This is a genomic window from Arthrobacter sp. UYEF3, assembly GCF_040546245.1.
Classification (GTDB): Bacteria; Actinomycetota; Actinomycetes; order Actinomycetales; family Micrococcaceae; genus Arthrobacter.
Genome location: NZ_JBEPNK010000019.1, coordinates 1 through 55,585 on the forward strand (window position 1 = coordinate 1; position 55,585 = coordinate 55,585).

The following is a 55,585-nucleotide window of genomic DNA, read 5'->3' on the forward strand; positions in this document are numbered from 1 at the left end:
ACTCCAGCCATTCGGCGGTCTCTTCCGGATCACGATCAGGCAGCTGGTTAGTCAACCCGCTGAGGATATGGGAGGTATCTTCTCCTGCAGCCACGTCCAACCTCTCTTTGAGCGCATTCATCGGCACCCTCAGCTCCGGCAGGGTAACTGCCTGGCGTGAACGCGACGTGTGCGACATATCGGTAACAGCAGCCCGGTCCTGTGCGCCGGGCTAGGTCCAATCACAACCATCCCCGCCTATAGAAGCGGTCGGTTGTCCGCGCAGGCATGGTCGTCATCAGCCACTCTAGCCGTGAGAGTCCGCTGATGCGTAGCCGTCCTGTGGGGCTGCCGCCGTATTTCACGGGCATACTGGTTCTGTGACAAAGCGCCTTCCCGGGTTCCCTGGAGTGGTCGGTGTGACGCAGAATATGGTGGACCGCGGGGTCTGCAGCTTGAAGCGGAGGCCCAAAGGGTGTTGGCTGGTAGTAATGGAAATCACTAGCGGCACTGGCATCCCAATGCAAGGCACAATGCAGTACATAAGAATGCAGTACATAAAGCAGGACACCAGGAAGCACGAACAGCATAGGAGTAACACGTGAGCGAGGCCGACGCCGCCACTTCGGTAAATGTGGCGGAAAAATTGGGTTTCAAAAACGGGGATCTGATTCAGGAATTCGGTTATGACGACGACGTCGACTTCGACTTGCGTGACGACGTCGAGGACCTTACCGGCTCGGAACTCTTCGATGAAGACGACCACGAAGTCGTAGACGCCGTGATTCTCTGGTGGCGCTCCGACGACGGCGACCTCGTTGACACCCTGGTCGGCTCGCGGACCACCCTGACCGAGGGCGGCGTCGTCTGGGTGCTCACCCCCAAGAACGGCCGGGTGGGCTACGTCTCACCGGCGGAGATCCAGGACGCAGCCCCCACAGCAGGGCTTCACTACACCACCTCGGCCGGCGTCTCCAAGGACTGGAGCGCCACCCGTTTGGTCACGCGGAAGAACAAGTGACCCAAGCCGCCACCACCGCTGTGACGGCGGCGCCGGGAGGACCGGCGCCCACCGTCGGCCAGCCAGCCCCGGACTTTGAGCTGGTCAACCAGTTCGGCGAGCCCGTCCGGCTTTCCGGGTTGCGCGGACGCATTGTGGTCTTAGTGTTCTTCCCCTTCGCGTTCTCCGGGATCTGCACGGGTGAACTCTGCGAAATCCGCGACAATCTCGCATTGTTCGAAGACACCGACGCCGCCGTGCTGGGGATCTCGGTCGACAGCAAGTTCGCGCAGCGCGCCTACGGGGAAAAAGAGGGGTTTACGTTCGATCTCCTCGCGGATTTCTGGCCGCACGGTGCCGTGGCCGAGCAGTACGGCGTTTTTGATCCGGACAGCGGCATGGCCAAGCGCGGCACCTTCATCATCGATGCGGACGGAATCGTCCGTTACGTCGTCGTGAACCCGCGCGGACAAGCCCGGGACTTCACCGAATACCGCACTGCCTTAGCCGGACTCGCAGGGAACTGACGGCGGGGACGGGCGGAATGAGGCAGCGGCGGCCAGGGATCGGCATGACCGGGTTCGCCAGCCTGCCGCCCGTCGCCACCACCGAACCGGCACGCAGCGAACTGGAGGTCCTGCAGGAGATCCACGGTCTCCTGGCGGGGGAGCGCTTGGCGTTACTCACCGGCGCGGGGCTGAGCACGGATTCGGGCATCCCTGACTACCGGGGCCCCGGCGCGGCGCCGAGGGCGCCGATGACCTACCAGGAGTTTGTCGGCGCGGCCGAGAACCGCCGGCGCTACTGGGCACGGAACCACATCGGCTGGTCGCACTTGCGCCGGGCGGATCCGAATGCCGGCCACACCGCCGCCGCCCGGCTGGAACGCCGCGGACTGCTCACTGGTCTGATCACCCAAAACGTGGACCGACTGCACGAGGACGCCGGGAGCGTCAATGTGGTGGACCTGCACGGCCGTTTCGACCGTGTGGTCTGCCTCGCCTGCCAACGCCGTTACACCCGCTCCCTGCTTGCCGGCGTCCTTGAGGAACTCAATCCGGGATTTCTGGCCGAGGCCCTCTCTGCCGGCGTAGTGGAAATGGCGCCAGACGCTGACGCGACCGTGGAGGACTCGGATCTAATCGCTGGCTTCGTCGTCGCGAACTGTCCGGCCTGCGGCGGAACGCTGAAACCGGACTTCGTCTACTTCGGCGAGAACGTCCCGAAAGACCGGGTGGAGCGCTCCTACGCCATGGTGGACGACGCCGGCGCGTTGGTGGTGGCCGGTTCTTCCTTGACCGTGATGAGCGGTCTGCGGTTCGTGCGGCATGCGGCTAAGCAGGGCAAGTCGGTGGTGATCATCAACCGGGGGCAGACCCGGGGTGACGACCTGGCAACCATCAAGCTGGAAGCCGGCGTCAGCGAATCCCTGACCTGGCTTGCGGCGGAACTTCCGGGCCTGTGAGCCGGTTCGCGCCGGGCCGCCACCGATTGGCATTTCCCGCGCCGGTTCCGGTAGAGTCATTGTTCGTTGGTTGACGCGCTGAAGCGCGGAAACAGCACCTTGGGTCTTTAGCTCAGCTGGTAGAGCGCCACGTTTACACCGTGGATGTCATCGGTTCGATCCCGGTAGGACCCACCAAGGAAAGACCCCGTTGTGACAGGCCAAGAGGCTGGTCCCGGCGGGGTTTTTGCTGTGATTTTTTGGTCGCCATGTCTTTGGTGCCACGCAGAATGTCGGTACCCGTCAGTACTGTCGCAGGCATGGAACACGTTTTGGTGAAAACCGGCCCGGACGGGCACCCCCTGGCGGTTATCCGCGGCGGCCGCGAATGGGTGGTCGGCGCGGACCCCGTGCGCTGGTTCGAGCGGGTGAGCTGGTGGGAGGAGGAGCGGCGGATGCCCAAGGGCCTGAGCCGGGTCGACGTCGAGGTGTGGCAGATCCAGGCGAGACTGGGACGGAACCACGGATCCGCGTTGACCACCATGGAACTTATCCGGGACGGTCTTGGCAGCGGTTGGCGGCTCCGGGAGGCCGTTGCGGACGCCGCCTAGCAGAACGCCCGGGAGCCCTGGTGCGCCGTGGCATTGGAAAAGCCTCCGGGCATTGGAAAAGCCTCCGGGCATTGGAAAAGCCTCCCACCGCGACTATTGGGGGATGCCGCGGTGGAAGGCTTGTTAGAAATATACCGTGAATGCGTCCAAATGTGAAACGCATAGCAGTTGAACTACACCATAACCAGGACTCACCTCCGGGGCACGGCGGCCGGCGCACGGCCGGCTTATCGGCGCTGGATCGGAACGAACACGCGGGGCTGGTCCTTCCAGCTTGGCTCCATTTCCGCGATGGTCTCGCGCATGATCTTGCTCGAAGCCTCGCGGGCAGCTGCGCCGTCGCCGGCCGCAATCGCTTCCGCCACCTCCACGTGCCACTGCAGCGCCGAGGCCCGCGGGTGGGCCGGCATCAGGCCGTGCACAGTGCGTCCGGTCAGAGTCTCGGCCACCTGTCCCACCATGTTGGCGAACATCTCATTGCCGGAGCCGGCCAGCAGAAGTGAATGGAACGCGATGTCCAGGTCGAGGAACCGCGGCACATCGCCGGCCACGCCCGCCTCGCGCATGGCGTGGGAGATTTCGACCAGTTCGCTGCGGAGTTCCACTGGCGCGTTGCCTGCCGCCAGTTCCGCCGCCACCGGTTCCACGGCAGTCCGCAGCTCGGCCAGGGAGCGCAGCTGGGCGCCCCTGCCCTCGCCGGCCAGGCGCCAGCGGATCACAAGGGGGTCGAACGGATTCCAGCGGCTGGCCGGCAACACCCGGATCCCGACGCGTTTGATCGTCTCGACCAGCCCCAGCGACTGCAGCACACGTACGGCCTCGCGCACCACCGAGCGCGAGACCTGTAACTCGTCCTCGAGGTGCTCGGCCAGCATGACGTGGCCCGCGGGGAGGTCACCGGCGACGATGCGGGCTCCCAGATGCTCGATGGCACGATGATGGAGGCTGGTTGACATAGTCGTAAGCATAGTGGCGCGGCCCCCGATCCCTTGGAGCACAGGCCTAGCGACCGTGGAAAAACCATAGACTGATTGTGATGCGGCGTATTCCGCAACGTGGGCGCTCCTTTCGTAGCGTCCGCGGAATCCCTATGGTTATTGACAGCCACTGATCCCAAGAAGCGTGTTCCGCAGCAAGCGCGGGACGTATTGCACTCGATGCACAGAATGAATTGGAGTTTTGATGTCAGCACACATCGGTGTCACCGGCCTTGCCGTGATGGGGGCAAACCTGGCCCGAAACCTGGCCCGTAACGGCTTCACCGTAGCCCTCCACAACCGGTCCGTGGAGAAGACCGACGCACTCCTCGAAAAGCACGGCAAGGAGGGTAACTTCATCCGGACGGAAACGCTGCAGGAATTGGTTGACTCGCTGGAGAAGCCGCGCCGCGTGCTGATCATGGTCAAGGCCGGCAAACCGGTGGATTCCGTGATCGAACAGCTCGAACCGCTGCTGGAGCCGGGCGACATCATTATCGATGCCGGGAACTCGCACTTCGAGGACACCCGCCGCCGCGAAGCCGCCCTCGCGAAGAAGGACCTGCACTTCGTCGGCATCGGCGTGTCCGGCGGCGAGGAGGGTGCACTCAACGGCCCGTCGATCATGCCCGGCGGCTCCAAGGAGTCCTACGAGGCGCTCGGCCCGCTGCTGGAAAAGATCGCCGCGCACGTCGACGGCCAGCCATGCTGCGCCTGGATCGGCACCGATGGCGCCGGCCACTTCGTGAAGATGGTGCACAACGGCATCGAATACGCCGACATGCAGGTCATCGGAGAGGCCTTCGACCTGCTGCGCTCCGGTGCCGGCATCGAACCGGACGAGCAGGCCAGGATCTTTGCCGAATGGAACAAGGGCGACCTAGCTTCCTTCCTGATTGAGATCTCGGCCGAGGTCCTCGGCCACGTGGATGCCAAGACCGGCAAGCCGTTCGTCGATGTCGTGGTGGATGCCGCCGGGCAGAAGGGCACCGGCCGCTGGACGGTCATCTCTGCCCTCGAGTTGGGTTCCCCGACGTCGGCCATCGCCGAATCGGTCTTCGCCCGCGCACTGTCATCCCAGGCCGAACAGCGCAAGCTGGCGCAGGAACTGCTCGCCGGCGGCGAGGCCGCCGTCGACGTCCCGGAAACTTTCGTCGAGGATGTCCGGCAGGCGCTGTACGCCTCCAAGCTGGTCTCCTATGCCCAGGGGTTGGACATGCTCGGCTCAGCGGCCAAGGAGTACGGCTGGGACCTTAGGCTGGACGAGATCGCCTCGCTGTGGCGCGGCGGTTGCATCATCCGGGCGGAGCTGCTCAAAGACATCACCAAGGCCTACGCCGCGGTTGAGAAGCCGGCCAACCTGCTGTTTGCCCCGGCCTTCACCGAGGCGATTGCCGAGGTCCTCCCGGCCTGGCGCCGCGTGGTGGCCACCGCCGTTCAGCTCGGCATCCCGGTGCCGGTGTTCTCTTCCTCGCTGGCCTACTACGACGGCCTGCGCCGCAAGCGGCTCCCGGCGGCCCTGATCCAGGGCCAGCGTGATTTGTTCGGTGCCCACACCTATGGCCGGATCGATACCGAGGGCGTCTTCCACACCCTTTGGGGCGAGGACAAGTCGGAAATCGCTGCGGTGGACACACACTAGTCCAGTCCGTTCCGGCGCGGCCGGTGTTTCCCGAAACTGTGGGGGGCGCCGGCCGTTCGTGTCGCCGGCCGCACTGAGCCCGGGCGCGGGACCGTAGGTTGCCCCGGCCAAGGTCGTGGCCGCCGCGCCGGCTCCACCGACGGGTGGGGACCCCGGTCCGGGACCGGGGACCCGCTGCTGGCTAGATCCGGTATTCGATCAGGTATTCCGCCGGGTCGACGGCGGGTTTGGTTTCGCGCTGGGCGTCGCGATGCCGCCAGGTGGCCGGTACGCCGGTCAGGATCGACTCGGCCGGGGCGTCTTTGACTACGACGGCGTTGGCGCCGATGGCGCTGTCCCGGCCGATTGTGATGGGGCCCAGGACTTTGGCGCCGGCGCCGATGACGACGCGGTCCTCAATCGTGGGGTGCCGCTTGACCTTGGCGAGCGAACGGCCGCCGAGGGTGACGCCGTGGTAGATCATGACGTCCTCGCCGATCTCGGCGGTCTCGCCGATCACCACCCCCATGCCGTGATCGATGAAGAAGCGCCGGCCGATGGTGGCGCCGGGGTGGATCTCGATGCCGGTTAGGAACCGGGCAAGTTGGGAGATCAGCCGCGCCGGGAAACGCAGGGACGGGGTCTGCCACAACCGGTGCGTCAGGCGGTGCGCCCAGATCGCGTGCAGGCCGGAGTAGGCCAGGATGTTCTCGAAAGTGCCCCGCGCCGCCGGGTCGTGGGACCGGGCGGCGCCGAGGTCTTCCTTCAGCCTTGCGAAGAAGCTCACAAAGACCTTTCTACGAAGTCGTGGCCAGCGGGCTGGACTCAGCCGCGGATGTCGTCGTACAACACGGTGGAGATGTAGCGCTCCCCGAAGTCGCAGACAATGGCGACAATCAGCTTACCGGCGTTCTCCGGGCGCTTGGCGAGCTCCAGGGCCGCCCAGACAATCGCGCCGGAGGAGATGCCGCCGAGGATACCTTCCTTGAGGCCTAGATCGCGGGCCACGCGGACCGAATCCTCCAGGCTGGCGTCCAGGACTTCGTCATAGACGCTGGTGTCAAGGATTTCCGGGACGAAGTTGGCGCCCAGGCCCTGGATCTTGTGCGGACCGACGTTGCCGCCGTTGAGGATGGCCGAGTCTTTAGGTTCGACGGCGATGATCTGCACCTCGGGCTTGCGCTCCTTGAGTACCTGTCCCACGCCGGTGACGGTCCCGCCGGTGCCGACGCCGGCGACGAAGATGTCTACCTTGCCGTCGGTGTCGGACCAGATTTCCTCGGCGGTGGTCCGGCGGTGGATCTCCGGGTTGGCCTCGTTGGCGAACTGCTGGGCCCAGATGGAGTTCTCCGTATTGGCGACGATCTCCTGGGCTTTCTCTACGGCGCCGCGCATGCCCTCGGAACCGGGGGTCAGCACAATTTCGGCCCCGTAGGCGCGGAGCATGACGCGGCGTTCGGTGGACATGGTCTCCGGCATGGTGAGGATGACCTTGTAGCCTCGGGCGGCACCGACCATGGCCAAGGCGATGCCCGTGTTCCCCGAAGTTCCCTCGACGATGGTCCCGCCGGGCTTCAGCGCCTCGGACTTCTCCGCGGCGTCCACGATGGCGACGCCGATCCGGTCCTTGACGCTGTTGGCCGGGTTGTAAAACTCCAACTTAACCGCCACCGTGGCGTCCAGGCCTTCGCTCAGGCGATTGAGGCGGACCAGCGGGGTGCCGCCGACCAGCTGGGTAACGTCGTCGTAGATCCGTGCCATGGGTGTATATGCCTATCCGTGAGGAGCGAATTTTAAGGTCAGCCTAACGAGGGCGCTTCCACCCTGGCTAAGCGTTAAGCCACGCGGAGTAATATTTCCTGGCCTTCGCCAGCTTCGGGTTGATGATGACCTGGCAGTAGCCCTGCTCGGGGTATTTTGCGTAATAGTCCTGGTGGATGTCCTCGGCCACGTGGAAGAGAGGCAGCCGGCTTACCTCGGTGACGATGGGGTGCGCCCACAGCTGCTGGTTCCGCCCGATCGCCTCTTCGAAGAGGATCTTTTCCTCGGTGGTTTCATAGAACATCGACGAACGGTACTGGGTGCCGACGTCGTACCCCTGCCGGTTCAATGTCGTGGGATCGTGCAGTGCGAAGAACATGTCCAGGATGACGTCGGCAGGGATGACCTCCTCGTCAAAGCTCACGGCCACAACCTCGGCGTGCCCGGTGGTTCCGGAGCAGACGGAGTAGTAATCGGGGTTACGGTCATGGCCTCCGGTGTAGCCCGAAATTACCGAGCTGACACCCTTGGTCTTCTGGTAGACAGCGTCGAGGCACCAGAAGCAGCCCCCGCCGAGCACGAAAGTTTTCATGTCCTGTTCAATGGACGAACGGCCCGGATCATTCCCGGACGCCGCATACCCCGGCTTTCGGAACTCCCGGCCGGGGCCGTCGGATCCGCGGATAGGGTAAAAATGAGGGTATGGAACCTGAGAACACCGACGTTTCAGTTCAGCCCGCCGAAGCGGCCGGCGCGGGTACGGCCGCTACGCTGGGGATGATCCTGCTGGCCGTCGAGGAGCTCTGGCCGGAATCGTTGGCGGAGGAGTGGGACGAGGTAGGCCTCGTAGCCGGGCATCCGTCCGCCGAGGTGAGCAGGATCCTGCTCGCCGTCGATCCCACGCTTGAGGTGATCGAAGAGGCAGTCAGTTGGGGCGCCGAGCTGCTGATCACCCACCATCCGCTGCTACTCAAGGGCGTCACCTCGGTGGCGGCCAACACCCCAAAGGGCAAGGCCGTCCACCGGCTGATCGAATCCGGTACCGCCCTGATGACTGTCCATACCAACGGCGATTCCGCCGTCGGCGGCGTCTCCGATGTGCTGGCCGACGCGCTCGGCCTGCAGGATGTGGCGCCGCTGACTCCCGCCACGAACGGCCTCCCCGAGGAGGGCATCGGGCGCGTCGGCGACCTGCCCGATGTGCAGACGCTGGGGGATTTTGCCGCGCGGGTCTTTGGCATCCTGCCCTCCGTGGCCGGCGGCGTGCGGGTTTCGGGCGACCGGGACGGCCTGGTGCGCAGGGTGGCCCTGTGCGGCGGTGCGGGCGACTCGCTGTTCAACGAGGTCCGCGCGAGCAACGCCGACGTCTACCTGACCGCGGACCTGCGGCACCATCCGGCGTCGGAAGCCCGCGAGGCCGCCGTCAACGACCGGCCGTACCTGATCGACGTGTCGCACTTTGCGAGCGAGTGGCTGTGGCTGCCGGCGGCCGCCGAAGCCCTGGGGAACGTGCTGACGGACCAGGGACACGACATCGAAATCCGGGTGAGCAGCACCAACAGCGACCCGTGGGACTTCATTCTCACTCCGGGCTAAGCCTGGCGTGCGAGGGGCCCCGGGTGAGCGTAGCGAGGCCGGGGAGCACGCTTGGCGCTAGAGTCTAGGGAGCGCCGGTACGGTGCCCGGCTCCGGCCGGTATGTGAACAAGCGGAGGAAATAGTGGCCAAGGCAGCACCGGCGGAACAGTTGAAGTTGCTTGAATTGCAGGGACTGGATGCCAAACTCAAGTCTCTGTCCAACCGCCGCCGCAGCCTTGAAAGCGACTCACGGATCACCGATCTGGAGGCCGCCCTCGGCGTCGCCAACGGCGAACTCGGGGCCGCGAAGGTGGCGGTACATGACGCCGAACTCGAACTCAAACGTGCCGAGGCTGACGTCGAACAGGTCGCCTCCCGGATCGAACGCGACGAGGCCAGGCTCAACAGCGGCACCGGGCTCTCCAAAGACCTCGTGGCCCTGCAGCGTGATATCGCGTCCCTGAACAAGCGCCGCTCGGATCTGGAGGACGTCGAACTCGAGGTCCTCGAGCGGCTGGATTCGCTGCGCCTGCGCCAGGCCACTCAGCAGCAGATCGTCGACGACATCCAGGGCTCCTTCGGCAGCATCCGCGCCGAACTCGATGAGCAACTGGCGGAGGTGGCCGCGGAATCGACAGTGGTGCGCGGCCGGCGCGCCGAATTTGCCGCCGGACTGGATGCCGGAATGCTTGCCGTCTACGAGAAAACGCTCGCCAAGCGGGGAGTTGGCGCGGCCCGGCTCTTCCACGGCACCTCCGAGGGTTCCGGCATGCAGCTCAGCCCGGGCGACCTCGCCGAGATCAAGGCCGCCGCCGGGGACGACATCGTCTTTTGCCCCGACTCCGGCTGCATCCTGATTCGTTCCGCAGAGTGGGGCTAACCACCCGACCGACTCGCAGTTGTTGTCAGTTCAGCCCTGGCAACGGCCACTATTTCCGGTCAGTTGGGCAGGATGAGGTTGAGCGTGTACGGCTTCCGGGCCGTGCCTTCGACCAGCTCCGCGGACCACTTCTCCGCCGCGGCCTTCTGTAGCTGCGCGGGGGACCGCAGGGTCTTGCCGCGGCGGGTCAGCAGATGCCGGGCCAGCTCCCCGCGGGTGTGCTTGGCGAAGTGGCTCACCACCTTGCGGACCCCGTTGACCTCGGTGAAGACGTTCACGGCCACCGTCTGTTCCGGCGGGGGAGCCCACGCCGCGGCGTAGGTGCTGGAGCGGCAATCGACCAGCAGTTCGCCGGCGGTTTCTGCGGCGAGGGCCTCGGTCAGTTGCGGTTTCCAGAAAGAAGCCAGCCGTCCCACGTCGGGCAGCGCCGTTCCCATCGACAGCCGGTACGCCGGCACCCGGTCCGCGAAGCGGATCGCCCCCCAGAGGGCGGAGATCACCAGCACTGACCGGTCCGCCTTTTTCCGTTGCGCCGGGGTCAGCGAACGGTAACCCAGGGCGTCGTACAGGACCCCCGAGTACACCTGGTGGGCGGGGGCGGCAGGCTCGGCGTGCAGCCGGGTGTTGCGTTCGACGTCGGCCTTCAGCGAGGCGCCGACGCCGAGCAGGGCCAGCGCATCCTCATGGGCGCTTACGGTGCCGAGCGCCTCAAGAACCTTCGCGCGGTGGCTGTTGAGGCCGGGGAAACTGAGGGACGCCGGGTCGACGGCGTCGCCGCCGGTGGCGGGGGTCTTGCCTTCGGAGGGGAGTAGCAGAATCAGCACCGTACGATCCTACCGGCGGCGGCGGCGGCGGCCCGGCGCCGGTGGCCGGTGTCAGGCCACCTTGGCTGGTGCCGCCGGTACAGGATCCGGTGCCGAGGCCGCTACCGGGACCGGAAGGGGGACCGGGGCGAGGCCCCCGAGAGGGACGGCCGCCGTCGCCACTGCCTTCGCCGCCTGGGTTTCCCGGGCCAGGAACGCGGACAACTCGCCGATGGTGCTCATCAGCGGGGCGGGGAAGACCACTGTGGTGTTCTTGTCCACACCGATTTCGACGAGCGACTGCAGATTGCGCAACTGGAGGGCCAACGGGTGCGCCATCATCGTGTCAGAGGCTTCGCCCAGCGCCGCAGCCGCGATGGATTCGCCTTCCGCGGCGATGATCTTCGCCCGCTTCTCCCGCTCGGCCTCAGCCTGCCGGGCCATGGCACGCTTCATGCTCTCCGGCAGCTGAATGTCCTTGAGCTCCACCAGGGTCACCTCGACGCCCCACTCCAGCGTGAGGGCGTCGAGGATTTCGCGGATGTCTGTGTTGATGTGCTCCGTCTCGGACAGGGTCTGGTCCAGGCTGTGCCGGCCCACCACTTTCCGGAGCGTGGTTTGTGCGATTTGATTGATCGCGGCGGCCACATTTTCGATCGCCACGACGGACTTCACGGCGTCGATCACGCGGTAGTACGCCACTGCGGAGATGTCCAAACTGACGTTGTCCTGGGTGATGATGCCCTGCGACTGGATCGGCATGGTGACGATCCGAAGGCTGACCAGCGGGAGCTTGTCGATCACCGGAATAATGAAGCGCAGCCCCGGCAGCCGGACGCCGGCGACCCGGCCCAACCGGAACAGCACGCCCTGCTCGTACTGGCGGACAATCCGGATCGACATCCGGGCCGCGATGAGCAGCAGGACCAGAATGATCAGCCAGATGATGATGGCGGTGAAGTCCATCCGAATCGCGTCCTTCCCTAGCGGGAACACCTGCTTCCATTCTCCCACCGGCGGGACCAAAAGGCTCCGCTGCGGGCACGCGGCCGGGGGAGACCGTAGAATGATCGACGGATGGGTTGACCAGGCGGCCGCGCGTCACGCAAGTGGCTCGAGGAACGTCCGGGCTCCGCAGGGCAGGGTGGTGGGTAACGCCCACTCGGGGTAACCCGCAGGCCAGTGCCACAGAGAATAGACCGCCTGCCCCGGCGTCGTGTCCGCACGGTTCGGGGATCAGGTAAGGGTGAAACGGTGGTGTAAGAGACCACCAGCTTCCCGGGTGACCGGGAAGGCTAGGTAAACCCCACCCGGAGCAAGGCCAGACAGGACACGTTTGAGGGCTGCCCGCCCGAGTGTCCGGGTAGGCTGCTGGAGGGCGTCGGCAACGGCGTCCGTAGATGGATGGCCGCTACTCCCGCGCCGGTAACAGCGCGGGAGCACAGAACCCGGCGTATCGGTCAACCCATCCACCCCAACGACAAAACGGAAGGGGCCGGCACCGTGTGGTACCAGCCCCTTCAGTGAAAAAATCGGTGTCGGATCAGGTGTTGGCCTTCCGCTTCACCCAGCCCCAGACCGCGGTTGCAACAAACAAGATCAGGCCGATGATGGCCAGCCAGACCAGGCCCTTCACGACGAAGCCCAGGATCGAAAGAATAAGCCAAACGACTAGTAGTGCAATTATGAGTCCCATTTGGTCATCCTAGGTTGAGGGGAGTCCGCCGGCCGGGATTGCGTGTGAGTGATTTCACGCCGCCCGGGCGCTGCAGAGCGGCCGGGCCGCCCTAGAATGGAGAACGAACGTAGAGGTTCGGCCGCCGGTCTGCGTTCGCAGCCGGTGGTTTTTCTTTGCGCTCCACGCAGGCGGGCGGGGTGGACCGAATCCCCGCGGCCCCAGGGTTCCGGACATCCGCCGGCGGCCGACTTCCGCATACGAGGACGTATGCGGTGGATTTTAGGAAGGTAGTTCTGTGAGCCAGACGTCAGATTCTTGTCTTGATACGTGGATGGGCCGGGAGGCGCTCGCCGAGGCCATGATTCCGGTGATCGGCCGGCTGTACCGCGAAAACAACGTGGTTACGTCCATCCACGGCCGCAGCCTGATCAACAAGTCCACCATGAACATCCTCAAGGCGCACCGCTTCGCCCGCCGGATGAGCAAGGAAGAGCTGCGCCTCGAGGAGACCGCACCCCTGCTGGATGCCCTCACCAAACTGGACCTCGGCGCCGCGGCCATTGACATTGCCCGCCTCACCGAGAAGTACCGTGCCGAAGGCGACGGCGCCAGCCTGGACGCGTTCCTGCGGGCCGAACTGGCCGAAGTAGTGGGCAAGCGCGGCGGCGACGACCGCACCAGCACCGACGTCGTCCTCTACGGCTTTGGCCGCATCGGCCGCCTGCTGGCCCGCCTCCTGATCGAAAAGGCCGGCGGTGGCCACGGCCTGCGCCTGCGTGCGATCGTGGTGCGCCGCGGCTCCGACAACGACCTCGCCAAGCGTGCCAGCCTGCTGCGCCGCGACTCGGTTCACGGTTCGTTCGAGGGCACCATCAAGGTTGACCCCGAGAACGACACCATCACCGCCAACGGTGTCCAGATCCAGGTCATCTACTCGGACAACCCGGCCACGGTGGACTACACCGCCTACGGCATCCACGACGCGCTGGTCGTCGACAACACCGGCCGCTGGCGCGACGCCGAGGGCCTGTCCCAGCACCTGCAGAGCAAGGGCGCCTCCCGGGTCCTCCTCACCGCTCCGGGCAAGGGCGAGCTGAAGAATATCGTGCACGGCATCAACCAGGCAGCCATCACCGATTCGGACAAGATCGTTTCCGCGGCCTCCTGCACCACCAATGCCATCACTCCCGTGCTGAAGGCGATCAATGACCGCTACGGCGTGGTGCACGGCCACGTTGAAACGGTCCACTCGTTCACGAACGACCAGAACCTGATCGATAACTTCCACAAGGGCGACCGCCGCGGACGCTCCGCCGCGCTGAACATGGTCATCACCGAGACCGGTGCCGCCAAGGCCGTGGCCAAGGCCCTGCCGGAACTCCTCGGCAAGCTCACCGGCAGCTCCATCCGCGTTCCCACCCCGGACGTATCGCTGGCCATCCTGAACCTCAGCCTGGAAAACGGCACCTCCAAGGATGAGGTCAACGACTACCTGCGGGAAACGTCGCTGCATTCGGCGCTGCGGAAGCAGATCGACTACATCGATTCGCCCGAAGTTGTCTCCACCGACTTCGTCGGCTCCCGCCGGGCAGGCATCGTCGACGGTCTGGCCACCATCTCCAACGACAAGAACCTGGTGCTCTACGTCTGGTACGACAACGAGTTTGGCTACAGCTGCCAGGTGGTCCGGGTCATGGAGGAAATGGCCGGCGTCAATCCGCCGTCCTTCCCGGCCAAGGACGCGGCAGCCACCCTGGCGGCGGCTGGCCTGCCGGTCGAGGTCGGCTAACCCACTTCTTGCGACTTTCCCGGCCGTGTCTCTGGAATCGGCCGGGAAAGGGAACCACAATGGAGCCATGGAACAGAACCCGGCTCCGGAACACGAAACCACCTTGGAACACGCCCTTGATCTGGCACGGCGGAATGCCAAGGAAGCCAAGCGCCTCGTCGATGACGCCCGAGCCAAGCGCGACGTGGGGGAGATTGACGATGCCCGCGTCAGTCAATTGGAAGGGTTGCTGGCCCTCGCCGACGAGGACCTCCGCCGGGTCACCAGGGAACAGTGACCGCCCGGCCGTAAGCGCCCTTCAGGGGCCCGGGGTGCCACCTGTCCTGCACACTGTGGAGAATGGCTCCGGCGACGGTGTTTCGTCTTAGGCTGTGAGGGTGCAGCAGACCCACTCCGGACGAGCGCGGCCATGACCGCCACCTGGAACGACTTCCGGCGTGCCCGACTCCGGTACCGCCAGGCGTGGGCCCTCCTGGCTACCGGGCTGCTGGCGCTGGCTGCCGTCCTGGTCTGGTTTTTTACTGCGGGACAGTTTGCCGTGGCCGAGCCGCAGGCCGCCGGCCCCCGCGACGCTCCCGTGCTCGCTGGGGGCTGGATGAAGGCTGTTGCCCCGGTGCGGCCTGTGCCGGGCGGCCGTGCCCTCGACACGCTGGAAGCCCTGCCGGTCAAAGGCCGTGCAGCCGCGAGCGGCTATGACCGGAGCGCATTCGGTCAGTCCTGGCTCGACGTCGACCGCAACGGCTGCGACACACGCAACGACATTCTCCGCCGCGACCTGGCCGACGCCCGGTTTACCGAAGGATCCCGCTGCCGGATCGGGGCCGGGTCCTTCCAGGAGCCCTACACCGGCCGGACCATCGAGTTCCAGCGCGGAGCGGAATCAAGCAAAGCCGTGCAGATCGACCACGTGGTGGCCCTGGGGGACGCGTGGCAGAAGGGCGCCCAGCTGTTGACGGCCGTGCAGCGCCAGCACCTGGCCAATGACCCGCTGAACCTGGTCGCGGTGGACGGGCAGGCCAACCAGGATAAGAGCGCGTCCGACGCCGCCACGTGGCTGCCCCCGAACAAGGCGTTCCGCTGCCACTACGTCGCCCGGCAGATCTCGGTCAAGGCAGCATACGGACTGTGGGTGACGCCGGCCGAGAAGGACGCGATGAAGCGGGTCCTGGCTGCCTGTCCGGAGCAGCAGACCGTCGTGCCGCGCTGAGCCGGGATGGGTCCGGATTCCAAGCTCATTGACATGGCGGCCCGACGGGTCTAGGACTTGGGCTGTCAGCACGGCAACCAGTCGAGGAGCGCAAGATGGCATACGGAGTTGTGCACTTTTTCCCGGGGGGAACCAAGGAGCAGTACGAGGCGTCAATCGCCGCGGTTCATCCCGGTGAGGGACGCTTGCCGGAAGGCCAGCTCTTTCATGCCGGCGGAGCCTCGGCCGGCGGCTGGTCCATCATGGCGGTCCATGATTCGAAGGAGAGCTGGGAGAAATTCCGGGACGGCATCCTCATGCCCAAGATGCAGGCGGGCATCGAGGGCGGCTTTACCTCCCCGCCGGAAGAAACCGTGATTGACCTCTACAAGGTGATGCCCTAGACGTCGGAATCTTTTCCGCTAGGGCCCGGATCACGCGGCTCTCCTCCTCAAACGGGGCGAAGCGTAGCCGCCGCGGCCCTAGTGGCCGAAGGGATCCGGATCGACGCCCGGCATCCAGGTCAGCCCGGGGACACCCCAGCCGCTTTTCCTGGCCTGCTTCATCGCCTTGCGGGAGTAGCGGTCGATCAGCCGGTTGACGTACAGCTTGCCGTCGAGGTGGTCGTATTCGTGCTGGATCACCCGGGCGAACCATTCGGTCGCCTCGAACTCGACCGGTGTGCCGTCGCCGTCGAAGCCTTGCACCCGCGCCCACTCGGCGCGCTTGAGCGGGTACTGGCCGCCGGGGAAGGACAGGCAGCCTTCCTCCTCCTCGTCCGGGTCCGGGAGTGCCCCCGAGACCTTGGAGAGGGTCAGTACCGGATTTACGACGACGCCGGACGGCGGCGCCCCGTCGTCGTTTTCGAACCTGTACACGAACAGCCTCCGGCCCACGCCGACCTGAGGTGCGGCCAGGCCCACGCCGTTGGCGGCTTCGTTGGTCTCGAACATGTCTGCGATCAGGGTGCGCAGCTCGTCGTCGAAGACGTCAACTTCGGCGGCCCGGCGGTGCAGCACGGGTTCGCCCCAGATCGTGATCGGTAGGACTGTCATGGGGGCTGGTTCCTTTGATGCTTTTTCTTGTGCGTGCCGGGTGGTCAGCCGGCGATGGTTCGGCCGACGACGTCGCGCATAATTTCGTTGGTGCCGCCGAAAATGGTGAGTAACCGGGCGGCCAGGTACGCCTGCGCCACCGGGTATTCCATGATGTAGCCGTAGCCGCCGTGCAGCTGCAGGCAGCGGTCGGTGATGGATTTGGCCCGCTCGGAGGCCCACAGCTTGGCCCGTGCCGCCGAAGCGGCGTCGAGTTCGCCTGCGTTGAACGCCAGCACGGCCCGGTCCACGTACCCCTCGGTGACCTCGACCTCGGTGAGGATATCGGCCAGCTCGAAGCGGCTGTTCTGGAAATCGATGATCCGCTCCCCGAAGGCGTTGCGGTCTTTCGTGTATTGCACGGTCGCGTCATAGACGGCGCGGACGACGGCGGAACTGGCGACGGCGATGGCCAGGCGGCCCTGCGGTAGCTGCTCGGCGGCGTACTGCAGGCCTTTGCCTTCCTCGCCGACCAGGTCGGCGTGCGGCACCCTGACGTTGTCGAAGAACAGCTCAGCAGTGTCGGAGGCCTTCAGCCCCATCTTGTCCAGCTGCTTGCCCGTATTGTAGCCCGCACCCTTGCGCACCATAAACAGCGAGAAGGAATCCCGGCCGCCCCGCCCGGCGCTTCCGTCTGTACGGGCCAGGACCAGCCCCGCGTCGCCGGAGATGCCGTTGCCGATGAAGGTCTTCTGGCCGGTAATCAGCCAGTCGTCGCCGTCGCGCACGGCCTTGGTGCGGACGCCGCGCAGATCTGAACCGGCGCCGGGTTCTGTCATGGCGATTGAGGTGACCGTTTCGCCGGAGACCATGCCGGGCAGCCAGCGGGACTTCAGGTCGTCGGAGCCGTAAGCCAGAAGGTGGGGGAGGACCATGTCGTCGTGAAGGTGGAAGGCCAGTCCGACGGCAAGGTGGTTGCGCTTGGCAAATTCCTCGTCGAGTACGGTGCGGTAACGATAGTCGTCCATGCCCATGCCGCCGAACTCCTCGGGGACGGCGAGGCCCAGCAGGCCCTGCCCGCCGGCAGCTGTCCAGAGTTCACGGGACATCATGTGGTCCTGGTCCCACCGGCCGTAGTGCGGGGCAACGGCCCGCGCGTCGAACTCCGCGGCCATCTCACGGAACATCTCGTGGTCTTCTTCAAAGAGCTGGCGCTTCATTGCGGTTCCTTCCGTGCACGGACAACACAACACTGGACAGACAGCACTCGACAGACACCAAAGGCCGCACCGGATCTCCGGTGCGGCCTTTGGCAAGGTCGGTCAATCGTGCCGTCCTCGGTGAGGGTGAGCGACGGGGGTTGAACCCGCGACCTCCTGGACCACAACCAGGCGCTCTGCCAACTGAGCTACGCCCACCATGTGCCGTGTCGCGCCATCCGGCGGACCGGCGGGTTGAAAAGGCAACGACAAATAGCTTACCTGCTGTTCGGGGATGGTTTCGCCACTTTTCCCGAATTCGTCGGAAATTTCCCTAAACGTGGTGGAGATTACTCTGCCGGTGCCGCTGCCGGTGCCGGTTCGGCCGCGGCCGGCACGGGGGCCATGACCGACTTCGCGATCCGCTGCGCGGTGGCGCTGTCGGGACCGGGAGCTGGCACGAACACCGCCTCCCGGTAGTAGCGGAGCTCATCGATGGAGTCCTGGATGTCGCCCAGCGCACGGTGGCCGCCGAGCTTGGCAGGGGACTGGAAGTACGCTCGGGCGTACCAGCGGCGCGAGAGTTCCTTGATGGTGCTCACATCAATGACCCGGTAGTGCAGGTGTTCGACCAGTTCCGGCATGTCGCGGACCAGGAACACGCGGTCGGTGCCCACCGAGTTGCCGCCCAGCGGGGCCTTCTTCGGGTCCGGCACCCATTTCTTGATGTACTCGAGCACCACAGACTGCGCCTCAGCCATCGTCTTGCCGTGCGGGAGTTCGGCCAGAAGGCCGGAACGGGTGTGCATGTCGCGCACAAAATCGCTCATTTGGCCTAGCGCGGCGTCGTCCGGTTTGATGACGACGTCCACGCCGTCGCCGAGGATGTTGAGTTCCGAGTCCGTCACCAGGGCCGCCACTTCGATGAGGGCGTCGTTCTTGGTGTCCAGTCCGGTCATTTCGCAGTCGATCCACACGATGCGTTCATTAGATATAGGCACCCGCCCAGCCTACCGTTCCGGCGCCGCCGAGCGGTCCGGTGCTAGGATTTCGGGTACGCGGCCGTCGGGATATTTCGGCGTGGCCGCGTGTCCCATGACTGCGTAGCCGGCCGGAAGCGGGCCAAATTGAGCGGACCGAAACGAGCCCCACAACAGATTGGACGATCCTGAGATGACGGCGCCTGTACCTGCGGTGGCGGAATCAACCGCCGCTAGGTCCCGCACCTCCCCAAAGGCAGTTGCTGCTGATGTGGACAACGCCCGTTCGCCGATCCTGTCGGGATTCCTTGGCTCCGTGTTCATGGCGGTAGGCTCGCTCGGTGTCGGCTGGTTAGCCCCGGTTTCAGAATTGCGGCGTGTGCCCTTGTTCATCTGGATGCGGACCGAGGCCGTCGGCGTCGGACTGAGCATCATGCTCCTGGCCGTCGGCGGGATGCTCCTGGTCCGCGCGTGGCTCCGGCTGGGTCAGCGGGTGCGGACCTGGGGTGCCGGTGCACGCAAGGCGACGCTGCAGGCGGTGGTCGCGTGGGGGCTGCCCATGATGTTCTCCGTTCCCTTGTTCAGCCGCGATGTCTACGCCTATATCGGCCAGGGCCGCCTGATGGTGGAGGGCTTTAACCCCTACAAGAACGGCATTTCAGCCCTGTCGAACTACTTCCAGCTGGGTGCCGACAAGATGTGGACCGAGGCGCCGGTTCCATACGGGCAGTTCTTCCTGTGGATCGAGCAGTTCGTGGTCTGGTCAACGAACGTCCAACCTGAAGCCAGCATCATGTTGTTCCGGCTCGCCGCCCTCCTCGGCATTGTGCTCTGCATCATCTACGTGCCGAAACTGGCCGAACTACACGGGGTCAACCCCCACCGGGCCCTGTGGCTCACCGCCGCCAACCCGCTGTTCCTCACTAATTTCATCGCCAGTGTGCACAACGACGCCCTGATGATCGGCCTGGCCCTCGCCGGTTTGTATTATTGCGCCACCAAGCGGGTGCCCCTTGGCCTGTTCCTGGTCACGCTGTCCATCTCGGTCAAACCCATCACCATTGTGTTCCTGCCGTTCATCGGCCTGCTGTGGGCGGGCAAGAACGCCGGCTGGCCGCGCAAGTTCGTCTTCTGGGCCCTTACCGCCGGCATCAGCTTTGCGCTGCTCTATGCGATGAGCCTGGTCAACGGTTTCGGCTTCGGGTGGATCAACGGCCTGTCCGCGCCGGGTAGCATCTGGATCTGGTACGCGCCGGTCGGTCTGCTCGGACTCATAGTCGCCTCGATCTTAAACGCCTTCAGCCTCGACGGCTGGGGGATGGCAAAATGGGTGTACGACGCCGGGAAACTGCTCGCACTCGGCATCGTCGCCCGGCAGATCTTCCGCGGAGACTATGACCGCCTGATGCGCCGCCTTACCCTGGCCTTCGCCGCCGTCGTGTTCCTGGCACCGATGATCCAGTCCTGGTACGTCGTCTGGCTCATCCCGCTGTTCGCGGTCACCGGCATCCGGGACGACTGGCAGGTGAAAGCGGTGTACTTCATGGTGTCGTTCTTCATGGTCTACGCAATCTCGGACCAGCTGGACGTCTTCCCCTACCTGCAGACCCAGGACCTCGGCCTGGCGCTGGCGCTGGCGCGCAACGCGGCCGCCCTGATCGCCCTGCTCTTCGCCCTCTACCTGATCTTCCTGGATCCGAAAACCAAGCAGCTGTTCAGCAAACCGGCGGAGCCGGTCACTACCCGGCCCGTCATCTAAGCTCGCGCAGGGCTTCCCTGCGCGACAACGGGCTGAGCTCTTGCCCGTGCTTCCGCACAAAGGCGCGCACCCGGTCCGGATCGCTGGCCGAAAAATCGCGCAGCGCCCAGCCGATCGCCTTCCGGATGAAAGACTCGGACTCGGCCAGGTTGGCCTCAACGACGTCAGCGAGCAGGGACCGGTCAGTGGCGGATGTCGCCCGGAGCTGGGCGGTGATGGGAGCATCGTCAGCTCGCCGGCAGCAAGCCGAAGGCCGGTGAGGTCGATCGCAGCATAGCGTTCCCCGCGCCGGCAGGCCTCCCGCCAGAGCGTCAGCACCGTCCCCTTAAGCTCCTCCAGCGAAGCCGGGGGCAGCTGTGCCGCAACATGGAACGGGTCCCGGAGACCAGGTCGGCATTCGCCATGGGAACACAGTAGAGGCGCAGCTGGTCCTACAGTGGAGGGTCCTACAGTGGAGGGAACGGTCAGCCCTGTCCGCGTCGGAAGGAAGCCAGATGTCCATGATCAAGAGCCCCGAAGAGATCGCGCTGATGCGCGAGTCCGGACGCGTGGTGGCAGACGCGCTGGCCCGAGTGCGCGAGGCAGCCGACGTCGGTGTTTCACTCAAGGAGCTCGACGGCGTGGCCGCGGAGGTCATTGCCGCAGCGAGCGCGACCCCGGCGTTCCTGGATTACCGCCCGCGCTGGGCTTCGGTGCCGTTCCCGGGCGTCATTTGCACCAGTGTCAATGACGCAGTAGTGCATGGCATCCCGAACGATTACCGTCTTGCGGACGGCGACCTGCTCAGCGTGGACTGCGGCGCCTTCCTTGCGGGCTGGTGCGGGGACGCCGCGGTCAGCTTCATTGTAGGCACGGCCGATCCGGTGGACCAGGCGTTGGTCGACGCCACCGACGAGGCCCTGGCCCGCGGTATTGAGGCGGCGCGGATCGGCAGCAAGATGGGGGACGTGGGGTATGCGATCGGCGGGGCCGCACGCCGGGCCGGTTACGGGCTGCTCGCGGACCATGGCGGCCACGGCATTGGCAGGACGATGCACGCGGACCCGCACGTGCCCAACGACGGCCGGCCGGGCCGGGGGATCAAGCTGACCGAGGGTCTGGTCATTGCGATCGAACCTATGCTGATCCTCGGCGGCAAGGATGACTACTACCACGACGACGACCAGTGGACCCTCCGCTCCGCCAACGGGCGCCGCGCAGCCCACAGCGAGCACACAGTCGCAATTACCGCTGAGGGCCCGGTCATCCTGACCCTGCCGTAGCGCACCGGGGCAGGGCAGCGGGCTACACCCCGCGCGTCAGCGCTTCCGTGTCCCTTAGCCGGCCAGCCGCTGACGCTGACGACGTGTCGCTAGCCGCAACTGAATGATGCGGGCCGCGCCGGCGATGGCTACCAGCACTCCGCCGCCGACCGCGGCGATGAAGAGCGCGATGCCGAGCGGGACCGCGCCTTCGAGGCCAAAGAACTTCACCTGGACATATTCCTGGTTCTGCAGGATGAAGACGATGAGCAGGACCAGCACCACCAGCGCGCTTGCCACCGCGGCCCAGACCATTCCTGCGCGGGTGACACGGCGGGCTTCGGGCGCCGACGCCGGCGGTGCTGACGACGGTGACTCGGGAGCCCCGGTGGCTGGAGGAGGGCTCCCTGCCGGGCCAACGGCATCGTCGCTCTCCCCGCGCGGCACAGTCGGTGCATCGGCCGTCACCGGGTACGGCGTGGGCGCGGCGTCGTTCGGATCGTGGGGATGGTATCCACTGGGTGTCTGGGTCATGGCGGCCGTACCTTCCGGTTGCGGGCGAGGAGCAGGTTCATCCTGCTGCCCCGGCTGTCATCTCAATACTAAGCGTGCTTACGACAAACGGGGCGGGCGGTTCGATGCCACCGTGGGGTGAATGCTGCCTCCCGGCGGCAAGGCGGCCTGTTGGCAGCGGGCGGGGGACGGTATGGTGTCGCACCCAAGGGACGCCCCCGGCGGCCGGTTCGGCAGAAGGCGCAGCTGTGACGATCGTCGACAACGCTCTTTATGTGGACGGGTACCGGACCGCGGACCCGGAGGATCTGGACGAGACGTACTTCGTGTTGCGGCAGCGCAGGGGGATGGCCTGAACCGGGCTGTACCGCCCGGACGCCGGGGAGCTTCGTTTAGTGGCCGGGGAATTTGACCTGAACCATCTGGCGTGGAGGACGCGCTCGCCGGCCATCAGCGCGCCAGGGTCGAACCGTACGGCGACACCCCTCGTCCTGGTGCTGAGGCCGGCCCGGTACCTGGACGAGGTTGAGAAGGTGCAGTTCGGCGAAATCCACATCTTCGTCGGGCCCCGATTTTGTGGTCACCGTCCGCCACACGGAGGCGCCGGACCTGGCACGGGTGCGCCGCCGGATGGAATCCGAGCCCGAGTTCCTTGCGCTTGGCCCGGAGGCACAACAAGTGGATCTGAGCGGCACGTTTCTGAGTGGCCGGAAGGGGCGAACGGCGAACGGCGGGGTGCGGCCCCGGCCTGCGGATGATCCGCGGCCAGAGCCGCACGCTGTGCCCCAGGAGGGAATCGAACCCCCGACCGGCGGATTAGAAGGCCGCTGCTCTATCCCCTGAGCTACTGGGGCGGTCCGGCGTGCTGTCCGGCTTCTGCCGGGCGCGCCTCAAGAAGTTTACAGTGCCGGGCACGTGCTGTCCGTCAGGGACTCCCCGGACAATCCCGGCGCCGCCACCCGGGCCAGCGGATCGCATCATGTTATCCACATAGGGAATTCCAGCCCTCCCGACGCTCCCACCCGGGCGGGAAGCTGGGATTGCCTGCTAGGGCATGACCAATCGAGACAGGACAACCCCATGAACGACAGCATTACAGTCCGCGGCTTTGTCGCCACCGAGATCAAGAGTTCGACGACGCCGGGCGGCGTCGCCACCGCCTCCTTCCGGATGGGCTCGACCGGGCGGCGGTTCGACCGCTCCGCGAACTCCTGGGTGGATGGAAACACCAACTGGTTCACAGTGCAGGGATACCGCCAGCTGGCAGGAAACATGGGCTGCAGCATCAAGAAGGGCCAGCGCGTCATCGTCGTCGGCCGGCTGAAAATGCGCAGCTGGGAAAAGGAGGGCCGCGTCTATCACTCGGCCGAAATCGACGCAGAATCGGTTGGCCACGACCTGATGTGGGGATCAGCGAATTTCACCCGCACCGCCGGCAGCGGCCCGGTACCGGGCCAGGACGTGCCGGCGGTCAATGGCAGGGACAGCGGGCCTGACTCGCCCCACGACATTGACCGCGAGCCGAACGACGACGGTGCAACTGACAGTAACGCCTCGGAGGACGAGCAGGAGTTCGACGAGGAGACCGGCGAACTGAAGGAGGCGGCCGCCTGAGTCCGGGGACGGTGGCTCCGTGGCAGAATTGGCGGGTGATAACGGCCCAGAGGAAGACTGAGCGACCAGCGCTGCTGCTACTGCTCGGAGTGCTGAGCCTGTTGTTGGCAGCAACCTCGGCATGTTCGGCGGCCGCCGGCGTCAGCGGGGGAAACTTGTCCGCGGGCGGTGCTCCGGCGCCCGCCGCACCGGTACCGGGAGCGGCCGCCCGTCCCGACGGGCCGGTGGCGACTCCCGGCCCCGCCCCCTTGGCGGCCAAGGCTGGCGTGGAGGAAGCCCTGGCGAAGGCGGCCGCCAGCGGGTCCACACCCGGAACGGATCAAATCCGGGCGGCCCTCGCCGAGGCCGGGTTCCCGCCCGCCGCCGTCGAAGTCACGGCCAGCCGAACCCCCACCGGCCTGGCGGCCGACGCGGTGGAGATCGCGGTCCGGCAGGACCAGTATTGCGTCGTAGCCCAGTTGCGGAACGGTGCGGCGGCCGTGACCGTTCTGTCCGTCCTGGCAGACGGCCGCTGTCTCGTCGGCTCGCGGGCTTAGCTCCGGGTTGGCGGGCTCCGGAATGTGAGTTAAGCCCCTCGAGCCACTAGATTTGTAGGCATGGCGGAATTTATCTACACAATGACCAAGGCCCGTAAGGCCGTTGGCGAAAAACTTATCCTCGACGACGTGAGCATGTCCTTCTTCCCCGGGGCCAAGATTGGTGTTGTTGGCCCCAATGGTGCCGGTAAGTCCACCATTCTGAAGATCATGGCCGGCCTGGACACTCCTTCCAACGGAGAGGCCCGGCTGAGCCCCGGCTACACCGTCGGCATCCTGCTGCAGGAGCCGCCGCTGAACGAGGACAAGACCGTTCTGGGCAACGTCCAGGAAGGCGTCGGCGAGATCTACGGCAAGATCCAGCGCTTCAACGAGATCTCCGAGGAAATGGCCAGCCCGGACGCGGACTACGATGTGCTCCTCGAGGAAATGGGCCATCTACAGGAAGCCATCGATGCAGCCGACGCCTGGGATCTCGATTCCCAGCTCGAGCAGGCCATGGACGCCCTGCGCTGCCCGCCGGCCGATGCCGACGTCACGCTGCTCTCCGGCGGTGAGCGCCGCCGCGTCGCGCTGTGCAAGCTCCTGCTGCAGAAGCCGGACCTGCTGCTCCTGGACGAACCCACCAACCACCTCGACGCCGAGAGCGTGCTCTGGCTCGAGCAGCACCTCTCCAGCTACGCCGGTGCCGTGCTCGCGGTCACCCACGACCGGTACTTCCTGGATCACGTGGCCGAATGGATCGCCGAAGTGGACCGCGGTCACCTCTACCCGTACGAGGGAAACTACTCCACGTATCTGGAGAAGAAACGCGCCCGCCTGGAAGTCCAGGGTAAGAAAGACGCCAAGCAGGCCAAGCGCCTCACCGAGGAACTCGAGTGGGTCCGCTCCAACGCCAAGGGCCGCCAGACCAAGTCCAAGGCCCGTCTGGCCCGCTATGAGGAAATGGCCGCCGAAGCGGACCGGACCCGCAAGCTCGACTTCGAGGAAATCCAGATCCCGCCGGGACCGCGCCTTGGCGGTCTCGTGCTCGAGGCGAAGAACCTCCAGAAGGGCTTCGAAGACCGGACCTTGATCGACGGACTGTCCTTCACGCTGCCGCGGAACGGCATCGTCGGCGTCATCGGTCCGAACGGTGTCGGCAAGACCACCCTGTTCAAGACGATCGTCGGGCTGGAGCCCCTCGACGGCGGTGAACTGAAGATCGGCGATTCGGTCAAGATCTCCTACGCGGACCAGAGCCGCGGCGGTATCGACCCGAACAAGACCCTGTGGGAAGTCGTCTCAGACGGACTCGACTACATCCAGGTCGGCCATGTTGAAATGCCGTCCCGCGCCTACGTTGCCGCCTTCGGCTTCAAGGGCCCGGACCAGCAGAAGAAGGCAGGGGTGCTCTCAGGTGGTGAGCGGAACCGCCTGAACCTGGCCCTGACCCTCAAGCAGGGCGGAAACCTGCTGCTCCTCGATGAGCCGACTAACGACCTCGACGTCGAGACGCTGAGCAGCCTCGAAAACGCCCTGCTCGAATTCCCGGGCTGCGCCGTCGTGGTCTCGCACGACCGCTGGTTCCTTGACCGGGTGGCCACCCACATCCTGGCCTACGAAGGTGACGAGGAGAACCCCTCCAAGTGGTACTGGTTCGAGGGCAACTTCGAATCCTACGAGGAGAATAAGATCGAGCGCCTGGGCCCGGATGCTGCGAAGCCGCACCGTGTGACCCACCGTCGCCTCACCCGCGACTAAATCCCGCCAGGCCAATGGAAGCGGCCGGCTCCCCGTTGTGGAGCCGGCCGCTTCTGTCGTTTGTCAGCCGCGGTCGGCCTTGCGCATCTGGTGCTGCAGCACCTTGGTCTGGACGGCGCCCTTGAGCTTGCTCGTAAGGTCCGTGGGCACCCGGATCATGCCCTCCTGGGCGACCGTGGCGACGTGCTGGCCGTCTTGACTGAAGATTTTACCCGTGGCCAGGCCCCGTGCCCCCTGCGCGCTCGGGGATTCCTGGACGTAGAGCAGCCACTCGTCCACGCGGACGGGCCGGTGCCACCACATGGCGTGGTCCAGGCTCGCGACGGACATTCCCGGGGTAATCCAGCTCAGGCCGTGCCGGCGCAGGACGGATTCCAGTAGCGTGTAGTCGCTCGCGTAGGCCAGCGCCGCACGGTGCATCTGCGGGTCATCGGGCATCGGCCCGAAGGTGCGCATCCAAACGGCGTTCCGGGCCTCCTTGGCCCCCGTCGCAGACACGTACAACGCCGGATCCACGTGGCGGATATCAAAGGGGCGCTCGTAGGCCCAGTGCCGTGCCACCGGGTGGTCGTATTTGCCCAGCAAATCCGCCGTGCTCGGCAGCGAATCCGGTCCCGGTATTCCGGCCGGTATCTCGGTCTGGTGGTCGATGCCCTCGTCCTCGTCCTGGAAGGACGCGATCATCGACAGGATGGGCATGCCCTCCTGATATGCGTGGACCCGCCGCGCGGAAAAGGAACGGCCGTCGCGTAGACGCTGGACGCCAAAGGTGATGGGCTTATTCGCATCGCCGGGCCGGAGGAAATAGCCGTGCATGGAGTGGACGCCGCGGCCTTCAGGAACGGTGCGGCTGCCGGCCACGAGCGACTGCGCCAGAACCTGGCCGCCGAAGACACGCTGCCGCGGCTGTTTCTGCGACGGGCCCATGAAGATGTCCTCGTCGGTCCGAGCGCCCTCCAGGTCGCCGAGGTCCAGGAGTTGGATGAGTGAGGAGGTGGGGTCCTCGAGGGGCGCCTGCGTTCCGGCTTCGGCTTCAGTCATGGTTTGACTCTAGACGGCACCCCGGCACGGCTCAAAAGGGGCGCAGCCGGTAGAGTCAACATTGTGCCTGACGTCCTAATCCAGCCCCTGCAGTTCACCGATCCCCGCGACCTAGCCGACCTGCGCACTTTTGCGACGCGGGCCAAAGCTGTTGACGACGGCGCCATCCGGCTGGTAGCCGCCGGGCCGGTGCTGGCCGCCTACGTCTGCGTGCTCCGCCCCCGGTTGCTGGGTGAGTCGACGCCAACCATCCTGGGACTCCGGACGGTGGCGCTGGCCCAGCCTGCCGAGCTCGACGTGACCGTGCCCCTGGCCGCCGTGCTGGACCGCCTGGCACGCGCGGGCGCCGACGACGTCGAATTCCGGGTCCCGCCCATGATCGTTTCCGAATCGTGGGCAGGCGTCGGAGCGCCCCGCGGCGGGTGGGAGCCGCTCGGCACCCTGCCGGACCCGGTCCTGCGGCAGGCGGCGGAAGCAGGTATCACCGAGATTGCAGGGATAATCCCGGACAAACCCGGTGCCCTGATCGTCAACAACGCCCGCGCCACCGTCTGGGGACGTCCTCTGCCCGACGCCGGAGGCTTGCCCGCCGGGGCGGCGTTCGCCGCGCTGACGCTGGGCTTCCTGGCCGACGGCGAACAGGGCCTTTTCCGTGCCGGCCGATGGTTCCGGCTCAGCAGCCCCCGCGGACACGTCCTGGTCCGGGCCGGCTCAGGACTTTAGTCATCCCGGCGCAGTCGGCACCGGATGCGCCGAAGAATCCGCGGGTGGCAGCTCCCGGTGACTGGGCACTACCCCCTTTTGAATCAAGAGGTGGAACCGAGCGGCCGGCTGTCTCGCAAGTGAGCAGGGGATCCGAGGCTCTAACCGCCAGCGCAGTCATCCGGATTGAAGACGTCCGATACGGACTTCCCCTCTCTGCTCCTTCTGTAGACGAAGCACGATTGATGTCCGTATAGGGCGTAATCCCTGCCGTCGAAGCCCGGAGGCTCGATGATAATGTTTTCGCCGCTTTAAACCGTGACCCTGACATATGCAGCTGCAGCAGCGTTGAGTTAGATACCCACGAAATACACGAGTCACGGCACAGTTTGCTGCGGCGGTCGCCACGGCAATCCTGCTGCTATCGCCTACTTCTCGGTTCTGCATTCTCCAGGGTCAGCTGTCGCAATCGACAATCATGCGGCCGCTATTGCCGCCGGCGAGGAGCGACGCGAACGCCGCAGGGATCTGGCCAAAGCCGCGAACGAGGGTGTCGACGCTACGAATCTTTCCCGCGCGCAACCAGCTGGCAACGTCGGTCTCGAATTCCTGGCGCAGGTCCTCGTTTGAGGTCACGTCGAAGCCGCGCAGGGTCAGCTGCTGATAGGTCATTCGCAGGTAGTTCGAGGGGCCCCGGCGTTCGCTTCCCTTCCCGTACTGTGACGCGGCACCGCAGACCACGACGCGCCCGCCAAAGCGCAGGGCCTCGAGTGCGGCTTCTAGCTGTTCCCCGCCAACGTTGTCGTAAAATAGGTCGATCCCGTCCGGTGCTGCCTCGCGAAGCAGGTCCAGTGCCGCACCGTCGCGGTGATTGAAAGCAGCATCGGCACCCAATGCGCGCAGGAGCTTGACCTTCTCGAGGGAACCCGCACTGCCGATGACGGTGGCGCCGACGGCTTTGGCGAACTGCACGGCGCAGCTGCCCACTCCGCCTGCCGCTCCGGAAACATACACGGTATCCTCAGCCCGCACACCGCCAAAGCGCGTCATGCCGGCGTACGCGGTGAAGCCGGTATGTCCAAGCACCGTCAGGTAGGCCTCCAACGGAACACAAGCCTCCAGGGCGGGAATGCGGCGCAGGTCATCCTCAGCGGCAACATCGATACTGCGCCACGGTGATTTTCGCACCGCCATATCACCTGGCTTGAAGGCCCCACAGCGGGATTCAACGATCTCCACGACGGCGTCGCTCGCCGGCACGTCCCCCGGGTTGATGCCCGGGCCATAGGCGGTGTCCGGACCCCCAATCCGGTTAGCTAGCCCGGCGTTTAGGCCCAGCCTACGCAGGCGAACCATCACTTGGCCGTCGCTGAGCTCCGGGACAGGAACCGTATTGATCCTGAAATTCCGCGCCTCCATGACGCCGTCCGGGTAACTGGCCAGCTGTACTTCGTGTGCATCCATGGCACCAGCCTAGGGCTCTCGGTGTCCGAACGGGTTGGATTGTATTTACGCGACGGCTGCCCTTTTGTCGGAGACCCAGAAGCGTTAGGTTGGTTGCTTTTCGACGGCAAAGACTGGCAGTTCATGTCCCAGGTACAAGTGCCCAACGGGCTCCAAAGCAAGGACTTTTTCGAGTGATACATTAAAATCCAGTCCTCCCAAGCGAACGACATGGAATGCCTGCCCACGCCTCGAACGTCTCCAGCTCCGTTCCACCAGACTCGCTGTCGTCGCGATCACGTCAATCGAAAGCAGCAAAATGAACACGAAGCGCGTGGCCATCGTGGGCGCCGGTCCGGGCGTCAGCGCCGGCGTGGCCAGGAAGTTTGGAGCCAATGGCTTTACGGTGATCCTGCTGGCCAGGAACCCTGAATCACTTGAGCTTCGGGTATCGGAGCTCCGGAACGCCGGCATAGAAGCCCACGGCATCGTCGCCGATGTGACCGACCCGCAGAGCCTGCAATCGGCATTTTCCCGCATCCAGGCGGAACACGGAACATTGGATGCCCTGGTCTACAACGCTGGAGCCAACACAATCGCCAAACCCTCCGCCGTGGACCCCGCGGACCTAACCCGGGATTTCGCGGTCAACGTGGTCGGGGCGCTGCGCTGCGCCCAGCTGGCAGCTCCCGCCATGATTGCGCGCGGTTCTGGTTCTATCCTTTTCACCGGAGGACTACTGGCCTTGAACCCGGTTGCGTCCAGGGCATCGGCCTCCATCAGCAAGGCCGGGCTTCGCAACCTGACCTTCACCCTGGCCGATGAACTCGGCGCGCAGGGCCTCAAGATCGGCACCGTGACGATCGGAGGTGCCGTCCAGGCCGGCACATTCTTCGATCCGGATTTGATCGCCGAAGCATTTTGGGACCTGCACACCGGAACGTCAGCAGGAGAGGTAATGTACGTGCAGCCCTAAGCCTCGATCCGCCGAACCGCTTCCGGATTCCAAGTGATCTTGGAGCCCAAAAGAGGCTTCGTTGTCAGGGCACGAAGCGGCGATCGGCCTCACCGCCGCGGGGTTCTCTGGTGGGAATGCATCCATACGGAACGCAGGCAAGGCCGGAATGGTTCCTGTTCTGGGCTTCTACACGCCCCGGGAAATATTCAACAAGCTACTCAATGACAACGTTGCTTAGACGACTTGGCACCGTCCGGCACCGCTGGATTTCCAAGGAACTGGGGCATTCCCTTGCGAGCCGTTCACTGCGGCGAATTGGAGCTTGAGAGAGTTGTACAGACGACTCCTTGAGGAGTTCCATCTTCGTCGGGTGCAGCTGAGCTTGATGAATGATCGCCCTGGCAGTCAGCCTAGTCAGGACCCCGAGGGGCTGTTGACCATTGAGAGCGCTGCACGCTCCATGTAGTCCCAGAGCGTCCCCTCGTACAGCGGGGGAAGGTCCAGCGACTCCACAGCGGTGCGCATGTGGTGCAGCCACGCCTCCTTGGCCTCGGGCGTGACGCGGAACGGCTGGTGCCGCATCCGGAGCCGCGGGTGGCCGCGCTCTTCGCCGTAGGTGGTGGGGCCGCCCCAGTACTGTTCCAGGAACATCAGGAAGCGCCGCTTGGCCGGCCCCAGGTCCGCTTCCGGATACATCGGGCGGAGCAGCGGGTCCGCGGCGACGCCGTCGTAAAACACGTCGGTCAGCTTCACGAACGTCTCATGGCCGCCCACAGAGTCATAGAAGTTGTCCGTGTATCCGGGCTGGCTGAACGGATCGTTCTGCATCAGCATCTTCGGCCGGCGAGGGTCGCCGGCGAGGGGAATCGTCATGGTTCTATTCTCCGGCCTGTTGCTGGGTTGCGGAGCCGGCATCATCGGCGGCCAGGGCGTCCGGTGAAACGTAGGTGCCCTGGGAGCGGTTGCCCACCCGCAGGATCTCTCCGTTGCGCAGATACCAGACGGTGCCGTCCTCGGCCCTGACCCGGGTGATGCGCAGACCCATGGACTCCACCGTGCCCACCACTTCGGAGGTTTCTATGACATCGCCGATCCCGTACTGATCTTCGATCGTGATGAAGATGCCGGCCAGGAAGTCGCGGATCAGTTGCTGGGCGCCGAAACCGATGGCGACACCGAGAATACCGACGCTGGTCAGCAGCGGGGCGATGTTCACGTTGAGGTTTTGCAGGACGTACATCACGGTGATGACGACCACGAGCACGCTCACCACGCTGTTGAGCAGCGACCCGATGGTGTTGGCGCGCTGCTCGCGCCGCTGGTTGTCGAGGGCACGCAGCGCCGGTGCCACCCAACGGAAGTGCGGTTTCTTGAAGAAGGTGGTGCCGGCGGCTACACGCTTGGTGATGCCGGAGATCACGAAGGACGCGATCAGCCAGGTGGCGACACCGACTCCGATGCTGATCAGGACGCCCGGCAGGTTGATGGCGGAGATATCCGGCGCCGTGATGGGCGCGGCGGTGGTAAAGCTGTACATCAGTGGGGTTTGCTCCTTTTGCGCGCCCGCGCTCGCCGGGCACATGACACTCTGTTCAGCTTCAACATTAGCGCCGCAGCGTGACCCCCTGCGCATCCTGGTCCCCGGCTGCACTGCCTTCCTGTCCGCTGAAATCGCCAGGCAGGCCCTCGCATGGGCAGTCGTCCTCGACGTCGCCCGGGACCCGCGCCTCGCGCTGGAGGCCCTGGAAACCCTGGCCGGAAGCGCCAGGCACTGGACGTTCGTCTCCAGCTGTTCGGTCTACGCGGACCGTTCCGGGCTGATCGGCGGCCCGCTGGACGCCACGGACCGCTACGGCTACTGACCCGCGCGCTTCGCCCGAGGCGACGGCCCGGTCTGGTCCCGGACATCCCGGCGGACGCCCCCCGGACCATCGACGTCCGGGACCTTGCCGCCAGGGTACTGGCAGCGGCCGAAACCGGCGGCACCGGCATCCTGAACGATGTGGGAGAGCCGGTACCCTTTACCGAGTACGTCGAAGCAGCACGGAAGCTGGCCGGGGAGAAGCCGAGGAGCTGGACGTCCCGCCGGGCTGCAACTTCGGCCCTGGAAGCAGACGCTGCGGGACACCCTGGCCGATGTACGCCGGCGCGGACTCGGCCGGGACCGCAAGGCAGGCCTGAGACCGGGAACCGAGCGCCGGCTGCTGCGCGAGTTCCGGGGGGACCTTCAATCCGCCTGAGCGTCCACCGGGGCGCCGTCCGTCGGGGCCACGGTGGCGGAGGCCTTATGCCGCACCGGGAAGTTGACGCTCCGGGCGATGAAGCACACCGCGTTCGCCCCGCGGTGCAGTTCATCCAGCAGTTCCTCGGCCACCGGCCCCGCCGTCGTGACGCGGGGCTTGAGCAGCACGGATTCGAACTGGCCGCTGCCGTCCCGGTTGGTCCGCATCACGGCTTCGGCACGGTCCTCGTAGGCGGTCACCACGACGCCGTGCTTGACGGCGACGTGCAGGAAAGACAGCATGTGGCACTGCGAGAGCGCGGCCAGCAGCAACTGTTCGGGGTTGTAGCGCTCAGCGTCGCCGTGGAAGGTGGGGTCCGCGGAGCCCTGCAGAACCGGCAGCCCTGGGATCTCGACGTCGTGGTCGCGGGAATATCCCCGGTACGAGTTGGTCCCGCTGCCCAGGTTGCCGGTCCAGCGGACGGTCAACGCATAATGATGCTCATCGAGGCTCATGACTTCAGCCTAGATCATGACCGTGGGCAACTAACTGGCAGCAGGGGCCGTTATGAGTGTCCAAAACGGCCCCTGCTGCGAGTCAGTTGGGCGGGGTGCCAGTAGGTCTAGACGTCCGCCGCGCGTGCCCGCAGGGCACGGGCTACGCCGTCGCGGTTTTCCAGCATCATCCGGCGCAACGCTGCGCTGTCCTCCGGGAGCGACGCCAGGAAGCCGTCCGTGCGGTCCACCGTCGCCTGCGTGGTCAGCTGCGCCGGGTAGAGCCCGACGACGATCTGCTGGGCCAGCGCGTGGGTGCGGTCCCTGACGATCCGCGGGACGGCGTCGAAGTACTTCCCGGCGTAAGGCTCCAGCAGGGTGGTGTCCAGCACCCGGGTGAAGCCGGCGACCGCCGAACCCTGCAGGGCGTTGGACAGATCGCCCTTGACCACGATCGAATCCCAGGCCGCCGCCTTGGCCACGGCGGTGGGGACGGCTGCCTGGGCCAGGGCCGCGGCGTTCTGTCCGGTGGCGGTGTTGTCCTGCGCCAGCTCGGCATCGATCCGCTCCTGGCCGGCACGGCCGCCGACCACGAGGGACGCGATCAGTTCCCAGCGCAGGTCCTGGTCCACGGCGAGGCCAGCCAGTTCCCGGGAACCGTCCAGCAGGCCGGCCACCGTGTCCAGCTGCCCGGCGCTGCGGGCCAGCAGGGCAAAGGACTTCACGAACTGCAGCTGCGCATCGGAACCGGCCCGGACCCGGGCGGCGAGCTCCCAGAGCCGGTCGGCCGCCGTCGTCGCGGTGGCGTCCTTGTGTTCCGCGGCCACGTAGAAGTTCAGCGTCGTGGCGAGCTGGCGGAGCTGGACCTGGATGACGGAGGAGTCGGATTCCTCCGCGATGTTGGCCAGGATCAGCTCCACGTAGCCGCGCGCCGGGGTTTCGCCGTCGCGCGCCGCGTCCCACGCCGAACCCCAGACCAGGGTGCGGGGGAGGCTCCCGCGGAAGTCCTTCAGATGCGCGGTGGCGGTGGCGAGGGACTTCGGGTCGAGCCGGACCTTGGCGTAGGCCAGGTCGTCGTCGTTGAGCAGGATCAGGTCCGGCTGCGAGAGCCCGGCCAGGGCCGGAACCTCGGTGCGCTCACCGTCGACGTCGAGTTCCTCGCGGTGGACGCGCTCAAGTTTCCCGGTGCCGTCCAGGTTATAGAAGCCGACGGCGAGCCGGTGCGGCCGGATGGTCGGCTGCGCCTCGGTGGCGGACTGCAGGATCGTAAAGGACGAAATCCTGCCGTCCTCACCGACGGACAGTTCGGGCTTGAGCGTGTTGACCCCGGCGGTCTCCAGCCAGAGCCGTCCCCAGTGGTCCAGGTCGCGGCCGCTGGACTTCTCCAACTCGACCATCAGGTCGCTGAGCTCCGTGTTCTGCCAGGCATGCTTGCGGAAATACTCGCGCACGCCGGCCATGAACTCCTCCGGGCCCACCCAGGCCACCAGCTGCCGCAGCACCGAAGCGCCCTTGGCGTAGGTGATGCCGTCGAAATTCACCTCGACGTCCTGCAGGTCGTTGATTTCGGCGAAGATCGGGTGGGTCGTGGGCAGCTGGTCCTGCCGGTAGGCCCAGGACTTCTCCACCGAGGCGAAGGTGGTCCAGGCACGGTCGAATTTCGTGTTCTCGACGGCGGCGAGGTGGGACATGTACTCGGCGAAGGACTCGTTCAGCCAGAGGTCGTTCCACCAGCGCATGGTCACGAGGTCGCCGAACCACATGTGGGCCAGCTCGTGCAGCACGGTGATGGCGCGCCGTTCCACCTGGGCGTCCGTGACCTTGCTGCGGAAGACGTACCCCTCCAGGATGGTGACGGCCCCGGCGTTCTCCATGGCGCCGGCGTTGAACTCCGGCACGAAGAGCTGGTCGTACTTCTCGAACGGGTACGGGCAGCCGAACTGGGCCTCGAAGAACTCGAAGCCCTGCCGGGTGAGTTCGAAGATGTTGTCCGCGTCGAGGTACTGCATGAGCGACTTGCGCGCATAAACCCCCAGCGGGGTGACCCTCCCGTTCGCGGCGGTCACCTCGCTGCGGACGGATTGGTAAGGCCCGGCGATCAGGGCGGTGACGTACGAGGAAAGCCGCGGGGTGGGGGCGAATTCCCAGACCGACCGTGCTGCGCCGTCCTCGCCCGGAATGGTGTCTACCGGCACCGGGGTGGGGGAGTTGGAGACAACATCCCAGTGCGAGGGTGCGGTGACGGTGAAGCTGAAGCTGGCCTTGAGGTCCGGCTGCTCGAAGACCGCGAACATGCGGCGCGAATCGGGAACCTCGAACTGGGTGTAGAGGTAGACCTCATTGTCCACCGGGTCCACGAAGCGGTGCAGGCCCTCGCCCGTGTTCATGTAGGGCGCATCCGCGACCACCAGGAGTTGGTTCTCGGCGGCCAGTTCGGGAAGCTGGATCCGGATGCCGTCGGACACCTTCGCCGGGTCCAGCTCGCGGCCGTTCAGCGTGACACTGTGCACCGTCCGGGTGACGGCGTCGATGAAGGTCGATGACCCCGGCGTGGCCGTGAACGTGACGGCGGTGGTGGAGCCGAAGACCTCTGCGCCCCGGGTCAGGTCAAGGCTGACGTCGTAGGAGCCGACGGCGATCAGTTCGGCGCGCTCGCGGGCTTCGGCGCGCGTGAGGTTCATACCGGGCAAAAGGGCCTCCAGGATTTGTCGGAACGGTGCGAAGAATACTGTGAAATTATTCTTTCACGGTGAGCTCGGTTGGCAAGCCTCGTCCGGCCGCCGGGCAGTGGCTCCGTGCGGGGCCGGCAGGGGTAGCGTTGGGGCCATGGGAAAGATCCGGGATTCCGTCGACGCCAGGGCCCTGCGTTTCGCCGCGGGTTTCCCGGTCATGCTGGCGGCCGCCTTTGTGGTCTGCGCACTGCTGATCCGGGCCGACCTGCCCGAGCCGCTGGCGGTCCGCTGGACCGATGCCGGGGCCGCGGACTTCGCGCCCTTCGGAGCCGTGGTGGCAGCAGGTGCGGGGCTGATCGTGCTCGTCGGCTGGGCCATCCTGCTGCAGGCGGCACCGCTGTCCCGTCCGGCGCTGATGCGCCGGTTCATGATGGGCGCCGGCCTGACCATGAGCCTCTTCGTCACGGCCGTGCTGGCCGCATTGCTGGTCGGCCAGCTGGGCCTGGCCGACGCCCGCGGATCCAGGGTGGACGTGACAATTCTGGCCATGGGCAGCGGGGCCGCGCTGGGTCTGGGCGTGGTCATGGGGTTCGTCTTCAAGGCGGACGAACGGTGGTCCACGGATGACGAGCGGGCCGTGCGGGAGGCGCTCGAACGGCAGCGGGACCCGGACCTGGCCAGGGACTCCGTGAGTCTCTGGGTGCACGCCCGCACCTCGGTCTTCGTGATGCTCGGCATTGCCACGCTGTTTCCGGCGGCCCTGCTCACCGTCGCCGTCCCGTGGCTGGCCGCGCTCCTCGTGGCGGCCGCGTTACTGGCGGCCGTGTTCCTCTTCGCACGCATCCGGGTGGACCGCGGTGGGCTGCGGGTGTTCGCTGGCGGGTTCGTGCGGGTCATGGATGTCCCCGCCGCTGCCATCGATGCAGCGACGCCCCGGGAGGTCAAGGCCGCCGACTACGGCGGCTGGGGCTACCGGAGCCATGGCGCCACGACGGCGTTGCTGGTCAGCAGCGGCCCCGCCGTCGTCGTGGACCGCTCCGACGGCCGGCGGCTGGCGGTGAGCGGCGGCAGCGCCACCACGGCGGACAACATCGCGCAGGTGCTGTCCCGGGTGGCTGCACGGGCGCGCCGCAACGGCGGGGCGCCGGCCTCGCAGCCCGAGTAAACTGGAAATAACCCCGACCAGCCGCGCCGCGAGCCCCCGGCGCCCCCAAAGAATGGATCCGCCCGTGAGTACTGCCCCGGACTTCCCGCGCGTTCACATCGCCACCGACCACGCCGGCATGGAACTGAGCGCTCACCTGGTGCGCCACCTCGGCGCCATGGGGTACGAGGTCGTAGATCACGGACCGAAGGCCTACGACGCGCTGGATGACTACCCCTCGTTCTGCATCAACGCCGCCGCTGCGGTGGTGGCCGACCAGGCAGCAGGCACGTCCGCACTGGGAATTGTCCTGGGCGGCTCCGGCAACGGCGAGCAGATCGCTGCCAACAAGGTCAAGGGGGTCCGGGCCGCGCTGGCGTGGAACCTCGACACGGCCAGGCTGGCCCGCGAACACAACGACGCGAACGTCGTGGCCGTTGGGGGCCGGCAACACAGCGTCGACGAGGCCACCGCGATCATCGAGGCCTTCCTGGCCGAGCCCTTCAGCAACGATGAGCGGCACGTCCGCCGGATCGGCAAGATCGCCACCTATGAGACCACCGGCGAGGTCGTCGAGTAGTGCCGGAGGGACATTCGGTCCACCGGCTGGCCCGGCAGTTTGCGGACGTGTTCGCGGGGGAGCGGCTCGCCGTTTCCAGCCCGCAAGGACGGTTCGTGCAGGGCGCGGCCGTGCTCAACGGACACGTCCTGACCGGCTCCATGGCGCACGGCAAGCACCTGTTTCTCGGTTTCGAGCACGGTCTGGTCCTGCACGTGCATCTGGGCCTGTACGGGGCGTGGGACTTCGGCGGTGATTCGGAGTTCCGCGGGGCATCCAGCATCGGCGCACCCCGGAAGGTGGGTGAGCGGGAGCTCTATGGGGACAGCGGCCCGGACTCCGAATACGCGGGGCCGCCGGCTCCCGTCGGCGCCGTCCGGGTCCGGCTGGCCAGCGGACATGGCTGGGCGGACCTGCGCGGAGCGACCACCTGCGAAACGCTGACCGAAGCCGAGGCGGACGCCGTCGCGGCCCGGCTGGGTCCGGACCCGCTCCGGAACATCCTGGGCGACCGGGACAGCTTCATCGCCGGGCTGGCAGGGAAACGCACCCCGCTGGCCACGCTGCTAATGAACCAGTCGTTGATTGCCGGCGTCGGCAACGTCTACCGCGCCGAACTGCTGTTCCGGCAGCGGCTGGATCCGTGGCTGCCCGGGACGGCACTCTCGGCGGAAGCCGCCGGGCGGCTCTGGAACGACACGGTCGCGATGATGTCCGACGGCGTCCGCTACGGGCGGATCATCACCACGCCTGCGCGCTACTGGTCCGGCCACGGTTCGCCGGAACACGACTCCTCCGAACACGACTCCTCGGAACCGGGCCGCGGGCTGCCCGCCCCGGAGGACTCGCATTTCGTGTACCGGCGGCAGGGCATGGACTGCCGGGACTGCGGGACCGCCGTGGTACTGACGGAGCACGCCGCGCGGAAGCTCTACTGGTGCCCCGGCTGCCAGCAGGCCTGAGCCTTCATCGGTGCAGTCGATCCCGTCGAATGCACCGTGAGTGCCCTTTTGATCCGCGAGGAGGGAACTCGCGAAGCATTCGATGGATCCGGGCATGAAAAAAGGCCCCTCCGGTGAGGGGCCTTCTTCATTTTCTTCGGAGGGGACGACGGGAATCGAACCCGCGTAATCAGTTTGGAAGACTGAGGCTTTACCATTAAGCTACGTCCCCGGGTCTTTGCTGGCACTTCAGCAAAGTTTCCGGGCGGCTGTTGAAGCCGGATACAACTAAACCCAATTCAGGGCCCCAGTGTCAAATGTGCAAACCGGCACAGTATGACCGTAGACTGTTCTGTGCACTTACGGGGTGTAGCTCAGCTTGGCTAGAGCGCCTGCTTTGGGAGCAGGAAGTCGCAGGTTCAAATCCTGTCACCCCGACTCTGCAGCGACTGCCAGTCAGTGCCGCTGCAGAACCCCATCCCCCAAATCCAGGAGAACTTAGACTGTGAAGAGCGCTGTCGAGAACCTCACCCCTACGCGGGTCAAGCTCAATGTTGAGGTCCCCTTTGAGGAATTGAAGCCCAGCATCGCAGAGGCATACAAGACTGTTGCTTCGCAGATCCAGGTTCCCGGTTTCCGTAAGGGCAAAGTCCCCTCCAAACTCATCGACCAGCGCGTTGGCCGCGGCTACGTTCTGGAAACGGCGATCAACGAAGGCCTCAACGGCTGGTACCAGGCTGCCGTGCAGGAAACGGGCATCCGACCGCTGAGCCGTCCCGAGGTTGAAATCACCGAGGTGCCGGACCCGTCCGCTACCGACGGCGAACTCAAGTTCCACGCCGAGGTTGATGTCCGCCCCGAGATTGAGCTTCCGGACTACGCCGGCATCAAGGTCGAGGTTGCCGCTGCGGAGTCGTCAGAAGCCGACGTCGACACGGCCCTCGACGAACTGCGCGGCCGCTTCGGCACGCTCAAGTCCGTTGACCGCCCGGCCGCCAACGACGACTTCCTGACGATCGATATTACCGCCACGATCGAAGGTGCCGAGGTTGACTCCGCGTCCGGGCTGTCCTACCAGGTCGGCGCCGGCACCATGCTCGAAGGCTTGGACGAAGCCGTCACCGGCCTCAGCGCCGACGAAGACGCCATCTTCGACACCACTCTGGTGGGCGGTGACCACGCCGGCGAGTCCGCGCAGGTCAAGGTCGTGCTCAAAGCCGTCAAGGAGCGCGAGCTTCCCGAGGCCAACGACGACTTCGCCCAGCTCGCGTCCGAGTTCGATACCCTGGCCGAGCTCCGTGAAGACCTGGCCAAGCAGGCCGCCGACTCCAAGACCGTCGAGCAGGGCGTAGAGGCCCGTGACAAGGTACTCGACAAGCTCGTCGAGCTCGTTGAGGTTCCGGTTCCCGCATCGGTCGTGGACGAGCAGCTCGAGCAGCACTTCAGCGCCGAGAACGCCCATGGTGAAGGCGATCACGACACCGAGGAGCACCGCGCCGAGGTCAAGGCCAATACCGAGCGTGCCTTCCAGAACGAGGTCATCCTTGACGCCATTGCCGAAAAGGAAGAAGTCGACGTCAGCCAGAACGAGCTGATCGACTACATCGTCACCACCGCCAGCCAGTACGGCATGGACCCGAACCAGTTCGCCCAGATCATCGATCAGAGCGGCCAGGTACCCATGATGGTTTCAGAGGTGCGTCGCCGCAAGGCACTCGCCGTGGTGCTTGGACAGGCCGAGGTGACCGACTCCGAGGGCAACAAGGTTGACCTGAGTGACTTCGTCCGCCCCGGCGGCGAAGAAGCACCGGAAGAAGCACCGGCAGAAGCAGCAGCCGAGGCTGACGTCGAGGACGCCGCCGCCGAAGAAGCAGCGCCCGAGACCGCGAAGAACGATGACCCGGCAGCAGTGAAGTTCTAACAGCCTTCCCGCTTCCGCAGTCAGAACAGCACCCCCGGATCTTTGATCCGGGGGTGCTGTTTTTAAGCTCGTGATGAACCCTCCCGGGCAATCGTGCGCCGTCAGCGAACAGCCCTGTACCTGAGCACAATGCGGGTCGGAAACCCGTTAGTGTCCATGTAGGAAAGTTCAGTGATGTCGTCCAGTGGCGTCACCGTCGCCAGCGAGAGGTAAGTACATATGTCACAGCAAGCAGGGGCACCCCGGATGGCTACTGTCGATCCGGCAGCCCAGGATAACTACATTTACAACCGCCTGCTGAAAGAGCGCATCATCTGGCTCGGCTCCGAGGTCCGCGACGAGAACGCCAACGCGATCTGCTCGCAGTTGCTGCTGCTCTCGGCCGAAAACCCCGAGAAGGATATCTACCTCTACATCAACTCACCGGGCGGCTCCGTCACCGCCGGCATGGCCATCTACGACACCATGCAGTTCATCCCCAACGACGTCGTCACCGTCGCCACCGGCCTCGCCGCCTCGATGGGTCAGTTCCTGCTTTCCTCCGGCACCAAGGGCAAGCGCTACGCCACGCCCAACGCCCGTATTCTGATGCACCAGCCCTCTGGCGGCATCGGCGGCACGGCCTCGGACATCAAGATCCAGGCCGAGCTCATCCTGCACATGAAGAAGGTCATGGCTGAACTGACGGCCGACCAGACCGGGCAAACGGTCGATACCATCCTCAAGGACAACGACCGGGACAAGTGGTTCACGGCCGAGGACGCCCTGGAGTACGGCTTCTTTGACAAGATCGCGGCGCACGCCGGATCAGTTGCCGGCGGCGGCGGAACGAACGCCAACGGCGCAAATACGGCCGGCGGCGCCGTCACCGGATCCACCGAGAACTGACCGGTCCGCAGACAGCAATGAATTCAGGAGTAATGAACATGAACTACAACTTCGGTTCGACTGCCGGCAACCTGCCCAGCAGCCGGTACGTGCTGCCGCAGTTCGAGGAGCGCACCCCTTACGGCTTCAAGCGCCAGGACCCGTACACCAAGCTGTTTGAGGACCGCATCATCTTTCTCGGTGTCCAGATCGACGACGCCTCGGCGGACGATGTGATGGCACAGCTGCTGGTGCTTGAGTCCACCGACCCGGACCGCGACATCACGCTTTACATTAACTCCCCGGGTGGGTCCTTCACTGCCATGACGGCGATCTACGACACGATGACCTACATCCGCCCGGAAATCCAGACCGTCTGCCTCGGCCAGGCAGCCAGTGCCGCGGCCGTAATCCTTGCAGCCGGTACCCCGGGGAAGCGCCTCGCGCTGCCGAACGCCCGGGTCCTGATTCACCAGCCGTCGCTGTCCGGCGGCCAGGGCGGACAGGCCTCCGACCTCGAGATCCAGGCAGCCGAGGTCATGCGGATGCGGGAATGGCTCGAAACCACGCTGGCCAAGCACTCCGGCCGGACCCCGGAGCAGGTCAACTACGACATCGAGCGTGACAAGATCCTCACCGCGGCCGACGCCCTGGACTACGGCCTGATCGACCAGGTGCTGGATTCCCGCAAGATGAAGCCCCAGGCAATCACCAAGTAGCGGATCATGACCTAACAAGCAGTACCCGACGCCGGTGCGGCCCTTTCAGGCGGCCGCACCGGCGTCGGCTTTCCACCCAACAGGCCCAAAGTGACCTAGAGTGGAACGTGTCACGGCCGGCGACCCTGCGGGGAACGTTCGTGATTCCAGTAACGGGTGCAGCGCTGCGCAGGAATTCCACGGAGCCGGCAGCAAGATACTAAAAGGGGTTCACATATGGCTCGGATTGGCGAGAGCACGGATCTGCTGAAGTGTTCTTTCTGCGGAAAGAGCCAGAAGCAGGTCCGGAAGCTTATTGCCGGGCCCGGCGTCTACATCTGCGACGAGTGCATTGAACTCTGCAACGAGATCATTGAAGAAGAACTCGCCGAAGTAGCCGACCTGGGCAGTTTTGAACTGCCCAAGCCCCGCGAAATCTTCGACTTCCTGCAGGAATACGTGATCGGACAGGAGCCCGCCAAACGCTCGCTCGCCGTCGCGGTCTACAACCACTACAAGCGCATCCAGGCGGGCCACGCGCCCAAGAGCGGCAGCCTCGCCGAGGGCGTCCACCACGACGACGTCGAGATCGCCAAGTCCAACATCCTGCTGATAGGGCCCACCGGCTGCGGCAAGACCTACCTCGCGCAGACTCTGGCCCGCCGCCTCAACGTCCCCTTCGCCGTCGCCGATGCCACCGCGCTGACCGAAGCCGGCTACGTCGGCGAGGATGTCGAGAACATCCTGTTGAAACTTATCCAGGCCGCCGACTACGACGTCAAAAAGGCCGAACAGGGCATCATCTACATCGACGAAATCGACAAGATTTCGCGTAAGAGCGAGAACCCCTCCATCACCCGGGACGTCTCCGGTGAGGGAGTGCAGCAGGCCCTGCTGAAGATCCTTGAGGGCACCGTGGCCTCGGTACCGCCGCAGGGCGGCCGCAAGCACCCGCATCAGGAATTCATCCAGATCGACACCACCAACGTGCTCTTCATCGTGGCCGGCGCCTTCGCCGGGCTCGAGGAGATCATCGGTTCGCGGTCCGGGCGCAAGGGCATCGGTTTCGGCGCCCCGCTCAACGAGGTCAAGAACAATGCGGACTCCTATGGCGAGGTCATGCCCGAGGACCTGCTCAAGTTCGGTCTGATCCCCGAATTCATCGGCCGGCTCCCGGTCATCACGACGGTCTCGAACCTGGACCGTTCGGCGCTGATCCAGATCCTGTCCACGCCCAAAAACGCGCTCGTCAAGCAGTACCAGAAGATGTTCCAGCTCGACGGCGTCGAACTGGTCTTCGAGGAGGAGGCGCTGAACACCATCGCCGACCAGGCGCTCGAACGCGGCACCGGGGCCCGCGGGCTGCGGGCCATCATGGAGGAAGTCCTGCTGCCGGTAATGTTCGACCTGCCGAGCCGTGATGACATCGCCACCGTTGTCATCACCGAAGACGTGGTGGCCAGGAAAGCCGAGCCCACCATGATCGGCCACGACGTTAAGCGCCGCAAATCCGCCTGATCCGGAATAAATATGCCGCACCGTTCGCTGTCGCTTGGGACGCGCCCGGTCGCTAAGCTACCGCGGTGCTCCCCTTTTGCTCAGACTTCCCTAGGAGATCACCTGTGTCTGAATCCCTGACCAATCAAGCAGAGACGAATAAAGCCGACTTCTGGTTTGACCCCATGTGCCCCTTCGCCTGGGTGACGTCGCGCTGGATCTCCGAGGTCGAGGAGGTCCGCGACATCAGGACCGAATGGCACGTCATGAGCCTGGCCGTCCTGAACGAGGGCCGCGACGAACTTCCGGCCGACTACAAGGAGTTCCTTGGCAAGGCCTGGGCCCCGGTGCGGGTGATCATCGCCGCCGCGGAGAAGCACGGAGCCGAGTGCATCAAGCCGCTTTACGATGCCATGGGCACCAAGATCCACAATGAGGGCAACAAGGACGTGGCCGAGGTCATCGCCAAGTCGCTGATGGAGGTGGGCCTGCCGGCCGAACTTGCGGCCGCCGGCCGGAGCGACGAGTTCGACTCCCAGCTTCGCTCCAGCCATGACGCCGGCATCTCGCTGGTCGGCCAGGACGTGGGCACCCCGGTTGTCGCGTTCAACGGAACGGCGTTCTTTGGCCCCGTGCTTACGCGTATCCCGCGCGGCGGGGACGCCGGCAAGCTCTGGGACGCCGTGGTGACCCTGGCCTCCTTCCCGTCGTTCTTTGAACTCAAGCGGAGCCGCACCGAGAGCCCCGTTTTCAGCTAGTCCGCGGCCGGGCCGGCCCATGTTGAGGCCCCGGAAGAACTACCTGGCTGTAGTTCTTCCGGGGCCCTTGTGCATCCCCGACCGCGGGAGAACAATGGGATGTACCAACTTCGAAAGAAGATGGACGTAGGAACCAAAGATTCAGTGACACTCATCCGACGCAGCCTTCGGCAAAGTCAGATGATGGCTACCAGTGACGAGGTAGGAAGACCTGAAATTCTAAGGATCCCGCCAGATTGCCAAAGACGTCACGTGGCAACCGAAAGTCGAAGCCCCACCAACCGCAAAAAGCTGATGGGGCTTCCCCTTTGCCCGAAACCGGCATCACGCCAATCGCATCGGACCAAAACCGCATCAGCGTGGTGCCATGAGCAGTGTGCCAACCCGGGCCCGTCCATGGTCCTGGAATCGGTCCGCACCACCGCGCACGGCCCTTAACTACTATTCGTCCGGCGCGATCGTGGCCGCACCCACCACCTAGCTGCCCCAGGTTGCCGGCGGCACCCGGAGCTGGGACTACCGGTACACGGGGTATGGGACGCCAGCATGACCCTGCAGGCGCTGTGGGTGGCGGCCCGGCCGGACGAGGCCGGGAAGTTCTTCCAGTTCCTCGCCTCGGCCGCCTACCAACTGGCCCGCGGCGACCAGCTCCAGATCATGTACGGGATCGGCGGCGCGCGGGACCTGCCAGAACGAGTGCTGGACCACCTCCCCGGCTGGCGGGCCGGCGCACCCGTGCGGGTCGGCAACGGCGCCTGGGACCAGCGGCAGCTGGACGTCTAAGGCGAGCTGCTGGACGCCGCCGCGACCATGCCGGGATTCCTCGCTGACCTGGCACCGGACACGTTGCGGTTCCTCGCGGACGCGGCCACCGAGCAATGGCTCACCGACAGCCGCGGCCTGGTCTACCGCAACGACGGCGACGACGGGCCACCGGGGGAGGAAGGCGCCTTCCTGCCACATCGGCCTGGTTAATGCCGCCAGGGCCATCTGCGAAGCGGAACGCAAGCAGCGGTCTGGTTCCTAGCGGCGACAGGGGACCGGCGTAGCATGGCCGGGGGAACAAGCCCACCCTCGAACATTGGAGCGCCATGCCCATCACAGCACACCTCGACTTGACCCTCAAAGCAGAATCCCTGCCCGCGGCCCCGGCGGTGCTTCGCGACATCCTTGCCGATACGCGGGCGTTTGACGGCTGCCTCGGTGTCGACGTGCTGGTCGACAGTGCCGATCCGGCGCACTTCCTTGTGGTGGAACAGTGGGCGTCCCTCAAGCACGACTCCGCCTACCGCGCATGGCGGGCAGCCGATGGAGCGAGCCCGCTGGGCGATCTCCTGGCCGGACCGCCAGTGCTGACGCGCTTCGAGACCTCCTTTGAAATCTGAGCCCCGGAAAGCTACCTCATGAAGAGGGCCCTCCGCCCGGCCTGGGCCGGCCGGAGGGCCCACTCCATCGTGGTCTGGAACCGGATCGTTACGCCTGGCCGGGCTCTTCTGCGGGGGCCAGAACGACGTCACTCACGGTCAGTTCGCCCTCGCCGGCCACCAGTGCCAGCTCACGCGCGTTGGCCGCGGCCTTGAGGTCGCCCAGACCCGCCTTAAGCTGCGTCGTGAGGGACTCCGAGGCCGTGATGGTTGCGGAGAGAACCTCGGTGCGCTGCTTGACCTTGGCCTCGGACTTGGCCTTGCGAATCCCGCCCAGCGCCGCGCCCACAGTGGCCAGCAGGGTGGTGTCGCCGTTGATCTCCACGGCGGCAGGCCACGGCGCGCGGTGCACCGAGCCGGTCCGCCACCAGCCCCAGACTTCCTCCGTCGCGAACGGCAGAAATGGTGCGAACAGCCGCAGGAGGGTGTCCAGGCTCGTCGCCAGCGCGGCCAGCACCGACGCCTGCTGTTCCTCCCCGGCGGCACCGTAGGCGCGGTCCTTGATCAGTTCCACATAGTCATCGGTGAAGTGCCAGAAGAAGCTCTCGGTGATCTGCAGCGCCCGGGCGTAGTCATAGCCCTCGAACGCCTTGGTGGCCTGCTGGACCACGTCAGAGAGCTGGGCCAGTACTGCCCGGTCCAAAGGGTTACTCAAGACCGAGAGGTCGGACGAAACCACGGAGTCCTCCGTGGCGCCCAGGTTGAGCACAAACTTCGAGGCGTTGAGCAGCTTGATCGCCAGGCGGCGGCCGATCTTCATCTGTGCGATCTCGTAGGCGGTGTCCGCACCGAGCTTGGCCGAGGCCGCCCAGTACCGGACGGCGTCCGAACCGTACTCGTTGAGCACGTCGGTCGGGACAATCACGTTGCCCTTGGACTTGGACATTTTCTTGCGGTCCGGGTCAAGGATCCAGCCGGAGATGGCCGCGTGCTTCCACGGCGCGACGTCCTGCAGGGCATCGGCTCGGACGGCGGTGGAGAACAGCCATGTCCGGATGATGTCGTGCGCCTGCGGGCGTACGTCGAACGGGTAAACCTTCGTGAAGAGCGCCTCGTCGGTGCTCCAGCCACCTACGATCTGCGGGGTCAGCGAGGAGGTGGCCCAGGTGTCCAGGACGTCCGCGTCGCCGGTGAAGCCGCCCGGCACGTCGCGCTGGGCTTCCTCGTAGCCGGGGGCCGCATCCGCGGCGGGGTCCACCGGGAGCTGGCCGTCGGCGGGCAGTACCGGCGCGTCGTAGTCCGGGTTGCCGTCGGCGTCGAGCGGGTACCAGACCGGCACCGGCACGCCGAAGAACCGCTGGCGGGAGACCAGCCAGTCGCCGTTGAGGCCGGTGATCCAGTTCTCGTAGCGGGAGCGCATGAAGTTCGGGTGGAATTCGATCTCCTTGCCGCGGCCGATCAGGCGTTCGCGGCGGTCTTCGTCGCGGCCGCCGTTGCGGATGTACCACTGGCGGGAGGTGACAACCTCGAGCGGCTTGTCGCCCTTTTCGAAGAAGTTGACCGGGTGCATAATCTTCTTGGGTTCGCCGTCGAGCAGGTCTGCGGCGGCGAGGAGTTCCACTACGCCTTCCTTCGCGCTGAAGACCGTTTTGCCGGCGATCGCCTCGAAGGCTGTGCGGCCCTCCGCGGACGTGATCCAGTCCGGGGTTTCGCCGATAATGCGGCCGTCACGGCCCACGATGGCGCGGGTGGGCAGCTGCAGCTCGCGCCACCAGGTGACGTCGGTGAGGTCGCCGAAGGTGCAGACCATGGCGATGCCGGAGCCCTTGTCCGCCTTGGCGAGCGGGTGGGCCCTGACCTCCACCTCGACGCCGAACAGGGGAGAGGTGACCTTCTTGCCGAACAGCGGCTGGTACCGCTCGTCGTCGGGGTTCGCCACGAGGGCCGCACACGCGGCGAGCAGTTCGGGGCGGGTGGTCTCGATGTAGATCTTTTCGCCGTCTTCGGTGAAGAACGGGTAGCGGTAGTAGGCACCGGCGACCTCGCGGTCCTCCAGTTCGGCCTGGGCGACCGCGGTGCGGAAGGTGACGTCCCACAGGGTGGGCGCCTCCGCCATGTAGGCGTCGCCCGCGGTGAGGTTGGCCAGGAAAGCCCGTTGCGAGATGGCCCGCGACTTGTCGTCAATTGTGCGGTAGGTCAGGTCCCAGTCGACGGACAGGCCGAGGGTCTGGAACAGGTTCTCGAAGACTTTCTCGTCCTCGACGGCGAGTTCTTCGCAGAGTTCAATGAAGTTGCGGCGGCCGATGACGTCGAAGTCGCGCTGGTTCTTCGCGGGCTCCGCCGGCGGCCGGTATCCGGCGTCGTAGGGGATGGCCGGGTCGCAGCGCACGCCGTAGTAGTTCTGCACACGCCGCTCGGTGGGAAGGCCGTTGTCGTCCCAGCCCATCGGGTAGAAGACGTTCTTGCCGGTCATCCGCTGGTAGCGGGCCAGGACGTCGGTCTGGGTGTAGGAGAACATGTGCCCCACGTGCAGCGAACCCGACGCCGTGGGCGGCGGAGTGTCGATTGAGTAGACCTGTTCCCGGGTGGTGTCCCGGTTGAACTTGTAGGTCCCTTCCTCTAGCCAGCGCCGGGTGAGGGCTGCTTCCAGCCCCTCCAGGGCGGGTTTGTCCGGAACGTTGATGGGGGCAGTGGTGGGCGTGTCTGTACCCTGAGTGTCTTCAGCCATGGGGCAATTCTTTCATTGTTTTCCGCTGTGTTCCGCAGAGTTCCCCTGCAGTAGCATGCAGCAGATGGAGGAAAGCACCGGAGAGTATGCGATTAAACGGGTTTACGACGAGCCCGCTGATGACGACGGCTACCGGGTTTTGGTGGACCGGCTCTGGCCGCGCGGGGTCAGTAAGGAGCGCGCGCATCTTCAGCTCTGGCTCAAGGAGGTGGCCCCCACACCGCCGCTGCGCAAGGAATTTGCGCACATGCAGGAGCGGTTCGCGGACTTCCGCGCCGCCTACGAGGCGGAGCTGGAATTCAATGGCGCCGTCGACACGCTCCGGGAGCTGGCCGCCGTGCACGCCAAAGTGACTTTGCTATTCGGTGCGAGGGACCCGGCGACCAACCACGCCCGGGTGCTGATGGAGTTTCTGCAGCGCAGCAGGTAGCAGGCAGGAAATGACCCCGGCATTCCCATTAGGGTGGAGCCATGACCGAGGGAACCCACACCAGCGCAGCAGCACAAGCCGCAGCGGATGCAGCAGTAACCAAGGCCGCGGTCGTCACCGGCGCCAGCACCGGAATCGGCGAGGCCACCGTGCGCGCGCTCCGGCTGGAAGGCTGGCGAGTGTTCGCCGTCGCCCGCCGCGCCGAGCGGCTCGAGGCGCTCGCCGCCGAGACCGGCGCCGTCGCACTCCCCGCCGACGTCACGGACGACGGCGACGTCGCCCGACTGCTCGAGGCGGTCACCCGTGCCGGCGGCATCGACACCCTGATCAACATCGCCGGCGGGGCGCGCGGCGCGGACAAGGTTGGCGAAGCCCGGATCGAGGACTGGGAGTGGATGTACGACGTCAACGTCCTCGGCACACTCAAGCTCACCCGCGCGTTCCTGCCGATGCTGCGCGACTGCGGTGAAGGCACCGTCCTGAACCTGACCTCGACGGCGGCCCTGTCCGCCTATGAAGGCGGCGGCGGCTACAACGCCGCGAAGTTCGCGCAGCACGCCCTCACCGGGGCGCTGCGGCTGGAAGAGGCCGAACACAACCTCCGCGTGATCGAGGTGGTCCCCGGCCTGGTGCAGACAGAGGAGTTCGCGCTGAACCGGCTCGGCGACAAGGGTGCCGCTGACAAGGTGTACGCCGGGGTTGAGAAGCCCCTCACGGCCGGCGATGTCGCCGACGTCGTCCGTTACGCGGTAACCGCGCCGCATCACGTCAACCTGGACCAGATCGTGATCCGCCCGGTGGCACAGGCCGCCAACTTCAAGCTGATCCGCAAGGGGTAGCCGCATCCGGCGGGCGGCCCGGAGTAGTTTCCGGTAACATCGTCGTAGCAGCTTTGACCCGGCCATCACCGGTGAGCTTCCGGAAGAACGCCCCGGCGCAGCAACGTGCCTCGGTCGGTAGAACCGGACGGGTAAGCCCGTCACAGCAGTCAACGAGCGGCCGTTGCCGGTGCAGCCCTTTGCAGAAAAGGGCGCAGGACCGGTGCCGGTAAGTGAGGTGGTACCGCGGTGCCGGTGTTGTTGCGACAGCACAGGGGCCGTCCTCGCATCCTGAATGAATCCCGTTGTTCACCAGCTCAACCCAGGATGTCGAGATGACTTATTACCCGAAGGCCTCCGCCGCACTGTCCCGTGCAGGCGCCGCCACCTCTGCTTCAAGCACCTCCGGTGTACCGGCATCCGTGAAATTCCCGGAGATCGAAGAGCGCATCCTCACGTACTGGGATGAGGACGGCACTTTCCAGGCCAGCATCGACCAGCGGGATTCCGACCTCCCCGGCGGCGAGCCCGGCAGCAACGAGTTCGTCTTCTACGACGGACCGCCCTTCGCCAACGGACTGCCGCACTACGGCCACCTGCTGACCGGCTACGCAAAGGACCTCGTGGCCCGCTACCAGACCCAGCGCGGGCGCCGCGTCGAGCGCCGTTTCGGCTGGGACACCCACGGACTGCCCGCCGAGCTGGAAGCCATGAAGCAGCTGGGGATGACGGACAAGACCCAGATCGAAGCCATGGGCATCGATAAGTTCAACGACGCCTGCCGAGCCTCCGTGATGAAGTACGCCGACGAGTGGAAGAGCTACGTCACCCGCCAGGCGCGCTGGGTCGACTTCGAGAACGACTACAAGACGCTCAACGTCGAGTACATGGAGTCCGTGCTCTGGGCCTTCAAGCAGCTGCACGAGAAGGGCCTGACCTACAACGGCTACCGCGTGCTGCCCTACTGCTGGAAGGACGAGACGCCGCTGTCCAACCATGAACTGCGCATGGACGACGACGTCTACAAGAACCGCCAGGACCAGACCGTTACCGTCACCTTCCCCATCACGGCGGGGGAGTCGGAGCTGTCCCGGCAGCTGGCCGGGGTGCAGGCGCTGGCCTGGACCACGACGCCCTGGACGCTGCCCACCAACCTGGCGCTCGCCGTCGGGCCCGCCATCACCTACGTCGTCGTGCCGGCCGGCCCGCACGGCATCAAGGCCGCCGCGGCCGAGGCCCCCGTCACGGGCGGCTTCCTGCTCGCCGCGGACCTGCTGGGAGCTTACGCGAAGGACCTCGGCTACGGCGACGGCGCCGAGGGCGCTGCCGCAGCCGATGCCGCCGTCACCTCCCGGCACACCGGCACCGAGCTGGAGGGCCTGACGTACGAGCCGCTGTGGGACCACTTCTCCGACGCCGAGAAGTACGGCACCGAAAACGCCTGGCGCTTCCTCGTCGCCGACTACGTGACCACCACCGACGGCACCGGCATCGTCCACCAGGCGCCCGCCTACGGTGAAGATGACCAGAAGGTCTGTGAAGAGGCTGGCATCCCCGTGGTCCTCTCGGTCGACGAGGGCGCGAAGTTCCTGCCGCTGTTCAACTCCGGCCCGCTCGCGGAGATCGCCGGACTTCAGGTGTTCGAGGCCAACAAGCCCATCACCCAGGTGCTCCGTGCCCAGGGCCGGCTGGTCCGCCAGGCCAGCTACGAGCACAGCTACCCGCACTGCTGGCGCTGCCGGAACCCGCTGATCTACCGCGCCGTGTCCTCCTGGTACGTCGAGGTCACCAAGTTCAAGGACCGGATGTCGGAGCTGAACCAGGAGATCAACTGGATCCCCGGCAACGTCAAGGACGGCCAGTTCGGCAAGTGGCTCGCGAACGCCCGCGACTGGTCGATCAGCCGCAACCGCTACTGGGGCAGCCCCATCCCGGTCTGGCAGTCCAGCGACCCGGACTATCCGCGCACCGACGTCTACGGCTCGCTCGCCGAGATCGACGCCGACTTCGGCCGCCTGCCGCTGAACAACGAGGGCCAGGTGGACCTGCACCGGCCGTTCATCGACGAGCTCACGCGCCCGAACCCGGACGATCCGCGCACCCCGGAAGAGGGCCAGTCCGTCATGCGTCGCGTCGAGGACGTGCTGGATGTCTGGTTCGACTCGGGGTCCATGCCCTACGGCCAGGTCCACTACCCGTTCCAGAACGAGGAATGGTTCGACACCCACAACCCGGCGGACTTCATCGTCGAGTACATCGGGCAGACCCGCGGCTGGTTCTACATGCTGCACATCCTCTCCACCGCCCTGTTCGACCGCCCGGCCTTCCGCAACGTCATCAGCCACGGCATCGTGCTCGGCTCCGACGGGCAGAAGATGTCCAAGAGCCTGCGCAATTACCCGGACGTCTCCGAGGTCCTGGACCGCGACGGCTCCGACGCGATGCGCTGGTTCCTGATGTCCAGCCCCATCCTGCGCGGCGGCAACCTCGTGGTCACCGAGCAGGGCATCCGCGACGGCGTCCGCCAGGTCATTCTGCCGCTGTGGAACGTCTACAGCTTCTTCACGCTCTACACGAACGCCGCGAACGCTGATGCAGGACACGCGTCCGGCTATGACGCGAAGCTGCGCTATGACGGCTACGCCGACACCCTGGACCAGTACCTGATGGCCAACACCGGAGACCTGGTCCGGAACATGACAGCGCAGCTGGACGGCTACGACATCTCCGGGGCCTGCGACGAACTGCGCGGCTACCTGGACATGCTCACCAACTGGTACGTCCGCCGCAGCCGCCAGCGTTTTTTCGACGAGAATGTCGACGCCTTCGACGCGCTCTACACCGCGCTGGAGACCGTCTGCCGGGTGGCGGCTTCGCTGCTGCCGCTGGTCTCCGAGGAGATCTGGCGCGGCCTCACCGGCGGTCGCTCCGTGCACCTGGCCGACTGGCCGGACGCGGACCTGTTCCCGGCCAACCCGGACCTGGTCGAGGCCATGGACCGGGTGCAGCAGATCTGCTCCACCGGATCCTCGCTGCGCAAGGCCGCCAACCTCCGCGTGCGCCTGCCGCTGCAGGAGCTTACCGTGGTGGCACCCGGCGCGTCCGCGCTGGACGGCTTCGCCGCCGTCGTCGCCGATGAACTGAACCTGCGCTCCGTGCGCCTGCTCGACGCCGAGAGCGCCTCCCCGGAGGAGTTCGGAATCGAGCAGAAACTCGTGGTGAACGCCCGGGCTGCCGGCCCCCGGCTGGGCAAGAACGTGCAGCAGGCCATCAAAGGCTCCAAATCCGGTGACTGGTCCGTGGACGAGGCAGGGCTGGTCACCGCAGGCGGGCTGGCGCTCGAACCGCGGGAGTACACCCTGGAAACCGTTGTGGCCGAAGCCGCGGAGGGCGAGGCGTCGCGTGCGGCCGCGGTCCTGCCCGGCGGAGGCTTCGTGGTGCTCAACACGGAGGTCACTGCGGAACTGGAAGCCGAGGGAACCGCCCGGGACCTGGTCCGCGCCATCCAGCAGGCCCGCAAGGACGCCGGACTGAACGTCAGCGACCGGATCCGCACCACCGTCACGGCCGCGCAGTCCACCGTCGAGGCGCTGCTGGCGCACGCCGAACTGGTCAAGACCGAAACCCTGACCCTCGAGCTGGAGACCGTTCCCGCCGAGGTCACGGAACCGCTGATCAGCGTCGAAAAACTAGCCAACGAAGCAGGGGCATAACCTATGACCGACGAATTTTCCGTAGAGAGCGTCTACGCCGAACTGCTGGGCCGGGCGCCGGAAAACAAGATGGAGCCGCGGCTGGCCCCGCTGCGACGGGCGATGGACATCCTGGGCGAGCCGAACAAGGCATACCCGATCATCCACATCACCGGTACCAACGGCAAAACCTCCACGGCGCGGATGATCGAGGCCGGGCTGCGGGCCCACGGGCTGAGCACCGGCCGGTACACCAGCCCGCACCTGTCCAAGGTCACGGAGCGGATCAGCATCGACGGCGAACCGGTCCCGGACGAGACTTTCGTCCGGATCTGGGACGAAATCCGCCCCTACCTGGACATCGTGGACGGCGAACTTGCCGCCGACGGCGAGCCCCGGCTGACCTACTTCGAGTGCCTGACCATCCTGGGCTTCGCCGTCTTCGCCGACCAGCCCGTCAACGTGGCCGTGATCGAGGTGGGCCTGGGCGGCATCACCGACGCGACCAACGTCGGCGACGGCCAGGTCGCCGTGATCACCCCGATCTCACTGGACCACACCGAGCTGCTTGGGGACACCACCGAGGACATTGCCCACGAAAAGGCCGGCATCATCAAGCCCGGCGGGTTCCTGATCAGCGCGGCGCAGCCCGTCGACGCGGCCCAGGTGCTGCTGGAGAGGGCCAAGGAAACGGGCGTGCCGTTCCGCTTCGAAGGCGTGGAGTTCGGCGTCGAATCCCGGACCGTCGCCGTCGGCGGCCAAATGGTGACCATCCAGGGCATTGCCGGACGCTACGAAGACCTGCTCGTGCCGCTGCACGGGGCACACCAGGCGGAAAACGCCGCCGTCGCGATCGCCGCGCTGGAGGCGTTTTTCGGTGCGGAAAAGCCACTCGACGCCGAGGTGCTGCAGGAGGCCTTCGCCTCCGTCACCTCACCCGGACGCCTTGAAGTGGTGCGCACCGCGCCGACCACTATCGTGGACGCCGCACACAACCCGGAGGGCATCAGGGTCTCCGCCGAGGCCATCCACGAGGCCTTCAGCTTCACCAAACTCGTGGTGGTGGTGGGCGTCCTGAAGGACAAGGACGCCGAGGAAATCCTCCGCCAGCTCAAGGAATCCCTCGGCGACCTCGCCTCGGAGTACTGCTTCACCCAGTCCAACTCGCCCCGCGCCGTGCCGGCCCAGGACCTCGCGGAGCTTGCGCGGGACCTGGGCTTCGGCGGGGACAACGTGCACGTTGCCGACAAGCTCGACGACGCTCTCGAGTGGGCCTTCGAGCGGGCGGAAGCCAACGACGACCTGGCCGGCGGGATCCTGGTCACAGGGTCCATCACGCTCGTGGCCGAGGCCAGGATCCTGCTCGGAAAGGCTCAGGCATAACCCGTGGCTAGACTCACCAAGGCGCAACGCGAATGGCGCCCCGGCATGCCGAAGAAACGCCGGTCCACCAAAGTCATGTTCGCGTCCACGGTGCTGCTGCTGGAGGCCTTCGTGGCGATCTTCGGCACCCTGGCGGTCTTCGGACTGCGACGCGGGGAGCTGCCGCCGCTGCTGGTCTTCGGGGCGGGCCTCGGACTGTGCGTGGTGCTGGTCCTGACCTGCGCCGTGCTTTCGAAGCCGTGGGGTGTCGCGCTGGGCTGGATCCTGCAGCTGCTGCTGATCCTCACCGGCATTGTGGAGCCCACCATGTACCTGGTGGGCGGGCTGTTCGCGATCACCTGGTGGTACGGCATCCGGACCGGCATCCGGATCGACCGCGAAGCCGGGCAGCGCGAACGTGAGCAGGCCGCCTGGGAAGCCGCGAACCCCGAGGGCCGCAGCAATTAGACTTGTCCCGAACCCCACCCCAACCCCCAAGGAGCAGCAGTGAGCATTGAGCGCACCCTCGTCCTGATCAAGCCCGACGGCGTCGCACGCAACCTGGCCGGCAGCATCATCGCCCGGATCGAAGCCAAGGGCTACACCCTGGTGGAGCTCAAGAAGGTCGACGCAGGCCGCGAACTCCTCGAACAGCACTACGAGGAACACGTCGGCAAGCCGTTCTACGAGCCGCTGGTCGAGTTCATGCTCAGCGGACCCGTGGTTGCTGCGATCTTCGAAGGCCACCGCGTGATCGAAGGCTTCCGCGCCCTCGCCGGCACCACGGATCCGACGACGGCGGCGCCCGGCACCATCCGCGGCGACTTCGGCCGCGACTGGGGCCTGAAGGTGCAGCAGAACCTGGTGCACGGCTCGGACTCGGCGAAGTCTGCCGAGCGCGAGATCAAGATCTGGTTCTAACGACCCCGCAGCGCCTCGCCGAGGTGACAGCTAAGGCCAATGTTCACGCTGAACATTGGCCTTAGCTGTCACCTCGCGGCGTTTTCAGGGCCTTTATTGAGGGACTCAGTAGCCGGAGGTGCCGACGAAGACCTGAATGAAGGCGAAGAAGATGGTGGCGATCACGGCGACGTACAGCAGGGCCGTCAGGATCCAGCCCGAGTCGGACAGGATCCGGGCGGCGGCGGCTGGCAGCGGGATGACGCCGTGGCTTACGTTGCGGACGGTCACCCCGACGAACAGGGGGATCATCGCGGCCCAGACAATCATGCAGAACGGGCAAAGAACGTGGATAGAGTACAGCGCCTGGGACCAGAGCCACACCACAAGGGCGAAGCCCAGAGTCACTCCGGTCTGCAGCCCGATCCAGTACCAGCGGGAGAACTTTG

At 65.9% G+C, this 55,585-nt stretch carries 56 protein-coding genes, 5 tRNA genes, 1 other RNA gene and 1 pseudogene (1 of these 63 cut by a window edge); 40 read left to right on the forward strand and 23 right to left on the reverse strand.

The window, feature by feature from the left end; genetic code table 11:
• Positions 1-580: 580 nt before the first annotated feature.
• The 5 genes from ABIB14_RS13310 (at position 581) to ABIB14_RS13330 (ending at position 3,034) form a co-directional block, all read left to right on the forward strand.
• Positions 581-1,000 carry a DUF3052 domain-containing protein gene (locus tag ABIB14_RS13310; protein WP_354236378.1) on the forward strand — a complete coding sequence of 140 codons (420 nt, stop codon included), beginning with the start codon at positions 581-583 and terminating at the stop codon, positions 998-1,000.
• Entirely contained in the window at positions 997-1,506 is a 510-nt protein-coding gene (locus tag ABIB14_RS13315; RefSeq protein WP_502909665.1) for a peroxiredoxin, read from the forward strand. The genes ABIB14_RS13310 and ABIB14_RS13315 overlap by 4 nt, the downstream gene beginning before the upstream one ends.
• 44 nt (positions 1,507-1,550) lie before the next feature.
• Positions 1,551-2,444, forward strand: coding sequence for an NAD-dependent protein deacetylase (locus ABIB14_RS13320; RefSeq protein ID WP_502909666.1), 894 nt, complete (start codon positions 1,551-1,553; stop codon positions 2,442-2,444).
• Between the two features lie 101 nt (positions 2,445-2,545).
• Positions 2,546-2,621, forward strand: a tRNA-Val gene (locus ABIB14_RS13325).
• A 122-nt stretch (positions 2,622-2,743) separates the two neighbouring features.
• Positions 2,744-3,034, forward strand: coding sequence for a hypothetical protein (locus ABIB14_RS13330; RefSeq protein WP_354236380.1), 291 nt, complete (start codon positions 2,744-2,746; stop codon positions 3,032-3,034).
• Positions 3,035-3,261: 227 nt separating this feature from the next.
• On the opposite strand, the gene ABIB14_RS13335 is transcribed toward ABIB14_RS13330, so the two are convergent.
• Positions 3,262-3,990 carry a FadR/GntR family transcriptional regulator gene (locus ABIB14_RS13335; RefSeq protein WP_354236381.1) on the reverse strand — a complete coding sequence of 243 codons (729 nt, stop codon included), beginning with the start codon at positions 3,988-3,990 and terminating at the stop codon, positions 3,262-3,264.
• Between the two features lie 226 nt (positions 3,991-4,216).
• On the opposite strand from ABIB14_RS13335, the gene gnd reads away from it, so the two are divergent.
• Positions 4,217-5,653, forward strand: a complete 1,437-nt coding sequence (gene gnd / locus ABIB14_RS13340) for an NADP-dependent phosphogluconate dehydrogenase (RefSeq protein WP_354236382.1) — start codon at positions 4,217-4,219, stop codon at positions 5,651-5,653.
• A 181-nt stretch (positions 5,654-5,834) separates the two neighbouring features.
• On the opposite strand, the gene epsC is transcribed toward gnd, so the two are convergent.
• The 3 genes from epsC to msrA form a co-directional block, all read right to left on the reverse strand.
• On the reverse strand, positions 5,835-6,419 hold the full coding sequence (gene epsC, locus ABIB14_RS13345; protein WP_354236383.1) for a serine O-acetyltransferase EpsC: 585 nt from the start codon (positions 6,417-6,419) through the stop codon (positions 5,835-5,837).
• Positions 6,420-6,457: 38 nt separating this feature from the next.
• On the reverse strand, positions 6,458-7,393 hold the full coding sequence (gene cysK, locus ABIB14_RS13350) for a cysteine synthase A (protein WP_354236385.1): 936 nt from the start codon (positions 7,391-7,393) through the stop codon (positions 6,458-6,460).
• 67 nt (positions 7,394-7,460) lie between these two features.
• Positions 7,461-7,985 (reverse strand): peptide-methionine (S)-S-oxide reductase MsrA, encoded by a 525-nt coding sequence (msrA, locus tag ABIB14_RS13355; RefSeq protein WP_354236386.1) that lies wholly within the window; start codon positions 7,983-7,985, stop codon positions 7,461-7,463.
• Positions 7,986-8,095: 110 nt separating this feature from the next.
• On the opposite strand from msrA, the gene ABIB14_RS13360 reads away from it, so the two are divergent.
• Together ABIB14_RS13360 and ABIB14_RS13365 are read left to right on the forward strand one after the other, a co-directional pair.
• On the forward strand, positions 8,096-8,989 hold the full coding sequence (locus ABIB14_RS13360) for a Nif3-like dinuclear metal center hexameric protein (protein ID WP_354236387.1): 894 nt from the start codon (positions 8,096-8,098) through the stop codon (positions 8,987-8,989).
• A 123-nt stretch (positions 8,990-9,112) separates the two neighbouring features.
• The gene (locus tag ABIB14_RS13365) at positions 9,113-9,850 is read left to right on the forward strand and encodes a zinc ribbon domain-containing protein (RefSeq protein ID WP_354236388.1); all 738 of its coding nucleotides are present in this window, start codon (positions 9,113-9,115) and stop codon (positions 9,848-9,850) included.
• A 59-nt stretch (positions 9,851-9,909) separates the two neighbouring features.
• Here ABIB14_RS13365 and ABIB14_RS13370 read toward each other — a convergent pair whose 3' ends face one another.
• Complete coding sequence (locus ABIB14_RS13370) at positions 9,910-10,674, reverse strand: YaaA family protein (RefSeq protein ID WP_354236389.1); 765 nt, start codon at positions 10,672-10,674, stop codon at positions 9,910-9,912.
• A gap of 51 nt (positions 10,675-10,725) precedes the next feature.
• Positions 10,726-11,619 carry a slipin family protein gene (locus tag ABIB14_RS13375; RefSeq protein WP_354236390.1) on the reverse strand — a complete coding sequence of 298 codons (894 nt, stop codon included), beginning with the start codon at positions 11,617-11,619 and terminating at the stop codon, positions 10,726-10,728.
• A gap of 112 nt (positions 11,620-11,731) precedes the next feature.
• Between ABIB14_RS13375 and rnpB the strand changes: the two genes are divergently transcribed.
• An RNA gene (gene rnpB, locus ABIB14_RS13380) (RNase P RNA component class A) lies at positions 11,732-12,125 on the forward strand.
• Between the two features lie 71 nt (positions 12,126-12,196).
• Here the strand turns inward: rnpB and ABIB14_RS13385 are convergent.
• Complete coding sequence (locus ABIB14_RS13385) at positions 12,197-12,349, reverse strand: LPXTG cell wall anchor domain-containing protein (protein ID WP_354236391.1); 153 nt, start codon at positions 12,347-12,349, stop codon at positions 12,197-12,199.
• Positions 12,350-12,626: 277 nt separating this feature from the next.
• Here ABIB14_RS13385 and ABIB14_RS13390 point away from each other — a divergent pair, with 277 nt between their 5' ends.
• From ABIB14_RS13390 to ABIB14_RS13405, 4 genes are all read left to right on the forward strand, one after another.
• The gene (locus tag ABIB14_RS13390) at positions 12,627-14,120 is read left to right on the forward strand and encodes a glyceraldehyde-3-phosphate dehydrogenase (protein ID WP_354236393.1); all 1,494 of its coding nucleotides are present in this window, start codon (positions 12,627-12,629) and stop codon (positions 14,118-14,120) included.
• 67 nt (positions 14,121-14,187) lie between these two features.
• A complete protein-coding gene (locus tag ABIB14_RS13395; protein ID WP_354236394.1) occupies positions 14,188-14,397 on the forward strand; it encodes a hypothetical protein in 210 nt (69 codons plus the stop codon).
• Between the two features lie 132 nt (positions 14,398-14,529).
• Positions 14,530-15,327 (forward strand): HNH endonuclease family protein, encoded by a 798-nt coding sequence (locus ABIB14_RS13400; protein WP_354236395.1) that lies wholly within the window; start codon positions 14,530-14,532, stop codon positions 15,325-15,327.
• Between the two features lie 95 nt (positions 15,328-15,422).
• On the forward strand, positions 15,423-15,710 hold the full coding sequence (locus ABIB14_RS13405; RefSeq protein WP_354236396.1) for a hypothetical protein: 288 nt from the start codon (positions 15,423-15,425) through the stop codon (positions 15,708-15,710).
• A 78-nt stretch (positions 15,711-15,788) separates the two neighbouring features.
• Here the strand turns inward: ABIB14_RS13405 and def are convergent, their stop codons facing one another.
• The 4 genes from def to orn all read right to left on the reverse strand — a co-directional run bounded on the left by def (position 15,789) and on the right by orn (position 18,540).
• The gene (gene def / locus ABIB14_RS13410; RefSeq protein WP_354236397.1) at positions 15,789-16,361 is read right to left on the reverse strand and encodes a peptide deformylase; all 573 of its coding nucleotides are present in this window, start codon (positions 16,359-16,361) and stop codon (positions 15,789-15,791) included.
• A gap of 44 nt (positions 16,362-16,405) precedes the next feature.
• Entirely contained in the window at positions 16,406-17,560 is a 1,155-nt protein-coding gene (locus ABIB14_RS13415) for an acyl-CoA dehydrogenase family protein (RefSeq protein WP_354236398.1), read from the reverse strand.
• A 125-nt stretch (positions 17,561-17,685) separates the two neighbouring features.
• Positions 17,686-17,758 (reverse strand) — tRNA-His (locus ABIB14_RS13420).
• A 131-nt stretch (positions 17,759-17,889) separates the two neighbouring features.
• A complete protein-coding gene (gene orn / locus ABIB14_RS13425; protein WP_354236399.1) occupies positions 17,890-18,540 on the reverse strand; it encodes an oligoribonuclease in 651 nt (216 codons plus the stop codon).
• 172 nt (positions 18,541-18,712) lie between these two features.
• Here orn and mptB point away from each other — a divergent pair, with 172 nt between their 5' ends.
• Positions 18,713-20,278, forward strand: coding sequence for a polyprenol phosphomannose-dependent alpha 1,6 mannosyltransferase MptB (mptB, locus tag ABIB14_RS13430; RefSeq protein WP_354236400.1), 1,566 nt, complete (start codon positions 18,713-18,715; stop codon positions 20,276-20,278).
• On the opposite strand, the gene ABIB14_RS13435 is transcribed toward mptB, so the two are convergent.
• Positions 20,271-20,585 (reverse strand): DNA alkylation repair protein, encoded by a 315-nt coding sequence (locus ABIB14_RS13435; protein WP_354236455.1) that lies wholly within the window; start codon positions 20,583-20,585, stop codon positions 20,271-20,273. The genes mptB and ABIB14_RS13435 overlap by 8 nt on opposite strands.
• A 187-nt stretch (positions 20,586-20,772) precedes the next feature.
• On the opposite strand from ABIB14_RS13435, the gene map reads away from it, so the two are divergent.
• Positions 20,773-21,540 (forward strand): type I methionyl aminopeptidase, encoded by a 768-nt coding sequence (gene map / locus ABIB14_RS13440; RefSeq protein WP_354236401.1) that lies wholly within the window; start codon positions 20,773-20,775, stop codon positions 21,538-21,540.
• A gap of 54 nt (positions 21,541-21,594) precedes the next feature.
• On the opposite strand, the gene ABIB14_RS13445 is transcribed toward map, so the two are convergent.
• Positions 21,595-22,053 carry a LapA family protein gene (locus ABIB14_RS13445; protein WP_354236403.1) on the reverse strand — a complete coding sequence of 153 codons (459 nt, stop codon included), beginning with the start codon at positions 22,051-22,053 and terminating at the stop codon, positions 21,595-21,597.
• A gap of 227 nt (positions 22,054-22,280) precedes the next feature.
• Between ABIB14_RS13445 and ABIB14_RS13450 the strand changes: the two are divergent.
• Positions 22,281-22,704: pseudogene (locus ABIB14_RS13450) on the forward strand (CorA family divalent cation transporter); the annotation flags it as partial.
• 109 nt (positions 22,705-22,813) lie between these two features.
• Here ABIB14_RS13450 and ABIB14_RS13455 read toward each other — a convergent pair.
• Positions 22,814-22,886, reverse strand: a tRNA-Arg gene (locus ABIB14_RS13455).
• Positions 22,887-23,112: 226 nt separating this feature from the next.
• On the opposite strand from ABIB14_RS13455, the gene ABIB14_RS13460 reads away from it, so the two are divergent.
• From ABIB14_RS13460 to ettA, 3 genes are read left to right on the forward strand one after another with little or no spacing between them, the layout of a single operon-like run.
• A complete protein-coding gene (locus ABIB14_RS13460) occupies positions 23,113-23,646 on the forward strand; it encodes a single-stranded DNA-binding protein (RefSeq protein ID WP_354236404.1) in 534 nt (177 codons plus the stop codon).
• 35 nt (positions 23,647-23,681) lie between these two features.
• Positions 23,682-24,182 carry a DUF6993 domain-containing protein gene (locus tag ABIB14_RS13465; RefSeq protein WP_354236405.1) on the forward strand — a complete coding sequence of 167 codons (501 nt, stop codon included), beginning with the start codon at positions 23,682-23,684 and terminating at the stop codon, positions 24,180-24,182.
• Positions 24,183-24,242: 60 nt separating this feature from the next.
• Entirely contained in the window at positions 24,243-25,925 is a 1,683-nt protein-coding gene (gene ettA, locus ABIB14_RS13470) for an energy-dependent translational throttle protein EttA (protein ID WP_354236406.1), read from the forward strand.
• 63 nt (positions 25,926-25,988) lie between these two features.
• Here ettA and ABIB14_RS13475 read toward each other — a convergent pair whose 3' ends face one another.
• On the reverse strand, positions 25,989-26,966 hold the full coding sequence (locus ABIB14_RS13475; RefSeq protein ID WP_354236407.1) for an acyl-CoA thioesterase: 978 nt from the start codon (positions 26,964-26,966) through the stop codon (positions 25,989-25,991).
• Positions 26,967-27,029: 63 nt separating this feature from the next.
• Here ABIB14_RS13475 and ABIB14_RS13480 point away from each other — a divergent pair, with 63 nt between their 5' ends.
• Positions 27,030-27,689: a DUF8185 domain-containing protein gene (locus tag ABIB14_RS13480; RefSeq protein ID WP_354236408.1), complete on the forward strand. Its 660-nt coding sequence runs from the start codon at positions 27,030-27,032 to the stop codon at positions 27,687-27,689.
• A gap of 435 nt (positions 27,690-28,124) precedes the next feature.
• Here ABIB14_RS13480 and ABIB14_RS13485 read toward each other — a convergent pair whose 3' ends face one another.
• On the reverse strand, positions 28,125-29,132 hold the full coding sequence (locus ABIB14_RS13485) for a zinc-binding dehydrogenase (protein ID WP_354236409.1): 1,008 nt from the start codon (positions 29,130-29,132) through the stop codon (positions 28,125-28,127).
• Between the two features lie 298 nt (positions 29,133-29,430).
• On the opposite strand from ABIB14_RS13485, the gene ABIB14_RS13490 reads away from it, so the two are divergent.
• Positions 29,431-30,087: an SDR family NAD(P)-dependent oxidoreductase gene (locus tag ABIB14_RS13490; protein ID WP_354236410.1), complete on the forward strand. Its 657-nt coding sequence runs from the start codon at positions 29,431-29,433 to the stop codon at positions 30,085-30,087.
• Between the two features lie 396 nt (positions 30,088-30,483).
• On the opposite strand, the gene ABIB14_RS13495 is transcribed toward ABIB14_RS13490, so the two are convergent.
• Together ABIB14_RS13495 and ABIB14_RS13500 are read right to left on the reverse strand one after the other, a co-directional pair.
• Positions 30,484-30,942 carry a globin gene (locus tag ABIB14_RS13495; RefSeq protein ID WP_354236411.1) on the reverse strand — a complete coding sequence of 153 codons (459 nt, stop codon included), beginning with the start codon at positions 30,940-30,942 and terminating at the stop codon, positions 30,484-30,486.
• Positions 30,943-30,946: 4 nt separating this feature from the next.
• On the reverse strand, positions 30,947-31,606 hold the full coding sequence (locus ABIB14_RS13500) for a mechanosensitive ion channel family protein (RefSeq protein ID WP_354236412.1): 660 nt from the start codon (positions 31,604-31,606) through the stop codon (positions 30,947-30,949).
• Positions 31,607-31,649: 43 nt separating this feature from the next.
• Between ABIB14_RS13500 and ABIB14_RS13505 the strand changes: the two genes are divergently transcribed.
• Positions 31,650-31,931 carry a hypothetical protein gene (locus ABIB14_RS13505; protein WP_354236413.1) on the forward strand — a complete coding sequence of 94 codons (282 nt, stop codon included), beginning with the start codon at positions 31,650-31,652 and terminating at the stop codon, positions 31,929-31,931.
• Between the two features lie 365 nt (positions 31,932-32,296).
• Here the strand turns inward: ABIB14_RS13505 and ABIB14_RS13510 are convergent, their stop codons facing one another.
• Entirely contained in the window at positions 32,297-32,806 is a 510-nt protein-coding gene (locus tag ABIB14_RS13510) for an OsmC family protein (protein WP_354236414.1), read from the reverse strand.
• A gap of 107 nt (positions 32,807-32,913) precedes the next feature.
• Complete coding sequence (gene pepN / locus ABIB14_RS13515) at positions 32,914-35,466, reverse strand: aminopeptidase N (protein ID WP_354236415.1); 2,553 nt, start codon at positions 35,464-35,466, stop codon at positions 32,914-32,916.
• Between the two features lie 145 nt (positions 35,467-35,611).
• On the opposite strand from pepN, the gene ABIB14_RS13520 reads away from it, so the two are divergent.
• The 3 genes from ABIB14_RS13520 to ABIB14_RS13530 are packed head-to-tail and all read left to right on the forward strand — an operon-like array spanning position 35,612 to position 38,122.
• Positions 35,612-36,622, forward strand: coding sequence for a hypothetical protein (locus ABIB14_RS13520; RefSeq protein ID WP_354236416.1), 1,011 nt, complete (start codon positions 35,612-35,614; stop codon positions 36,620-36,622).
• A 52-nt stretch (positions 36,623-36,674) separates the two neighbouring features.
• Entirely contained in the window at positions 36,675-37,181 is a 507-nt protein-coding gene (locus ABIB14_RS13525) for a ribose-5-phosphate isomerase (protein ID WP_502909667.1), read from the forward strand.
• Positions 37,181-38,122, forward strand: coding sequence for an Fpg/Nei family DNA glycosylase (locus tag ABIB14_RS13530; protein WP_354236418.1), 942 nt, complete (start codon positions 37,181-37,183; stop codon positions 38,120-38,122). The genes ABIB14_RS13525 and ABIB14_RS13530 overlap by 1 nt, the downstream gene beginning before the upstream one ends.
• Before the next feature lie 140 nt (positions 38,123-38,262).
• Here ABIB14_RS13530 and ABIB14_RS13535 read toward each other — a convergent pair.
• Positions 38,263-38,333: transfer RNA gene (locus ABIB14_RS13535), tRNA-Gly, on the reverse strand.
• 131 nt (positions 38,334-38,464) lie between these two features.
• Here ABIB14_RS13535 and ABIB14_RS13540 point away from each other — a divergent pair.
• The 9 genes from ABIB14_RS13540 (at position 38,465) to ABIB14_RS13580 (ending at position 45,227) form a co-directional block, all read left to right on the forward strand.
• Positions 38,465-38,539: transfer RNA gene (locus tag ABIB14_RS13540), tRNA-Pro, on the forward strand.
• 67 nt (positions 38,540-38,606) lie between these two features.
• Complete coding sequence (gene tig / locus ABIB14_RS13545) at positions 38,607-40,022, forward strand: trigger factor (RefSeq protein WP_354236419.1); 1,416 nt, start codon at positions 38,607-38,609, stop codon at positions 40,020-40,022.
• A 246-nt stretch (positions 40,023-40,268) separates the two neighbouring features.
• The gene (locus tag ABIB14_RS13550) at positions 40,269-40,910 is read left to right on the forward strand and encodes an ATP-dependent Clp protease proteolytic subunit (protein ID WP_354236420.1); all 642 of its coding nucleotides are present in this window, start codon (positions 40,269-40,271) and stop codon (positions 40,908-40,910) included.
• 38 nt (positions 40,911-40,948) lie between these two features.
• Complete coding sequence (locus ABIB14_RS13555; protein WP_354236456.1) at positions 40,949-41,608, forward strand: ATP-dependent Clp protease proteolytic subunit; 660 nt, start codon at positions 40,949-40,951, stop codon at positions 41,606-41,608.
• A 216-nt stretch (positions 41,609-41,824) separates the two neighbouring features.
• Positions 41,825-43,105: an ATP-dependent Clp protease ATP-binding subunit ClpX gene (gene clpX, locus ABIB14_RS13560; RefSeq protein ID WP_354236421.1), complete on the forward strand. Its 1,281-nt coding sequence runs from the start codon at positions 41,825-41,827 to the stop codon at positions 43,103-43,105.
• Between the two features lie 104 nt (positions 43,106-43,209).
• Complete coding sequence (locus tag ABIB14_RS13565; protein ID WP_354236422.1) at positions 43,210-43,842, forward strand: mycothiol-dependent nitroreductase Rv2466c family protein; 633 nt, start codon at positions 43,210-43,212, stop codon at positions 43,840-43,842.
• 546 nt (positions 43,843-44,388) lie between these two features.
• Positions 44,389-44,625 (forward strand): glycoside hydrolase family 15 protein, encoded by a 237-nt coding sequence (locus tag ABIB14_RS13570; protein WP_354236423.1) that lies wholly within the window; start codon positions 44,389-44,391, stop codon positions 44,623-44,625.
• Between the two features lie 27 nt (positions 44,626-44,652).
• Entirely contained in the window at positions 44,653-44,817 is a 165-nt protein-coding gene (locus tag ABIB14_RS13575) for a hypothetical protein (RefSeq protein ID WP_354236424.1), read from the forward strand.
• Between the two features lie 116 nt (positions 44,818-44,933).
• Positions 44,934-45,227: a putative quinol monooxygenase gene (locus ABIB14_RS13580; RefSeq protein WP_354236425.1), complete on the forward strand. Its 294-nt coding sequence runs from the start codon at positions 44,934-44,936 to the stop codon at positions 45,225-45,227.
• A gap of 88 nt (positions 45,228-45,315) precedes the next feature.
• Here ABIB14_RS13580 and valS read toward each other — a convergent pair whose 3' ends face one another.
• Positions 45,316-47,934, reverse strand: coding sequence for a valine--tRNA ligase (gene valS, locus ABIB14_RS13585; RefSeq protein WP_354236426.1), 2,619 nt, complete (start codon positions 47,932-47,934; stop codon positions 45,316-45,318).
• A gap of 64 nt (positions 47,935-47,998) precedes the next feature.
• On the opposite strand from valS, the gene ABIB14_RS13590 reads away from it, so the two are divergent.
• The 6 genes from ABIB14_RS13590 to ndk all read left to right on the forward strand — a co-directional run bounded on the left by ABIB14_RS13590 (position 47,999) and on the right by ndk (position 55,157).
• Entirely contained in the window at positions 47,999-48,364 is a 366-nt protein-coding gene (locus tag ABIB14_RS13590) for a DUF488 domain-containing protein (RefSeq protein ID WP_354236427.1), read from the forward strand.
• 41 nt (positions 48,365-48,405) lie between these two features.
• Complete coding sequence (locus ABIB14_RS13595) at positions 48,406-49,203, forward strand: SDR family oxidoreductase (protein WP_354236428.1); 798 nt, start codon at positions 48,406-48,408, stop codon at positions 49,201-49,203.
• 314 nt (positions 49,204-49,517) lie between these two features.
• On the forward strand, positions 49,518-52,895 hold the full coding sequence (gene ileS / locus ABIB14_RS13600) for an isoleucine--tRNA ligase (protein ID WP_354236430.1): 3,378 nt from the start codon (positions 49,518-49,520) through the stop codon (positions 52,893-52,895).
• 3 nt (positions 52,896-52,898) lie between these two features.
• On the forward strand, positions 52,899-54,257 hold the full coding sequence (locus ABIB14_RS13605; protein ID WP_354236431.1) for a bifunctional folylpolyglutamate synthase/dihydrofolate synthase: 1,359 nt from the start codon (positions 52,899-52,901) through the stop codon (positions 54,255-54,257).
• Positions 54,258-54,260: 3 nt separating this feature from the next.
• Entirely contained in the window at positions 54,261-54,704 is a 444-nt protein-coding gene (locus ABIB14_RS13610; protein WP_354236432.1) for a DUF4233 domain-containing protein, read from the forward strand.
• Positions 54,705-54,743: 39 nt separating this feature from the next.
• Positions 54,744-55,157, forward strand: a complete 414-nt coding sequence (ndk, locus tag ABIB14_RS13615) for a nucleoside-diphosphate kinase (protein ID WP_354236433.1) — start codon at positions 54,744-54,746, stop codon at positions 55,155-55,157.
• Between the two features lie 105 nt (positions 55,158-55,262).
• Here the strand turns inward: ndk and ABIB14_RS13620 are convergent, their stop codons facing one another.
• A protein-coding gene (locus ABIB14_RS13620) for a vitamin K epoxide reductase family protein (protein WP_354236435.1) crosses the window boundary here: on the reverse strand, positions 55,263-55,585 show its end. 355 nt of this gene lie beyond the right edge of the window; only the last 323 of its 678 coding nucleotides appear in the window; the start codon falls outside the window, past its right edge; its stop codon occupies positions 55,263-55,265.

Coding starts and splice junctions, on each gene's coding strand:
- ABIB14_RS13605 (WP_354236431.1), top strand. CDS start 52,899: ATGACCGACGAATTTTCCGTAGAGAGCGTCTACGCCGAACTGCTGGGC.
- clpX (WP_354236421.1), top strand. CDS start 41,825: ATGGCTCGGATTGGCGAGAGCACGGATCTGCTGAAGTGTTCTTTCTGC.
- ABIB14_RS13500 (WP_354236412.1), bottom strand. CDS start 31,606: ATGTACAGCTTTACCACCGCCGCGCCCATCACGGCGCCGGATATCTCC.
- ABIB14_RS13555 (WP_354236456.1), top strand. CDS start 40,949: ATGAACTACAACTTCGGTTCGACTGCCGGCAACCTGCCCAGCAGCCGG.
- ileS (WP_354236430.1), top strand. CDS start 49,518: ATGACTTATTACCCGAAGGCCTCCGCCGCACTGTCCCGTGCAGGCGCC.
- ABIB14_RS13580 (WP_354236425.1), top strand. CDS start 44,934: ATGCCCATCACAGCACACCTCGACTTGACCCTCAAAGCAGAATCCCTG.
- gnd (WP_354236382.1), top strand. CDS start 4,217: ATGTCAGCACACATCGGTGTCACCGGCCTTGCCGTGATGGGGGCAAAC.
- ABIB14_RS13400 (WP_354236395.1), top strand. CDS start 14,530: ATGACCGCCACCTGGAACGACTTCCGGCGTGCCCGACTCCGGTACCGC.
- ABIB14_RS13595 (WP_354236428.1), top strand. CDS start 48,406: ATGACCGAGGGAACCCACACCAGCGCAGCAGCACAAGCCGCAGCGGAT.
- ABIB14_RS13475 (WP_354236407.1), bottom strand. CDS start 26,966: ATGACTGAAGCCGAAGCCGGAACGCAGGCGCCCCTCGAGGACCCCACC.
- ABIB14_RS13395 (WP_354236394.1), top strand. CDS start 14,188: ATGGAACAGAACCCGGCTCCGGAACACGAAACCACCTTGGAACACGCC.
- ABIB14_RS13335 (WP_354236381.1), bottom strand. CDS start 3,990: ATGTCAACCAGCCTCCATCATCGTGCCATCGAGCATCTGGGAGCCCGC.
- valS (WP_354236426.1), bottom strand. CDS start 47,934: ATGGCTGAAGACACTCAGGGTACAGACACGCCCACCACTGCCCCCATC.
- ABIB14_RS13590 (WP_354236427.1), top strand. CDS start 47,999: ATGGAGGAAAGCACCGGAGAGTATGCGATTAAACGGGTTTACGACGAG.
- ABIB14_RS13320 (WP_502909666.1), top strand. CDS start 1,551: ATGACCGGGTTCGCCAGCCTGCCGCCCGTCGCCACCACCGAACCGGCA.
- ABIB14_RS13550 (WP_354236420.1), top strand. CDS start 40,269: ATGGCTACTGTCGATCCGGCAGCCCAGGATAACTACATTTACAACCGC.
- ABIB14_RS13375 (WP_354236390.1), bottom strand. CDS start 11,619: ATGGACTTCACCGCCATCATCATCTGGCTGATCATTCTGGTCCTGCTG.
- ABIB14_RS13495 (WP_354236411.1), bottom strand. CDS start 30,942: ATGACGATTCCCCTCGCCGGCGACCCTCGCCGGCCGAAGATGCTGATG.
- ABIB14_RS13415 (WP_354236398.1), bottom strand. CDS start 17,560: ATGAAGCGCCAGCTCTTTGAAGAAGACCACGAGATGTTCCGTGAGATG.
- msrA (WP_354236386.1), bottom strand. CDS start 7,985: ATGAAAACTTTCGTGCTCGGCGGGGGCTGCTTCTGGTGCCTCGACGCT.
- map (WP_354236401.1), top strand. CDS start 20,773: ATGTCCATGATCAAGAGCCCCGAAGAGATCGCGCTGATGCGCGAGTCC.
- ABIB14_RS13510 (WP_354236414.1), bottom strand. CDS start 32,806: ATGAGCCTCGATGAGCATCATTATGCGTTGACCGTCCGCTGGACCGGC.
- ABIB14_RS13460 (WP_354236404.1), top strand. CDS start 23,113: ATGAACGACAGCATTACAGTCCGCGGCTTTGTCGCCACCGAGATCAAG.
- ABIB14_RS13575 (WP_354236424.1), top strand. CDS start 44,653: ATGCCGGGATTCCTCGCTGACCTGGCACCGGACACGTTGCGGTTCCTC.
- ABIB14_RS13525 (WP_502909667.1), top strand. CDS start 36,675: ATGGATCCGCCCGTGAGTACTGCCCCGGACTTCCCGCGCGTTCACATC.
- ABIB14_RS13520 (WP_354236416.1), top strand. CDS start 35,612: ATGGGAAAGATCCGGGATTCCGTCGACGCCAGGGCCCTGCGTTTCGCC.
- ABIB14_RS13360 (WP_354236387.1), top strand. CDS start 8,096: ATGGAACCTGAGAACACCGACGTTTCAGTTCAGCCCGCCGAAGCGGCC.
- mptB (WP_354236400.1), top strand. CDS start 18,713: ATGACGGCGCCTGTACCTGCGGTGGCGGAATCAACCGCCGCTAGGTCC.
- ABIB14_RS13485 (WP_354236409.1), bottom strand. CDS start 29,132: ATGGATGCACACGAAGTACAGCTGGCCAGTTACCCGGACGGCGTCATG.
- pepN (WP_354236415.1), bottom strand. CDS start 35,466: ATGAACCTCACGCGCGCCGAAGCCCGCGAGCGCGCCGAACTGATCGCC.
- ABIB14_RS13445 (WP_354236403.1), bottom strand. CDS start 22,053: ATGACCCAGACACCCAGTGGATACCATCCCCACGATCCGAACGACGCC.
- ABIB14_RS13330 (WP_354236380.1), top strand. CDS start 2,744: ATGGAACACGTTTTGGTGAAAACCGGCCCGGACGGGCACCCCCTGGCG.
- ABIB14_RS13385 (WP_354236391.1), bottom strand. CDS start 12,349: ATGGGACTCATAATTGCACTACTAGTCGTTTGGCTTATTCTTTCGATC.
- def (WP_354236397.1), bottom strand. CDS start 16,361: ATGACAGTCCTACCGATCACGATCTGGGGCGAACCCGTGCTGCACCGC.
- cysK (WP_354236385.1), bottom strand. CDS start 7,393: ATGGCACGGATCTACGACGACGTTACCCAGCTGGTCGGCGGCACCCCG.
- ettA (WP_354236406.1), top strand. CDS start 24,243: ATGGCGGAATTTATCTACACAATGACCAAGGCCCGTAAGGCCGTTGGC.
- ABIB14_RS13490 (WP_354236410.1), top strand. CDS start 29,431: ATGAACACGAAGCGCGTGGCCATCGTGGGCGCCGGTCCGGGCGTCAGC.
- ABIB14_RS13405 (WP_354236396.1), top strand. CDS start 15,423: ATGGCATACGGAGTTGTGCACTTTTTCCCGGGGGGAACCAAGGAGCAG.
- ABIB14_RS13570 (WP_354236423.1), top strand. CDS start 44,389: ATGACCCTGCAGGCGCTGTGGGTGGCGGCCCGGCCGGACGAGGCCGGG.
- ABIB14_RS13505 (WP_354236413.1), top strand. CDS start 31,650: ATGACACTCTGTTCAGCTTCAACATTAGCGCCGCAGCGTGACCCCCTG.